General features: G+C 41.8%; 58 protein-coding genes, 5 tRNA genes and 1 riboswitch (1 of these 64 running past the window's edge). Of the genes, 12 read left to right on the top strand and 51 right to left on the bottom strand.

Features of this window, described 5'->3' with window-relative positions; genetic code table 11:
• The 4 genes from ACHUFA_RS04100 to tsaB form a co-directional block, all read right to left on the bottom strand.
• A protein-coding gene (locus ACHUFA_RS04100) for an AzlC family ABC transporter permease (protein ID WP_394405049.1) crosses the window boundary here: on the bottom strand, nt 1–483 show its 5' portion. 189 nt of this gene lie to the left of the window's left edge; only the first 483 of its 672 coding nucleotides appear in the window; it begins with the start codon at nt 481–483; its stop codon lies off the left edge, out of view.
• 129 nt (nt 484–612) lie between these two features.
• Complete coding sequence (gene tsaD / locus ACHUFA_RS04095) at nt 613–1623, bottom strand: tRNA (adenosine(37)-N6)-threonylcarbamoyltransferase complex transferase subunit TsaD (RefSeq protein ID WP_222347686.1); 1011 nt, start codon at nt 1621–1623, stop codon at nt 613–615.
• Nucleotides 1613–2029, bottom strand: a complete 417-nt coding sequence (gene rimI, locus ACHUFA_RS04090) for a ribosomal protein S18-alanine N-acetyltransferase (RefSeq protein WP_222347685.1) — start codon at nt 2027–2029, stop codon at nt 1613–1615. Before rimI ends, tsaD begins: the two co-directional genes overlap by 11 nt.
• Nucleotide 2030: 1 nt before the next feature.
• Nucleotides 2031–2717 carry a tRNA (adenosine(37)-N6)-threonylcarbamoyltransferase complex dimerization subunit type 1 TsaB gene (gene tsaB / locus ACHUFA_RS04085; RefSeq protein WP_222347684.1) on the bottom strand — a complete coding sequence of 229 codons (687 nt, stop codon included), beginning with the start codon at nt 2715–2717 and terminating at the stop codon, nt 2031–2033.
• Nucleotides 2718–2994: 277 nt separating this feature from the next.
• On the opposite strand from tsaB, the gene ACHUFA_RS04080 reads away from it, so the two are divergent.
• Both ACHUFA_RS04080 and rnjA read left to right on the top strand, forming a co-directional pair.
• Complete coding sequence (locus tag ACHUFA_RS04080; protein ID WP_394404991.1) at nt 2995–3225, top strand: DNA-dependent RNA polymerase subunit epsilon; 231 nt, start codon at nt 2995–2997, stop codon at nt 3223–3225.
• A gap of 3 nt (nt 3226–3228) precedes the next feature.
• A complete protein-coding gene (gene rnjA, locus ACHUFA_RS04075) occupies nt 3229–4911 on the top strand; it encodes a ribonuclease J1 (RefSeq protein WP_222347682.1) in 1683 nt (560 codons plus the stop codon).
• 437 nt (nt 4912–5348) lie between these two features.
• Here the strand turns inward: rnjA and ACHUFA_RS04070 are convergent, their stop codons facing one another.
• The 7 genes from ACHUFA_RS04070 to ACHUFA_RS04040 form a co-directional block, all read right to left on the bottom strand.
• Nucleotides 5349–5900 carry a CHAP domain-containing protein gene (locus ACHUFA_RS04070; protein WP_394404990.1) on the bottom strand — a complete coding sequence of 184 codons (552 nt, stop codon included), beginning with the start codon at nt 5898–5900 and terminating at the stop codon, nt 5349–5351.
• Between the two features lie 146 nt (nt 5901–6046).
• On the bottom strand, nt 6047–7393 hold the full coding sequence (glnA, locus tag ACHUFA_RS04065) for a type I glutamate--ammonia ligase (RefSeq protein WP_222347812.1): 1347 nt from the start codon (nt 7391–7393) through the stop codon (nt 6047–6049).
• A 27-nt stretch (nt 7394–7420) separates the two neighbouring features.
• Nucleotides 7421–7783, bottom strand: coding sequence for a MerR family transcriptional regulator (locus ACHUFA_RS04060; protein WP_222347680.1), 363 nt, complete (start codon nt 7781–7783; stop codon nt 7421–7423).
• A gap of 74 nt (nt 7784–7857) precedes the next feature.
• Nucleotides 7858–8373, bottom strand: coding sequence for an FUSC family protein (locus ACHUFA_RS04055; RefSeq protein WP_394404989.1), 516 nt, complete (start codon nt 8371–8373; stop codon nt 7858–7860).
• Between the two features lie 405 nt (nt 8374–8778).
• Nucleotides 8779–8913, bottom strand: a complete 135-nt coding sequence (locus tag ACHUFA_RS04050) for a hypothetical protein (RefSeq protein ID WP_318530354.1) — start codon at nt 8911–8913, stop codon at nt 8779–8781.
• A gap of 188 nt (nt 8914–9101) precedes the next feature.
• Nucleotides 9102–10298 (bottom strand): phosphoglycerate kinase, encoded by a 1197-nt coding sequence (locus ACHUFA_RS04045; protein ID WP_222347678.1) that lies wholly within the window; start codon nt 10296–10298, stop codon nt 9102–9104.
• A gap of 74 nt (nt 10299–10372) precedes the next feature.
• Entirely contained in the window at nt 10373–12262 is a 1890-nt protein-coding gene (locus ACHUFA_RS04040) for a heavy metal translocating P-type ATPase (protein WP_394404988.1), read from the bottom strand.
• A gap of 163 nt (nt 12263–12425) precedes the next feature.
• Here ACHUFA_RS04040 and ACHUFA_RS04035 point away from each other — a divergent pair, with 163 nt between their 5' ends.
• On the top strand, nt 12426–12980 hold the full coding sequence (locus tag ACHUFA_RS04035) for a TetR/AcrR family transcriptional regulator (RefSeq protein WP_018380516.1): 555 nt from the start codon (nt 12426–12428) through the stop codon (nt 12978–12980).
• A gap of 116 nt (nt 12981–13096) precedes the next feature.
• Here the strand turns inward: ACHUFA_RS04035 and gap are convergent, their stop codons facing one another.
• The 8 genes from gap to ACHUFA_RS03995 all read right to left on the bottom strand — a co-directional run bounded on the left by gap (nt 13097) and on the right by ACHUFA_RS03995 (nt 21695).
• Nucleotides 13097–14107, bottom strand: a complete 1011-nt coding sequence (gene gap / locus ACHUFA_RS04030; protein ID WP_222347676.1) for a type I glyceraldehyde-3-phosphate dehydrogenase — start codon at nt 14105–14107, stop codon at nt 13097–13099.
• 251 nt (nt 14108–14358) lie between these two features.
• The gene (gene fusA, locus ACHUFA_RS04025; protein ID WP_222347675.1) at nt 14359–16437 is read right to left on the bottom strand and encodes an elongation factor G; all 2079 of its coding nucleotides are present in this window, start codon (nt 16435–16437) and stop codon (nt 14359–14361) included.
• Between the two features lie 253 nt (nt 16438–16690).
• Complete coding sequence (gene rpsG / locus ACHUFA_RS04020) at nt 16691–17161, bottom strand: 30S ribosomal protein S7 (RefSeq protein WP_222347674.1); 471 nt, start codon at nt 17159–17161, stop codon at nt 16691–16693.
• Between the two features lie 18 nt (nt 17162–17179).
• Complete coding sequence (gene rpsL, locus ACHUFA_RS04015) at nt 17180–17593, bottom strand: 30S ribosomal protein S12 (RefSeq protein ID WP_018379166.1); 414 nt, start codon at nt 17591–17593, stop codon at nt 17180–17182.
• A 184-nt stretch (nt 17594–17777) separates the two neighbouring features.
• Nucleotides 17778–18824 carry a zinc-dependent alcohol dehydrogenase family protein gene (locus ACHUFA_RS04010; RefSeq protein ID WP_394404987.1) on the bottom strand — a complete coding sequence of 349 codons (1047 nt, stop codon included), beginning with the start codon at nt 18822–18824 and terminating at the stop codon, nt 17778–17780.
• 90 nt (nt 18825–18914) lie between these two features.
• Nucleotides 18915–20537 carry a chaperonin GroEL gene (groL, locus tag ACHUFA_RS04005; RefSeq protein ID WP_222347672.1) on the bottom strand — a complete coding sequence of 541 codons (1623 nt, stop codon included), beginning with the start codon at nt 20535–20537 and terminating at the stop codon, nt 18915–18917.
• Nucleotides 20538–20836: 299 nt separating this feature from the next.
• The gene (gene groES / locus ACHUFA_RS04000) at nt 20837–21121 is read right to left on the bottom strand and encodes a co-chaperone GroES (protein WP_222347671.1); all 285 of its coding nucleotides are present in this window, start codon (nt 21119–21121) and stop codon (nt 20837–20839) included.
• A gap of 178 nt (nt 21122–21299) precedes the next feature.
• Nucleotides 21300–21695 (bottom strand): single-stranded DNA-binding protein, encoded by a 396-nt coding sequence (locus ACHUFA_RS03995; protein ID WP_222347670.1) that lies wholly within the window; start codon nt 21693–21695, stop codon nt 21300–21302.
• 90 nt (nt 21696–21785) lie between these two features.
• Between ACHUFA_RS03995 and ACHUFA_RS03990 the strand changes: the two genes are divergently transcribed.
• On the top strand, nt 21786–22493 hold the full coding sequence (locus ACHUFA_RS03990; RefSeq protein ID WP_394404986.1) for a class I SAM-dependent methyltransferase: 708 nt from the start codon (nt 21786–21788) through the stop codon (nt 22491–22493).
• Between the two features lie 9 nt (nt 22494–22502).
• Complete coding sequence (locus ACHUFA_RS03985; protein WP_222347668.1) at nt 22503–23276, top strand: DUF2785 domain-containing protein; 774 nt, start codon at nt 22503–22505, stop codon at nt 23274–23276.
• Between the two features lie 27 nt (nt 23277–23303).
• On the opposite strand, the gene ytpR is transcribed toward ACHUFA_RS03985, so the two are convergent.
• Genes ytpR through ACHUFA_RS03970 form a run of 3 tightly spaced genes read right to left on the bottom strand, consistent with a single transcriptional unit; the run spans nt 23304 to nt 24529 of the window.
• Nucleotides 23304–23930, bottom strand: coding sequence for a YtpR family tRNA-binding protein (ytpR, locus tag ACHUFA_RS03980; RefSeq protein WP_394404985.1), 627 nt, complete (start codon nt 23928–23930; stop codon nt 23304–23306).
• On the bottom strand, nt 23931–24248 hold the full coding sequence (locus tag ACHUFA_RS03975; RefSeq protein WP_222347666.1) for a thioredoxin family protein: 318 nt from the start codon (nt 24246–24248) through the stop codon (nt 23931–23933). It abuts the gene before it with no gap.
• On the bottom strand, nt 24245–24529 hold the full coding sequence (locus ACHUFA_RS03970) for a DUF4651 domain-containing protein (protein ID WP_222347665.1): 285 nt from the start codon (nt 24527–24529) through the stop codon (nt 24245–24247). Before ACHUFA_RS03970 ends, ACHUFA_RS03975 begins: the two co-directional genes overlap by 4 nt.
• Nucleotides 24530–24581: 52 nt before the next feature.
• Here ACHUFA_RS03970 and pepA point away from each other — a divergent pair, with 52 nt between their 5' ends.
• The gene (pepA, locus tag ACHUFA_RS03965; protein WP_222347664.1) at nt 24582–25652 is read left to right on the top strand and encodes a glutamyl aminopeptidase; all 1071 of its coding nucleotides are present in this window, start codon (nt 24582–24584) and stop codon (nt 25650–25652) included.
• Between the two features lie 40 nt (nt 25653–25692).
• Here pepA and ACHUFA_RS03960 read toward each other — a convergent pair whose 3' ends face one another.
• On the bottom strand, nt 25693–26250 hold the full coding sequence (locus ACHUFA_RS03960; protein WP_222347663.1) for a folate family ECF transporter S component: 558 nt from the start codon (nt 26248–26250) through the stop codon (nt 25693–25695).
• Between the two features lie 42 nt (nt 26251–26292).
• A riboswitch (THF riboswitch) is annotated at nt 26293–26382 on the bottom strand.
• A gap of 108 nt (nt 26383–26490) precedes the next feature.
• On the opposite strand from ACHUFA_RS03960, the gene ACHUFA_RS03955 reads away from it, so the two are divergent.
• Entirely contained in the window at nt 26491–27207 is a 717-nt protein-coding gene (locus tag ACHUFA_RS03955) for a hypothetical protein (RefSeq protein ID WP_394404984.1), read from the top strand.
• A 139-nt stretch (nt 27208–27346) separates the two neighbouring features.
• On the opposite strand, the gene ACHUFA_RS03950 is transcribed toward ACHUFA_RS03955, so the two are convergent.
• The 9 genes from ACHUFA_RS03950 to comGA are packed head-to-tail and all read right to left on the bottom strand — an operon-like array spanning nt 27347 to nt 33170.
• Entirely contained in the window at nt 27347–28537 is a 1191-nt protein-coding gene (locus ACHUFA_RS03950; RefSeq protein WP_394404983.1) for an acetate kinase, read from the bottom strand.
• Nucleotides 28538–28585: 48 nt separating this feature from the next.
• Nucleotides 28586–29539, bottom strand: a complete 954-nt coding sequence (locus ACHUFA_RS03945) for a class I SAM-dependent methyltransferase (protein WP_222347660.1) — start codon at nt 29537–29539, stop codon at nt 28586–28588.
• A 19-nt stretch (nt 29540–29558) separates the two neighbouring features.
• Complete coding sequence (comGG, locus tag ACHUFA_RS03940; RefSeq protein ID WP_222347659.1) at nt 29559–29894, bottom strand: competence type IV pilus minor pilin ComGG; 336 nt, start codon at nt 29892–29894, stop codon at nt 29559–29561.
• Entirely contained in the window at nt 29872–30312 is a 441-nt protein-coding gene (gene comGF / locus ACHUFA_RS03935; protein WP_222347658.1) for a competence type IV pilus minor pilin ComGF, read from the bottom strand. Before comGF ends, comGG begins: the two co-directional genes overlap by 23 nt.
• Complete coding sequence (comGE, locus tag ACHUFA_RS03930) at nt 30296–30589, bottom strand: competence type IV pilus minor pilin ComGE (RefSeq protein ID WP_222347657.1); 294 nt, start codon at nt 30587–30589, stop codon at nt 30296–30298. Before comGE ends, comGF begins: the two co-directional genes overlap by 17 nt.
• Nucleotides 30561–30995 (bottom strand): competence type IV pilus minor pilin ComGD, encoded by a 435-nt coding sequence (gene comGD / locus ACHUFA_RS03925; RefSeq protein ID WP_318530352.1) that lies wholly within the window; start codon nt 30993–30995, stop codon nt 30561–30563. Before comGD ends, comGE begins: the two co-directional genes overlap by 29 nt.
• Nucleotides 30955–31269 (bottom strand): competence type IV pilus major pilin ComGC, encoded by a 315-nt coding sequence (gene comGC, locus ACHUFA_RS03920; RefSeq protein WP_222347656.1) that lies wholly within the window; start codon nt 31267–31269, stop codon nt 30955–30957. The genes comGD and comGC overlap by 41 nt, the downstream gene beginning before the upstream one ends.
• 1 nt (nt 31270) lies before the next feature.
• Nucleotides 31271–32308, bottom strand: a complete 1038-nt coding sequence (gene comGB / locus ACHUFA_RS03915) for a competence type IV pilus assembly protein ComGB (protein ID WP_394404982.1) — start codon at nt 32306–32308, stop codon at nt 31271–31273.
• Nucleotides 32220–33170 (bottom strand): competence type IV pilus ATPase ComGA, encoded by a 951-nt coding sequence (comGA, locus tag ACHUFA_RS03910; protein ID WP_222347654.1) that lies wholly within the window; start codon nt 33168–33170, stop codon nt 32220–32222. The genes comGB and comGA overlap by 89 nt, the downstream gene beginning before the upstream one ends.
• Nucleotides 33171–33257: 87 nt before the next feature.
• Here comGA and ACHUFA_RS03905 point away from each other — a divergent pair, with 87 nt between their 5' ends.
• On the top strand, nt 33258–34214 hold the full coding sequence (locus tag ACHUFA_RS03905; protein WP_222347653.1) for a S66 family peptidase: 957 nt from the start codon (nt 33258–33260) through the stop codon (nt 34212–34214).
• Between the two features lie 23 nt (nt 34215–34237).
• Here ACHUFA_RS03905 and ACHUFA_RS03900 read toward each other — a convergent pair whose 3' ends face one another.
• The 4 genes from ACHUFA_RS03900 to pbp1b all read right to left on the bottom strand — a co-directional run bounded on the left by ACHUFA_RS03900 (nt 34238) and on the right by pbp1b (nt 44831).
• Nucleotides 34238–34585 carry a DUF1033 family protein gene (locus ACHUFA_RS03900; protein ID WP_222347810.1) on the bottom strand — a complete coding sequence of 116 codons (348 nt, stop codon included), beginning with the start codon at nt 34583–34585 and terminating at the stop codon, nt 34238–34240.
• 327 nt (nt 34586–34912) lie between these two features.
• Entirely contained in the window at nt 34913–38539 is a 3627-nt protein-coding gene (gene rpoC, locus ACHUFA_RS03895) for a DNA-directed RNA polymerase subunit beta' (protein WP_394404981.1), read from the bottom strand.
• 81 nt (nt 38540–38620) lie between these two features.
• Complete coding sequence (gene rpoB, locus ACHUFA_RS03890; RefSeq protein ID WP_394404980.1) at nt 38621–42181, bottom strand: DNA-directed RNA polymerase subunit beta; 3561 nt, start codon at nt 42179–42181, stop codon at nt 38621–38623.
• A gap of 256 nt (nt 42182–42437) precedes the next feature.
• Complete coding sequence (gene pbp1b / locus ACHUFA_RS03885) at nt 42438–44831, bottom strand: penicillin-binding protein PBP1B (protein WP_394404979.1); 2394 nt, start codon at nt 44829–44831, stop codon at nt 42438–42440.
• 109 nt (nt 44832–44940) lie between these two features.
• On the opposite strand from pbp1b, the gene tyrS reads away from it, so the two are divergent.
• On the top strand, nt 44941–46197 hold the full coding sequence (tyrS, locus tag ACHUFA_RS03880; protein WP_222347649.1) for a tyrosine--tRNA ligase: 1257 nt from the start codon (nt 44941–44943) through the stop codon (nt 46195–46197).
• A 46-nt stretch (nt 46198–46243) separates the two neighbouring features.
• Nucleotides 46244–46627, top strand: coding sequence for an HIT family protein (locus ACHUFA_RS03875; RefSeq protein ID WP_394404978.1), 384 nt, complete (start codon nt 46244–46246; stop codon nt 46625–46627).
• A gap of 20 nt (nt 46628–46647) precedes the next feature.
• On the opposite strand, the gene ACHUFA_RS03870 is transcribed toward ACHUFA_RS03875, so the two are convergent.
• Entirely contained in the window at nt 46648–46857 is a 210-nt protein-coding gene (locus tag ACHUFA_RS03870; protein WP_222347647.1) for a heavy-metal-associated domain-containing protein, read from the bottom strand.
• 12 nt (nt 46858–46869) lie between these two features.
• Nucleotides 46870–47304 carry a CopY/TcrY family copper transport repressor gene (locus ACHUFA_RS03865; protein ID WP_394404977.1) on the bottom strand — a complete coding sequence of 145 codons (435 nt, stop codon included), beginning with the start codon at nt 47302–47304 and terminating at the stop codon, nt 46870–46872.
• Nucleotides 47305–47477: 173 nt separating this feature from the next.
• On the opposite strand from ACHUFA_RS03865, the gene ACHUFA_RS03860 reads away from it, so the two are divergent.
• Nucleotides 47478–48905, top strand: coding sequence for a sialidase family protein (locus tag ACHUFA_RS03860; RefSeq protein ID WP_394404976.1), 1428 nt, complete (start codon nt 47478–47480; stop codon nt 48903–48905).
• A 35-nt stretch (nt 48906–48940) separates the two neighbouring features.
• Here ACHUFA_RS03860 and ACHUFA_RS03855 read toward each other — a convergent pair whose 3' ends face one another.
• The 8 genes from ACHUFA_RS03855 to ACHUFA_RS03820 all read right to left on the bottom strand — a co-directional run bounded on the left by ACHUFA_RS03855 (nt 48941) and on the right by ACHUFA_RS03820 (nt 56688).
• Nucleotides 48941–49564 carry a YesL family protein gene (locus ACHUFA_RS03855; RefSeq protein WP_394404975.1) on the bottom strand — a complete coding sequence of 208 codons (624 nt, stop codon included), beginning with the start codon at nt 49562–49564 and terminating at the stop codon, nt 48941–48943.
• Nucleotides 49565–49629: 65 nt separating this feature from the next.
• The gene (locus tag ACHUFA_RS03850; protein ID WP_222347644.1) at nt 49630–51087 is read right to left on the bottom strand and encodes an ABC transporter substrate-binding protein; all 1458 of its coding nucleotides are present in this window, start codon (nt 51085–51087) and stop codon (nt 49630–49632) included.
• A gap of 72 nt (nt 51088–51159) precedes the next feature.
• A complete protein-coding gene (locus ACHUFA_RS03845; RefSeq protein WP_222347643.1) occupies nt 51160–52086 on the bottom strand; it encodes a carbohydrate ABC transporter permease in 927 nt (308 codons plus the stop codon).
• A gap of 9 nt (nt 52087–52095) precedes the next feature.
• Entirely contained in the window at nt 52096–53049 is a 954-nt protein-coding gene (locus tag ACHUFA_RS03840; protein ID WP_222347642.1) for an ABC transporter permease, read from the bottom strand.
• 165 nt (nt 53050–53214) lie between these two features.
• The gene (locus ACHUFA_RS03835; RefSeq protein WP_394404974.1) at nt 53215–54717 is read right to left on the bottom strand and encodes a zinc ABC transporter substrate-binding protein AdcA; all 1503 of its coding nucleotides are present in this window, start codon (nt 54715–54717) and stop codon (nt 53215–53217) included.
• A 9-nt stretch (nt 54718–54726) separates the two neighbouring features.
• On the bottom strand, nt 54727–55542 hold the full coding sequence (locus ACHUFA_RS03830; protein WP_222347640.1) for a metal ABC transporter permease: 816 nt from the start codon (nt 55540–55542) through the stop codon (nt 54727–54729).
• A gap of 2 nt (nt 55543–55544) precedes the next feature.
• Entirely contained in the window at nt 55545–56243 is a 699-nt protein-coding gene (locus ACHUFA_RS03825) for a metal ABC transporter ATP-binding protein (protein ID WP_394404973.1), read from the bottom strand.
• A gap of 1 nt (nt 56244) precedes the next feature.
• Nucleotides 56245–56688 (bottom strand): zinc-dependent MarR family transcriptional regulator, encoded by a 444-nt coding sequence (locus tag ACHUFA_RS03820; RefSeq protein WP_394404972.1) that lies wholly within the window; start codon nt 56686–56688, stop codon nt 56245–56247.
• A 292-nt stretch (nt 56689–56980) separates the two neighbouring features.
• Between ACHUFA_RS03820 and ACHUFA_RS03815 the strand changes: the two genes are divergently transcribed.
• Complete coding sequence (locus tag ACHUFA_RS03815) at nt 56981–57136, top strand: hypothetical protein (RefSeq protein WP_428848820.1); 156 nt, start codon at nt 56981–56983, stop codon at nt 57134–57136.
• A 102-nt stretch (nt 57137–57238) separates the two neighbouring features.
• On the opposite strand, the gene ACHUFA_RS03810 is transcribed toward ACHUFA_RS03815, so the two are convergent.
• From ACHUFA_RS03810 to ACHUFA_RS03790, 5 genes are all read right to left on the bottom strand, one after another.
• Nucleotides 57239–57322 (bottom strand) — tRNA-Leu (locus ACHUFA_RS03810).
• 10 nt (nt 57323–57332) lie between these two features.
• A tRNA-Gln gene (locus tag ACHUFA_RS03805) sits at nt 57333–57404 on the bottom strand.
• An 11-nt stretch (nt 57405–57415) separates the two neighbouring features.
• A tRNA-His gene (locus ACHUFA_RS03800) sits at nt 57416–57488 on the bottom strand.
• 10 nt (nt 57489–57498) lie between these two features.
• Nucleotides 57499–57569 (bottom strand) — tRNA-Trp (locus ACHUFA_RS03795).
• Between the two features lie 7 nt (nt 57570–57576).
• Nucleotides 57577–57657, bottom strand: a tRNA-Tyr gene (locus ACHUFA_RS03790).
• Nucleotides 57658–57671 lie beyond the last annotated feature (14 nt).

Here is a 57671-nt window from a genome sequence, read left to right as displayed (position 1 = left end):
CATCCCAACCAAGGCATAGTCCAAACCAAAACTACTTGGATTAGGGATCATAGCTCCCAGCAAAGCACCCGTAACCGTAGCAAGAATCCAAGAAAGATAAGAAAAAACGTTATTTCCATGCATCCAGTTGGTTGCAATATGGTCATTATGGACCGCTTCGCCCATGAGAACGCCGTAAGATTCATCCGTAATCAGCGTTCCAATCAGCATTCCTTCCCACAGCGGAGCTTTTTTGAAAAAAGTTGTCGCATGCAAACTCATGAGCATGTTGCGCAAATTGATTAGAAAGACTGTCATAGCAATAGCCAGAAGCGAATCCCCTGTCAATAAGAGGGATACAAGAGCAAACTGCGCCGAACCTGCATAGACAAAAATACTAGAAAGGGCGACCTCCCACCAAGACCAGCCACTACCAGCTGCCACAATCCCAAAAGCCAGACCAATCGAAACATAGCCTAGTCCTACTGGAATAGCATCCTGCATTCCTTGAACAAATGATTTCTTCACAAAGTCTCCTCCAATCATGTACTTTATAGTATAGGTTAGATTGTAGACTTCGTCAAGGTATTTTCAGAAAATTCTCAAAAAAGAAAAAGAGGCTGAAAACCTCTTCTAATCTATTGTCTCAAAAGCTAGACTTGGCTTGGCATTGAGCGACAAATCTGCAACATTTCCCTTGTCAAACTCAACCGCTGCAGCTAAAGCAATCATCCCTGCATTGTCCCCACAAAGACGAAGTGGCGGAATGACCACATCCATATCTGCCAGTTCTTCTGCCAAACGCTCACGTAGTCCTTGATTGGCTGCGACACCTCCCGCCACAATCAGCTGGTTAACAGGATATTTTTCCAGTGCTTTTTTAGTTTTAGCCAATAAAATATCCATGACCGCTGCTTGGAAAGAAGCACACAAATCCTCAATCACCAACTCCTCGCCTTTTTGCTCCGCATTGTGGTGCAAATTGATAAAGGCTGATTTGAGACCAGAGAAGGAAAATTCTAAGTGGTCTTCCTTGATCATAGCACGCGGGAAATTGTAAACATCTTGTCCTTGATGCGCTAGCTGATCAATCTTTCGTCCTGCTGGATAGGTCAAGCCCATAACACGTCCAACCTTGTCGTAGGCCTCACCAACTGCATCATCACGGGTTTCTCCAACAATCTCGTAGTGACCAGGTTCACTCACATAAACCAATTCCGTATGCCCACCAGACACCAAAAGTGCCATGAGCGGATACTGCAATTCTTTGACCTCACGCGCCGCCATCAGATGTCCTGCCATATGGTTAACGGGAATAAGAGGCAAGCCATGCGCCCAAGCAAAAGCTTTAGCGGCCGCCATACCCACCAAAAGAGCACCAACTAAACCTGGACCATAAGTGACAGCTACAGCATCTAAATCCTCTGCCACAAGACCCGCTTCCTGAAAGGCATCTTCTATACAGGTCGTAATAACCTCGACATGGTGACGACTCGCCACTTCTGGCACCACCCCACCAAAACGCTTGTGACTTTCTACCTGACTAGCAATAATATTGGTCAAAAGTTCTGTTTCATTCTTCAAAATAGCCACACTGGTCTCGTCACACGACGACTCAATGGCTAAAATATATCTATCTATCATTTCTTCTCTCCATGATGACCGCATTTTCTAGCGGTTCATGATAATAATTCTTGCGCAAACCAATCTGCTCAAAACCGTATTTCTCATACAAGGCCCGTGCTGGTAGATTGTTTTCTCTTACTTCAAGAAAAATGGGCCCTGGTCTGTCCTCTAAGTTGTCCAAGAGTTTACCAGCAAGTCCTTGTCCCTGATAGTTTTTTTTCACAGCAATATTGGTTATTTCCAACTCACCAGCTAGGTCTTGAATGGCTAAAAATCCAACTATTTCTTCAGCAACCTCCACAAAGTAATAGCCGGTCTGAGGCTGGTCCATATCCGCAGCAATCTGTTCTTTTGTCCAAGGCGATGTCGGATAAACATCTGATAAAACCTCAAAAACAGCCTCTACTAGTACTTGTTCTGCCATATCACACTCGCTTGATGTAGTCCGCCACATTGGTCTCAGCGTTGGTCTTCAGCCAGTTTTCCTCAGCTTCCACCCGTTTTAGGTACTGGGGCACAAAAGCATCCACATGTACAGCTGGTAAGTTCTGTCCCAAAAGACCAATCCACTGTGCTGATGGCAGGCTTGGAATGATTTGTGCCTGAGGAAGAGCTTCTTGAATTTGACTACGAAAGGCTTCTACTTCACCTACAAAGGCCAGATTTTCCTGACCTTGTAGTTGCTCCAGAACCTCTGCAAAGCTAGCATGACGGTCTGGCTCCACAGCTCTGCCATTTTCATAAAAACCAACATAAACATTGTTACGGCGCGCATCCATGAGGGGTACCGCCAAGCCGTCGAAACCTACTTGGGTCAAGGCGTATAAACTAGATACACCGACCAAATCAATCTTAAGGGCATAAGCCAGCGTCTTAGCTGTCGCCACTGCCACGCGCAAACCAGTATAGGATCCCGGACCTTCAGAAACAACAATACGTTCCAAATCTTTTGGTGTCCATCCTACCTGCTCCATCAGAAAATCAATGGTGGGCATAAGACTAATACTGTGATTTTTCTTAATATTGACCGTCGTTTCGGCCAGCAATTTTTTTCCCTCCAAAATGGCAACCGAAAGAGCGTTACCGGAGGTGTCAAAGGCTAATAATTTCATGATGCTTCACTTTCTTTTCACTTACACCCTATTGTAAGCTATCTGAGACTTTTTTTCAAATCATGAACTTTTCCTCATCTGAAAACGTTCGTGAAAATACTTTAATTTTACATTTTCCCTGCCAATTCTTTTTACATGTCCCTCATTTATGATATAATAAACATAATTGCTACGTTCAAAAAATATTACCATTACTCGAAAAATTACATACACATTCACCAGCTAGCCTGCCTATCTGGCATTTTTCGGGACAATCGTTGCAACAGAAAGGAAAACTATGATTTATAAAGTATTTTATCAAGAAACTAAAGAACGCTCTCCACGTCGTGAACAAACCTTATCTCTGTACTTGGAAGTTGAAGCCGCTTCTGAATTGGAAGGCCGCATCATCTCCCGCCAATTGGTTGAAGAAAACACAAGCTACAACATCGAATTTATCGAATTGCTCTCTGAAAACCATCTCGAGTACGAAAAAACTCACGCAGATTTCAAACTTACGGAGTTCTAATCCATGTCATCTATCAATCTAAAACCTCAAGAAGTTGGCGTTTACGCCATCGGTGGTTTGGGAGAAATCGGGAAGAACACCTACGGTATCGAATACCAGGACGAGATTATCATCGTCGATGCTGGTATCAAGTTCCCTGAAGATGATCTGCTCGGGATTGACTATGTTATCCCAGACTACTCTTACATCGTTGAAAATATTGACCGTGTCAAAGGTCTTGTCATCACCCACGGTCACGAAGACCATATCGGGGGCATTCCTTTCCTCCTCAAACAAGCTAATATTCCAATTTATGCTGGACCACTTGCTCTAGCCCTCATTCGCGGAAAATTGGAAGAACACGGACTCTTGCGCGATGCAAGCCTACACGAAATTAACCAGAATACTATTCTAACCTTCAAAAATCTGAAAGTCAGCTTCTTCCGCACAACTCACTCTATTCCAGAACCCCTGGGCATTGTCATCGACACACCTCAAGGTAAAATCGTTTGTACCGGAGACTTTAAGTTTGACTTTACACCAGTTGGTGAACCCGCTGATTTGCACCGTATGGCTGCACTTGGGGAAGAAGGCGTTCTCTGCCTCCTATCAGACTCAACCAACGCAGAAATCCCAACCTTCACCAATTCAGAAAAAATTGTCGGCCAGTCTATCATGAAAATTATCGAAGGCATTCATGGACGTATTATTTTCGCCTCCTTTGCCTCTAATATTTTCCGTCTCCAACAAGCTGTTGAGGCGGCTGTCCGAACTGGTCGCAAGATTGCCGTTTTCGGACGTTCCATGGAAAAAGCTATTGTCAACGGTATCGAGCTTGGCTACATCAAAGCACCCGAAGGAACCTTTATCGAAGCCAATGAAATCAAGGAATATCCTGCCGGTGAAATCTTGATTCTCTGTACAGGTAGCCAGGGCGAGCCAATGGCTGCTCTATCACGCATTGCTCACGGAACCCATCGCCAAGTACAATTGCAACCAGGCGACACGGTTATCTTCTCATCAAGCCCAATCCCTGGAAATACGACAGGCGTTAACAAACTCATCAATATCTTGATTGAAGCTGGTGTTGAAGTCATCCACGGCAAGGTCAACAATATCCACACATCTGGACACGGTGGCCAACAAGAGCAAAAACTCATGCTCCGCTTAATTAAACCCAAATATTTCATGCCTGTCCACGGTGAATACCGTATGCAGAAGATTCATGCCGGCTTGGCTGTTGATACTGGTGTTCCAAAAGAAAATATCTTTATCATGGAAAACGGTGATGTCCTCGCCTTGACAAAAGATTCAGCCCGTATTTCTGGACATTTCAACGCACAAGATATCTATGTGGATGGCAATCGTATCGGAGAAATCGGTGCAGCAGTCCTCAAAGACCGTCGCGACCTGTCCGAAGACGGTGTCGTACTCGCTGTCGCAACTGTTGATTTCAAAACACAAATGATTTTAGCAGGTCCCGATATTCTTAGCCGTGGTTTCATCTATATGCGCGAGTCTGGAGATCTCATTCGTGAAAGCCAACGCATTCTCTTCAACGCTATCCGTATCGCCTTGAAGAATAAAGAAGCCAATATCCAAACCGTCAATGGCGCTGTCGTCAACGCACTTCGACCATTCTTATACGAAAAAACTGAACGTGAACCAATCATTATCCCAATGATTCTCACACCAGATGAAGATTAACAAAAGCTAGCCCACAAGCTAGCTTTTGTTCTACTCTCAATCAAGTTTACCAACAACTTTACTAAAAAAAGTATCCATTAAGTTGATCAAATTTCTTCCAGCAGTCCCAACATACACACCGTCAGATGCTAGATGCTCCACAGCACATCCTTTCCCCCAAAAAAAGAAACATTCCTAAAGAAAATTCTATTTCATATCCCGTCTCCTATAGCAATACCTAAGAGCTGTGTAAAACATTAAGATAAAAACAATAATGATTGTTAATGCCTGTGGAAAAAATCGATAAAAAGGGGCTGTTATCCACAGATTGTGTAAGAATTTCCCACAAGTAAGGTATTCATCACGTGAAAGCTCCCTTTTACTACCCTTGCACCTATTCTACTATGATGACAGAGAAATATAAAAAAGACTGAACTTGATATCCAGCCTCTCTTGCCTTATTTAGTATTAGGTGGGTAAATGTAAGAAACTACTGCGCTACTTGACTCTGTACTTGGGTCAAAAACGCCACGATAGTTGCCAATTGCCGGATTTCCAGCATAGTTAGCTTCCTCCACTTGAATCATGCCATCGGCCGCAACTTCTGTGACTACTGCCACATGACCGTAAGCTCCATCTGACCAGACCATAACAGCACCAAGTTTTGGAGTCTCTCCAACTTTGAAACCAGCTGCAGCTGCGCTGACTGCCCAATCATTGGCATTCCCCCAGTTATTGCCTACCCAAGGTGCCAATTCTTTGGCGCCCCAGGTGCATTGACCAACAGCATAGGTATTTGGAGTTAGCTCTACGACCATTTTTTCTTCTTTCATGGTCTTGCTTTTTGCCACCACTTTAGCGGATATGCTTGATGATGTCTTCGCCACATTTACCACTAAATTTTTTGTCATATCTGCTGGTTTTGTTGCTGCTTGCGCTTCTGGAATCCACATAAATAGTGCCAACAGAGTTGCCAAACCTAACAGAAATTGATATTTCTTTTGTAACACAAATGTACCTCTCATTTCAACAGACTATAGAATACCGTCTTTTTATGACAGACAAGTAAGAGAATTATTACAAATGTTACAATTAGCTTATGATTTAAAGACTCAAACTTCCATGCAAAAAACCTCGGTCTCCCGAGGTTGGCTGTTTAATAGACATCCAAGTAGTTATCGATTTCCCATTGAGAAACAAAGGTTGCATAGCTTGCCCACTCAATACGTTTAGCTTCGATAAAGTTTGTGTAAATGTGATTTCCAAGCGCATCTTTGACCACTTCATCTTCTTGAAGAGCCTTAAGAGCATTGTGAAGAGTAGATGGCAAATCAATAATTCCTGCTTCTTTGCGCTCTTCCGCTGACATTGCATAGATATTGGTTTCTACTGGTGCTGGTGCTTCAATTTTATTTTCAATACCATCAAGACCAGCTTCCAAGAGAACGGCCAAGGCCAAATAAGGATTTGCCATTGGATCTACCGAACGCAATTCCAAACGAGTCCCCATTCCACGAGAAGCAGGTACGCGAATCAATGGAGAACGGTTGCGACTAGCCCAAGCAATATAAACAGGTGCTTCATAACCTGGTACCAAACGCTTGTAAGAGTTAACAGTCGGGTTGATGATAGCTGTATAATTGTAAGCATGCTTCATGAGACCACCAAGGAAGTAGTAGGCATCTTGAGATAACTGCATACCTCGTGGATCTTGAGGATCAAAGAAGGCATTTTCACCCTTATCATTGAAAAGAGACATATTGCAGTGCATACCGCTACCTGCAATTCCGTACTTAGGCTTAGCCATAAAGGTTGCGTAGAGTCCGTGTTTACGGGCAATTGTTTTGACAACTAATTTGAAGATTTGGATATTATCACAAGCCTTCAAGACATCGGCGTATTTAAAGTCAATTTCATGCTGACCAACAGCCACTTCATGGTGACTCGCCTCTACTTCAAAGCCCATTTGAGTCAAGACATTTACGATTTCACGGCGAGTATTATCGGCCAAGTCCGTTGGCGCCAAATCAAAGTAGCCACCCTTATCATTTACTTCAAGTGTTGGGTTCCCATTTTCATCCAACTTAAAGAGGAAAAATTCTGGTTCTGGACCTAAGTTGAAAGATTTATACCCAACTTTCTCCATATGACGAAGAGCTTTTTTCAGATTTCCACGAGGATCCCCTGCAAATGGTTCGCCTTCAGCAGTATAAATATCACAGATCAAGCCAGCGACAGCACCATTTTCATCGCCCCAAGGGAAAACTGTCCAAGTATCCAAGTCTGGATAGAGATACATGTCAGATTCGTTGATACGTACAAACCCTTCAATAGAAGAACCGTCAAACATAGCTTTATTAGACAAAACTTTTTCCAACTGCTCTTCTGTAGCAGGAATTTCAACGTTTTTCATGATACCCAAGATGTCTGAGAACATCAAACGCAAAAAAGTAACATTTTTTTCTTTGACTTCGCGACGAATGTCAGCAGCTGTAATCGGCATTTCTTTCTCCTTTGTCATTGCCATTTCTTAAAAACGAAACGAGTTAAAACCACTAGGCGAGGTCGTAAAGCCACCCACCTTTGTCAGCTCATCGTGTAAGATTTGACGCACCTGGCTGTCAGACAAGGTCTGCTTACGAGCCAACTCTTTAGCCTCGTATTCTCGCTTAATAGCTGCAATATTATAGCCATCCGCGATGTAGTCCTTGATTTCCAACAATCGATCCATGTCATTCAACGAATACATGCGACGATTGCCTTCATTTCGATCAGGTTGAATCAATCCCTGCTCTTCATAATAACGAATTTGACGCGCTGTTAAGTCTGTCAATTTCATAACTGAGCCGATAGGAAAGACCGATAATGAACGTCGTAATTCTTTTTCTCTCACGAGAGCTCCTTTCTGAATACCATTATATTGGATTATTTTACTGTCGTCAAGGTTTTATGTTAGAACTTCTAACATCATCCGGATTTTAGTCGCTTTCTTAAACGATCAATATCTGAATTGACCAAAATCGCTACAAAAACGCCGATAAAGGTTTCAAAAACCCTACTAATTGCATAGAACACAGAGTGCCCTGCCGGAATTGAAAGGGCAATAATCAGCATAGTCGCTACACCACTGATAATTCCTGCTTTATTGTTCATGGCGACATTGGTCATAATAGTCAACATAGTAAAAATAGGAATGAAAATCAAGGTTACCCAATACTGTCCAGGAAACCAATCCTGTAAAAGAAAATACAAGAGCGCATAAAATCCACCAATCGAGTTACTCAAGACCCGCGATGAACCAAAATGAATACTCTTATCAAAATCTTCTCGCAGGCTAAATACAGCAGACAAGGCCGCAATCTGTAAGCCGTCCACCTTCAAGACACCAAAAACAAGGGCAAGCAAAAAAACTGCCAGTCCTGTCTTAAATGTACGCATGCCCAACTTAAAATTTTGGGGGTCAAAACGATATTTTCTTAACATATGCCTATTGTAACATAAAATCAACATCTCTTCGGCATTTTTCTCAAAAGATAAGCCAAGTAAATCATTTGTCCAAAATAAAAAATAACAATCGCTAGCGATGCAGACCAACGTAAGTATTGATTAATATAAATAAGACTACCAGCTCCATTGGCGTCTAGTTTTTCCCCAGACTAACGATACCTTCTCCAATCATAAAAGCAAGGACTTAACATAGCAAGATTCAACAGGGCACCTATAAGAGTCATTCTATCTCTCTTCCATAAATTTACTGATAAAGAACGGAAGAAAAATGAAACCAAATGAAAAGATTACAAGCAGTATCATCAGAGTTTGCAGATAATACCTCCACATAACAGCTAACGAAAAACAAAAAGTCACAATCATTACAATATGAATAGACTTTTAAAAGGGCAAAAGTTTTTCCACTGCAAATCTGACAGCTGGAAGATACAAAATCAGATATATACCAGCAAATATTCCTACATGATAGTTACCCCAACGCCCAATTTCTTTTATAATATCTATAAATATTGCCATATCTTTCTAGCACGTGACGCTTCGCAGCAGTGCTACTCGATGCACAGAAAAAACACCTTGCGGTGCTTTTTCTAGCCTTCTATAAAGACGCAGTAGCTGATTGATGGTTCATTTCGCTTCGCTCATGACCAATCTAATCAGCCTTGCGGGGGGTGCGTCAACGAAATCAAAGATTTCTGACTCACCGCCTATTTTTCAGTAAGTGCTGCAAGACCAGGTAATACTTTACCCTCTAGCAATTCCATTGATGCTCCACCACCTGTAGAAATCCATGAGAATTTCTCAGCGCGGCCAAGGTTGATTGCTGCTGCTGCTGAGTCACCACCACCGATGATGGATTTAACGTCTGGTTGTTTCACGATAGCGTCCATTACACCGATTGTACCAGCTTGGAAGTCAGGGTTTTCAAATACACCCATTGGTCCGTTCCATACAACTGTTTTAGCGCCTGTAAGAGCTTCGTCAAATTTAGCGATTGATTTAGGACCGATATCCAAACCAAGGAAACCTGGGTCAACTGCTTCACCTTCAGTATCTTTAACTTCCGTGTAGTCAGCAAATGCGTTAGCTTCTTTAGAGTCAACTGGCAAGATCAATTTACCGTTAGCTTTTTCAAGAAGTGATTTAGCAACTTCAAGTTTGTCTTCTTCAACCAATGAGTTACCGATTTCGATACCTTGAGCTTTGAAGAATGTGTAAGTCATACCACCACCGATAAGAACTTTATCAGCTTTTTCAAGAAGGTTTTCGATAACACCGATTTTATCTGAAACTTTTGAACCACCAAGAATTGCTACGAATGGACGTTCTGGAGTTTCAACAGCTTCTTGGATGTAAGCAATTTCGTTTTCCAAAAGGAAACCAGCAACCGCTTTTTCAACGTTTGCAGAGATACCAACGTTTGAAGCGTGAGCACGGTGAGCTGTACCGAATGCATCGTTTACGAAGATACCATCACCAAGTGAAGCCCAGTATTTACCAAGTTCTTCATCATTTTTAGATTCTTTTTTGCCGTCAACATCTTCAAAACGAGTGTTTTCAACCAAAAGAACTTGTCCATCTTCAAGGGCGTCGATAGCAGCTTCCAATTCAGCACCACGAGTAACACCTGGGAAAACAACTTCTTGACCCAATTTAGCTGACAAGTCAGCAGCAACTGGTGCCAAAGATTTACCAGCTTTATCAGCTTCTTCTTTCACACGTCCAAGGTGAGAGAAAAGGATAGCACGTCCACCTTGTTCAACAATGTATTTAATTGTTGGAAGGGCAGCTGAGATACGGTTGTCGTTAGTGATAACGCCATCTTTCAAAGGTACGTTGAAGTCCACACGAACGAGAACTTTTTTACCTTTCAAATCAACGTCTTTAACAGTCAATTTAGCCATTAGAAAAGACTCCTTATTATTTTTATACTCTTCATTATACCATATTTTTGCCTATTCTTCTAAAGAAACCGTTTTTACTTGTGATTTTTGTAACGAAGAAGACGAAGGCCGTTCAAAATAACTAAAATAGTGGAACCTTCATGTCCAACAACTCCCAATGGTAAATTGATTCGTTGGAATAAGTTGCTCACAATCAAACTAGCAATCACAAGTAGAGCAAACACGATATTTTCCATCACAATAAGACGCATTTTTTTAGAAAGACCAATCGCAAATGGCAAGCGAGTCAAGTCCTCAACTAAAACGACATCCGCACTTTCCATGGCAATATCTGTACCAGAAGCTACTGCAAAGCCAACATTGGCCAGTGCTAAGGCAGGAGCATCGTTGATTCCATCCCCTACCATTCCGACAGAACCATACTCCTTTTGAAACTCTGCGATATATTTGGCTTTATCAGTTGGTAAACTATTTGCTACAATTCGATCAATTCCCACTTCTTTAGCAATCGATTGAGCTGTTTTTTCTTGGTCTCCTGTCAGCATAATGGTGACAATTCCGATTTTGTGCAATTCAGTCAGGACTTGCTTACTTTCTTCGCGAACTTGATCTGCCAAGGCATAAATAGCTTGCAGATAGCCATTTGCGCTCACAAATACCAAGGTTTGCCCCCTAGCTTCATGCTCGTCCATAAATTGAACAGCATCCACTGCCATCGCTTCTTCTAAGTTTTCTAAAATAAAATCTTTCTTACCAATTCGCCAAATTTTACCATAAGAAGCCGTTTCAAAACCTTTACCTGTCACATCTGCCATTTGGTCTAATTCAATCACTGCTTGTTCTGGATAGTGATCTAATAAAGCCTGTGCAATTGGATGACTTGTCTTACTTTCAGCAGAAACCACGACAGCTGCAAGTTCCTCAACAATTGCCATCGGAGTTACATACATAGAAGTAACACTTGGTTTTCCAATTGTCAAAGTCCCTGTCTTATCAAAAACAATTGCTTTCAAACCAGCCAAATTATCCGCAGTATCGCCACCTTTTAAAATCATCCCCATACGGGCTGCACGGCTAATAGCAGACAAACTAGCTGGCGTACTAGAAGCCAACAGAGCACACGGAGAAGCTACTGTCAACAAAATCATTCCGCGGTAGAAAGCATCTTGAATCGGCCAGCCCAATACAAAATAGGAAAAGAGAATAAAGCTTGGTACAAGAATTAAAACACCCTTCACATAACCATTTTCTAATTTTTCAATAAAGGTCGTTGTCTTACTATTGCACTCTTGCGCTTCTTCTACCATATTCACAATTTTAGCAAATAGGGTATTGTCGTTTTCAACCAAAACCTGCAATTCAATGGTTTCACCTTGGTTAATCGTTCCACCGATAACCGTTTCACCTTCTTTTTTCTCTGCTGGAAGCGGTTCGCCCGTTACCATGGATTCGTCTAGCAAAGCTTGCCCAGATAGCAAGCTACCATCAATCGGAACAGACTGCCCTTTCAAAACTTGTATCCGATCTCCAACTTTTAAATCTGCCGTAGCAACTACTTGAATCGTGCCGTCTTCTGTTAGCAGACGCGCTTCATCTGGCGTCATTGCCATCAATGACGAAATCGCCTCCGTGCTTTTTGCCATGGCCAAAACTTCCAACGTAGAAGAAAGTGAGAAGATAAAGATTAACAAAGCCCCTTCCAACCAATAGCCAATGATCCCCGCCCCCAAAGCAGCTAGTACCATCAAAATATCAACATTCAAATGCTTTTCAAAGAACAATTCTTCAAAACCTTCTTTGGCAGACTTATACCCCCCCACCAAGAACGCAGCAATAAATAAAACACTCTCTACCGTTGGTTGATGCCAAAATGTACTAACCAACCCCAACACAATCAACAGAGCACAAGACGCTGTGATGATGATACTTTTCTTCGTTTCTGACATCATTTCTCTTACCTTCAAACTAAGTATTTTCTAACAATTTTAAGATAAAACCTAGTCCTTGAAATATTATAAAATCTCTTTTACAATAATAGTATGACAGATTTTTATCGGTAAAAACAGAAACAATTTAGCCGATTTGTCAGTTACTGAACATTTTATTAAAATTGTCTAGAGGAGAATAATGGATAAACGAATCATAAAAACAAAGGAAGCCATTTTTGAAGCTTTTTTTGACTTACTTAATGAAAGCACCTTCCAACAAATTAGCGTAGGGGATATTATTGAGAAGGCTAATATTGGTCGAAGCACCTTCTACAGCCATTTTACAAGCAAAGATGATCTTTTAACGGCTGTTTGTCAGCATCTATTTGATCATGTCTTCGTGACAGCTTCTTATGCTGAACACCGCTTAGATGAAAATAATACTAAAAATTTCGAGGATTCCTTAGCAGATCGGGTTGCGCACCTCTTCTACCACTTTAAACAAAACGATGACAAAGTCCTAACTCTATTTCGCTTAAACGATGATTATTTCCGTCGTAATTTACGCGAACAACTAGCCCAACATCTGTCTCCCGCAGTAAAAGATTACTTTTTCAAAGGAAGCCAATTGCCACCCTTGTTGCTACAGCAGCATATCATCTCCACATTTATCACCTGTCTCAGCTGGTGGCTTCGAGATGCTCCTGAAAAGTCTACCGAGGAAATGAGTCAATTCTTCTTAGAATTAATCTAATATCTCTATCCCATAAAACACAAAACTCACAGATTGCTCTAAAAGCCTGTGAGTTTTTTATCATTCATAAAAAAGAAAAGAACCCAAAGGCTCTTTTCTTTCACTAAATCAGTGAATTATTTAGCGATTTTTGCGAAGTACTCAAGAGTACGAACAAGTTGTGAAGTGTATGACATTTCGTTGTCGTACCATGAAACAACTTTAACCAATTGGTTACCGTCAACTGTTTGAACTTTAGTTTGAGTAGCGTCAAACAATGAACCAAATGAGATACCTACGATATCTGAAGATACGATAGCGTCTTCAGTGTAACCGTATGATTCGTTAGCTGCTGCTTTCATAGCTGCGTTGATTTCTTCAACTGTTACTTCTTTTTCAAGAGTAGCAACCAATTCAGTTACAGAACCTGTTGGAACTGGAACACGTTGGGCAGCACCGTCAAGTTTACCGTTCAATTCTGGGATTACAAGACCGATGGCTTTAGCAGCACCTGTTGAGTTAGGTACAATGTTTGCTGCAGCTGCACGAGCACGACGAAGGTCACCACCACGGTGTGGTCCGTCAAGAACCATTTGGTCACCAGTGTAACCGTGGATTGTAGTCATCAAACCTTGTTTAACACCAAAGTTGTCTTGAAGAGCTTTAGCCATTGGAGCCAAGCAGTTTGTAGTACATGAAGCACCTGAGATAACTGTTTCAGTACCATCAAGAATGTCATGGTTAGTGTTGAATACGATTGTTTTAACATCGTTTCCACCAGGAGCTGTGATAACAACTTTTTTCGCACCGTTAGCGTGGATATGTTGTTCAGCTTTTTCTTTAGATGTGAAGAAACCAGTTGCTTCAAGAACGATTTCTACGCCATCGTTAGCCCAGTCGATGTTTCCTGGTTCGCGTTCAGCAGAAACTTTAACGAATTTACCGTTAACTTCAAAACCACCATCTTTAACTTCAACAGTACCGTCGAAACGACCTTGAGTTGTGTCGTATTTCAACAAGTGTGCAAGCATTGCTGGATCTGTAAGGTCGTTGATGCGAGTAACTTCAACACCTTCAACGTTTTGGATACGACGGAAAGCAAGACGACCGATACGACCGAAACCGTTAATACCAACTTTAACTACCATTTATGATTTCCTCCTTATGAAAATCGCATGTTTTATTTTTAAAAGGCAAGCCTTTTAACCAATTGTGAAAAAATTAACTTGTCAGTTTGTAAACTGATAAATCGCTTTTCAACATTTCTATTATATACTGATTCTTCATAAATTGCAAGACTTTGACTCAAAACATTGAAAAACTTTTCACAATGTTTTCATGCTCTGCAAATAGGATTTTCACATAAGAAAAGGCACCTTGCGGTGCCTAGGGACAAGAATTATTGCCCACCATTTTTCTTGATGATTTCATCTTGTACAGATTTTGGTACATCTTCGTAGTGGTCAAATACCATCATGAAAGTACCGCGACCTTGAGTTGCTGAACGAAGAACTGTTGCGTAACCGAACATTTCAGCAAGTGGTACGTAAGCACGTACGATTTGAGTGTTACCACGAGCTTCCATACCGTCAACACGACCACGACGAGCAGTCACGTGACCCATAACGTCACCAAGGTTGTCTTCTGGAGCTGTGATTGTCACCAACATCATCGGCTCAAGGATAGCTGGTTGTGCTGATTTAGCTGCTTCTTTAAGGGCAAGAGATGCTGCCACTTTGAAGGCTGTTTCAGATGAATCGACATCGTGGTATGAACCATCGTAAAGTTTAGCTTTAACGTCAACGATTGGGTAACCAGCAAGGACACCGTTAGCCATTGATTCTACCAAACCTTTTTCAACCGCTGGGATGAATTCACGTGGAACCACACCACCGACGATTGCGTTTTCGAATTCGAAACCTTTACCTTCTTCATTTGGAGTAAATTCGATCCAAACGTCACCGAATTGACCTTTACCACCAGATTGGCGTTTGAAGAAACCACGAGCCTGAGTTGAAGCACGGAATGTTTCACGGTATGATACTTGAGGAGCACCTACGTTCGCTTCAACCTTGAATTCACGACGCATACGGTCAACAAGGACATCCAAGTGCAACTCACCCATACCAGAGATAACTGTTTCACCAGTTTCAACGTTTGTTTCAACGCGGAATGTTGGATCTTCTTCAGCAAGTTTTTGAAGGGCAATACCCATCTTGTCTTGGTCAGCTTTAGATTTTGGCTCAACCATCAATTGGATAACTGGTTCTGGAACTTCGATTGACTCAAGAATAACTTTAGCTTTTTCATCAGTCAATGAATCACCAGTAGTTGTATCTTTCAAACCAACCGCAGCAGCGATATCACCAGCGTAAACTGTTTCAATCTCTTTACGAGTGTTAGCGTGCATTTGAAGGATACGTCCGATACGTTCGCGTTTACCTTTAGAAGTATTCAATACGTATGAACCTGAGTTAAGAACACCTGAGTACACACGGAAGAATGTCAAACGACCTACGAATGGGTCAGTCATGATCTTGAAGGCAAGGGCTGCAAATGGCTCTTCATCAGATGCTGGACGAGTTTCTTCAGCGTCTGTATCTGGGTTAACACCTTTGATTGCAGGGATGTCAAGTGGGCTTGGCAAGTAGTCAAGAACTGCATCAAGCATCAATTGAACACCTTTGTTTTTGAAGGCTGAACCACACAATACAGGGAAGAATTCAACGTTGATTGTAGCTTTACGGATACCAGCCATCAATTCTTCGTTAGTGATTTCTTCACCTTCAAGGTATTTCATCATCAAATCTTCATCAGTTTCAGCAACTGCTTCGATCAATTTTTCACGGTATTCTTCAGCTTGTTCAAGGTATTCAGCTGGGATGTCTTCTTCAAGAATATCTGTACCAAGGTCGTTAGTATAGATTTCAGCTTTCATTTTGATCAAGTCAATGATACCACGGAAATCATCTTCTGAACCGATTGGCAATTGAATTGGGTGAGCATTTGCTTGCAAACGATCATGAAGAGTTGATACTGAGTAAAGGAAGTCAGCACCGATTTTATCCATTTTGTTGGCAAAAACGATACGTGGAACACCGTACTCAGTTGCTTGACGCCAAACTGTTTCAGTTTGTGGCTCAACACCTGATTGTGAGTCAAGAACTGTTACAGCACCGTCAAGAACGCGGAGTGAACGTTGTACCTCGATTGTGAAGTCCACGTGTCCTGGTGTGTCGATAATGTTGACACGAGTATCTTTCCATTGAGCTGTTGTTGCAGCAGATGTGATTGTGATACCACGTTCTTGCTCTTGCTCCATCCAGTCCATTTGTGACGCACCTTCGTGAGTTTCACCGATTTTGTGAATTTTACCAGTGTAGTAAAGGATACGCTCTGTTGTTGTTGTTTTACCGGCATCGACGTGGGCCATGATACCGATGTTACGAGTTTTTTCTAATGAAAATTCGCGTGCCATGAGGTTATTTCTCCTATAAAATTTTTAGTTTACTTCTTATTATACCATTATTTATAAAAAACGGATAGGCAGGACCTACCCGTTCTATAAATATTCGGTTTTACGTGAATAGAGTTCAGACTACAGTGTTTTGTAGCCTAACTGAACTCGGGCTAAACGCTTGGCAAAAAAGATAAATCCTCCTAGAGTCCACAGACTCTTCGTCGTATTTCCTATTTTCACTGTGCTTTTTATACGCCCTCGTATCTTGTTATTACCAGCGGAAGTGTGCAAACGCACGGTTTGCTTCAGCCATACGGTGAGTATCTTCACGTTTCTTAACAGCTGCACCTGTGTTGTTAGCTGCATCCATGATTTCTTTTGCAAGACGATCAACCATAGTGTGCTCACCACGGTTACGAGCGATTGTTACCAACCAACGAAGGCCAAGTGTTGTACGACGTTCTGGACGAACTTCAACTGGGACTTGGTAGTTAGAACCACCGACACGACGTGCACGTACTTCAAGTACAGGCATGATGTTTTCCATTGCTGTTTCAAATACTTCAAGAGCATCTGTTCCAGTAGCTTCTTTGATTTGCTCAAAAGCACCGTAAACGATTGATGCAGCAGTACCACGTTTACCATCAAGCATAAGACGGTTAATCAAACGAGTTACCAATTTTGAGTTGTACAACGGATCTGGCAATACTTCGCGCTTAGGCGCTTGATTTTTACGACTCATTTAACGAATTCTCCCTTCTTACCCTTTTGGACGTTTAGTACCGTATTTAGAACGGCCTTGTTTACGATCAGTTACACCTGCAGTATCAAGTGCACCACGAACGATATGGTAACGTACCCCCGGAAGGTCTTTTACACGTCCACCGCGAAGCAATACCACGCTGTGTTCTTGCAAGTTGTGACCAATACCTGGGATGTAAGCAGTAACTTCGATAAGGTTGCTCAAACGTACACGAGCGAATTTACGAAGGGCTGAGTTAGGTTTTTTAGGTGTCATTGTTCCGACACGAGTTGCAACACCGCGTTTTTGTGGTGATGAAACGTTTGTTTGAACTTTTTTACGGCTGTTGTAACCAACGTTCAAAGCTGGTGATTTAGATTTTTCTACTTTTGATTTACGCGGTTTGCGAACCAATTGGTTAATTGTAGGCATCTACATTCTCCTGTATATATTTTTATTTTTGGTTGATAAAGCACTCGGTGACAGCCTTTATCTGTGTGTACTTTTGCAACAATTGTCAGCACGTCTCTGTACACTTTTGAGAGACCAAAAGTAAAAAGTACCGTCTATCATAATAGCATAGACAGCACTCTTTGTCAATGACTTTTTCTTGATTTTATTCCATTATCAGCATAGCTTTGATGGTTTTTCTGTCACGCATATCTTGGTAGGCTTGATTGACATCATCCAACTTGTAAGTCCCTGTAAAGACTTTTCCTGGATCGATTTCTCCATCTAGGACTGCTTTTAGAAGGACAGATTTGTCGTAGGTTGTCACAGAAGCTGGCCCTCCTGCAAAAATAGTATTGGTCATGAAATAATCCCCTACATTGATATCCCCTGTATGTGGCACTCCAACACGGCCAATGATCGCTCCTGGACGAGCAATTTTAATAGCTGTTTCAGTTGACAGGTGAGTACCCACACATTCCAAGGCTGCATCCACGCCTGCACCATTTGTTAATTCAAGAACCTTGGCAATCCCTTCCTCACCACGTTCTTCAACAATATCTGTTGCGCCGAACTCAAGCGCCAACTTCTGACGGTCTTCGTGACGGCTCATGATGATAATTCGTTTTGCTCCACGCATTTTTGCTGCAATCACCGCACACAAACCAACCGCTCCATCACCAACTACAGCCACTGTATCGCCTGCTTGCACATTAGCCACACGCGCCGCATGGTAACCAGTTGGCATGACATCCGCCAAGGCAAGGAAGGACTTAATCATGCCTTCACTATAATCAGACGGCTGACCTGGAATCTTGACCAAAGACCAGTCCGCATGTGTATAGCGCACATACTCTGCTTGGTAGCCATGACTAAAATTAGTTGCTGAAGTATGTCCCTGACAGCCACCTTCAAAGCCAGCACGACAAGCTGCACAATGTCCACAACCGTGAGTAAAAGGTGCGATGACAAAATCGCCTGGTTTTACAGTATTGATATCGCCACCGACTGCCTCTACGATGCCGATAATTTCGTGGCCACTGTTAGCTGAGTGCTCCGCCTTGTTATCATCACCGCGATAAGCCCACAAGTCCGAACCGCAGACACAAGAACGTACCACTCGGATAAGGGCATCATCATCCTCAATAATGCTTGGTTTTTCAATTTCTTCAATAGCAACTTGGCCAGATTTGACAAAAACTGCTGATTTCATGTTTCCACCTCCACATTTTTTGTATATTATAACATTTTTATTTTTCGTTCCATGCAAAAAACCGCCTATTAGACGGTTTTCCCATTTCTCTTAGAAACCACCCATGCCCATGCCTGGATCCATTGCCATTTGTTGGGCAGCTGGTTCTGGTTTGTTAGCTACGACAGCTTCTGTTGTCAAGATGAGACTTGCTACTGAAGCTGCATTTTGAAGGGCTGAACGGGTTACTTTAACAGGATCAATGATACCTGTGGCAACCATGTCTACCCACTCACCGTTGGCAGCGTTGAAGCCTGTACCAACTTCAGATTGTTTCAAGCGGTCAATGATGACTGAGCCTTCATAACCGGCGTTATAGGCGATTTGACGAACTGGTTCTTCAAGGGCACGGAGGACAATATTACGTCCTGTAGCTTCATCGCCTTCCAATTCAAGCGCAGCTACTTTGCCAATCACGTTAACGAGGGCTGTACCGCCACCTGCTACGATACCTTCTTCAACAGCAGCGCGAGTTGCGTTAAGGGCATCTTCGATACGGAGTTTCATTTCTTTCAACTCAGTTTCAGTTGCTGCACCGACCTTGATGACTGCAACGCCACCTGCCAATTTAGCCAGACGCTCTTGCAATTTTTCACGGTCAAATTCAGAGGTTGTTGTTTCGATTTGTGATTTGATGAGGTGAACACGGTTAGCAATCGCATCAGCGCTACCAGCACCTTCAACGATAACGGTTGAGTCTTTATCAACTGTTACTTTAGCGGCTTGACCAAGCACAGCCATTGTCGCATCTTTAAGGTCAAGACCGAGGTCTTCAGTCACAACAGTACCACCTGTCAAGATAGCAATGTCTTCAAGCATGGCTTTACGACGATCACCAAAGCCAGGTGCCTTAACAGCAACCACGTTGAAAGTACCACGGATTTTGTTCAACACAAGTGTTGGAAGGGCTTCGCCATCTACATCATCAGCAATGATAAGGAGTGGACGGTTGGTTTTAAGGATTTCTTCCAACAATGGAAGGACATCTTGGATGTTTGACACTTTCTTGTCCGTAATCAAGATGTATGGATTATCGAGGTCAGCCACCATTTTTTCATTGTCAGTAACCATGTATTGAGAAAGGTAACCGCGGTCAAATTGCATACCTTCAACCACTTCAAGTTCCGTTTCCATACCACGTGATTCTTCGATTGTGATAACACCATCGTTACCCACGCGCTCCATGGCTTCTGAAATGTACTCACCAACTTTTTCAGAACGGGATGATACGGCAGCAACTTGAGCAATAGCTTCTTTACCAGAAACAGGTTGCGCAATAGCTTTCAATTCTTCAACAGCTGCTGCTGTCGCAGTTTCAATCCCACGACGGATACCGATTGGGTTAGCACCAGCTGTCACGTTTTTTAGACCTTCACGAACAATAGCTTGGGTCAAAACAGTTGCTGTAGTTGTACCGTCACCAGCAATATCGTTGGTTTTTGACGCCACTTCTGACACCAATTTCGCACCCATGTTTTCAAAATGGTCTTCCAATTCAATTTCTTTAGCAATAGTCACACCATCGTTAGTGATGAGTGGTGAACCGAATGCTTTTTCCAAAACCACATTACGACCTTTAGGGCCCAAGGTAACTTTAACCGTATCCGCTAAAATATCGACCCCACGCACCATAGCTGCGCGAGCATCTGCTGAAAATTTAATTTCTTTTGCCATATGTTTTTCCTCTTACTCACTATTTATATAATTTTTGTTTTTGATATTTTATTAGGCAGTGCGGACGCAAGCGACTTCCTCCGGAATTCCATTGCTAATTTTTGAGCCTAAGGTCTCAAAAATTCCGTTATCAGTAGCACTTACGTGCCACTGATAATCCCACTACAGCGAAAATATCTGGTTTAGCTCACTTCGTTCGCAAATTATCAAACCTAGATTTTCCACCTATAAAATACGTTTAATTTAATATAATATTAACTGACAGACATTAGAAAAGAAAATCGATTTTATTTTCTCAATTATCCTAAAATTGCAAGAATGTCTGATTCGCGAACGACAGCAACTTTTTCATCGCCATCTTTGACTTCGATACCTGCACCATTTTCCACTAAAACGACATCACCAACTGCCACACTAGGTGTAATTAGTTCACCATTCAATGTACGCAAACCTTGACCAATCGCCACAACTGTTGCTTTTTTTGTCGCTTCATGTGACTTACCTGCAAGGACAAAGCCTCCCGCTGTTTGTTCTTCTGCTTCTTCAAATTTCACGACCACACGGTCGCCCAATGGTTTTAACATAAGATTCCTCCAATGATTTTTTCATACTTTTTAGCACTCCTATGAACCGAGTGCTAATCTACATGTCTTATTGTATCACTTGGTCAAAAATAGTCAAGAAATACATCACGATTTTAGAAATTTTGTCCAAAGTAAAAAGAGGAAAATCCCTCTTTTTACGAACAGTGTCAACTAGGTCTTAAAAAGGAAGCTCCTCTTCTTCTAAGACCAAATCAGCCAAATCTTCTGCCACATTATTTTCTCGCATGGCTCGCTGAGCTCGACTTTCTAATAGTTGGAAACTAGAACCCAAAACTTCTGTCACATAGCGAGTTTGCCCGTCTTTTTCATATTTACGGGTCCGCAATTCACCATCTAAGGAAATCAAGCTACCTTTTGCACCATAACTAGCCAAGGTATCTGCCAGTTTCCCCCAGAAAACAACATTAATAAAATCAGCTTCTCGCTCCCCATTCTCCGTCTTGAATCGGCGATTCACCGCTACTGTTACACGCGCTACACTTTTCTTGTTAGGTGTCTGGCTCACTTCGGGCGTCGCTGTCAAGCGACCGATTAGAATAACTTTATTATACATTTTTCATCCTCCTAACTATCTATTCGTAAATCCCTTAGAAAATCTCTTTTTTAGAATATTTTTGTTATAATTTTTCAAAAGGAGGAGAATATGGCAAATCTAGAAAGCTACCGCGCTATGTTGAAACAACCATGGGGGAAGATTCAGTACGAAATCACCTTTGCACAACTTGCACATCTAGAAGGTAAACAAATCTTAGATTTCGGAGCTGGTTTTGGACTGGTTAGTCAATTTTTGGCAAAGAAAAATCAGGTGACCGCCGTCGAACCCAATGCAGATATGCTGGATATAGAAACAGAGACCGATTACCAAAAAGTATTAGGAAGTCTAGAGAAACTAGCTGCTTTTCCGGATAAGAGTTTCGATGTCATCACCTGCCACAATGTGCTAGAATACGTCGCTCCGGCTGAACGTCCGGATTATCTCACAGAATTCAACCGTCTGCTCAAAGACGACGGTAAATTATCCATCATCAAGCACAATCAAGTCGGGAAAGTGCTCCAAAACGTCGTTTTTTCAAACGATGTCGATACCGCACTAGACTTGCTAGCTGGCGGTGACTTCCACAGTCAATCATTCGCCCAAGGCAGCACCTACTCCTTAGACGAATTGCTTGAGCTATCAGGTTTGGAGCTAGAAAACTACCAAGCCATCCGTACATTTTATAGCCTGCAGCCCAATCACTTCAAAACCGAACCCGGCTGGCTAGAAAAAATGACCAAAGTCGAACTCGCCGTCTGCGACCAAACTCCGTACAAGGACATTAGCTTTTTGCAGCATGTTTGGTTGAGGAAATAGGAGGAAATTATGAAAGAAATCTTACAGAAGCAACTGGAAACGAACGAAAATTATTCCCAAGAGCAACTGACTTGGCTCATCGATCATATCGGTGACGAAAATCCCCAAATCCGTGACGAGCTGGTCTATGCTAGCTTTTGCCATGCCATACTAGATACCTTATTAACGCCAGAAGATTATCACTGGCTACTTCAGCGACTCTGGGAACACGGAAGTATCACAAGTCCCCACACGCCCACTCGGTCTTTTACAGCCTTAGTTCTAGCTCTATTTCTATATGTGGATAGTCTAGAGGGAAGCCCTTATGAAAATAGACTAACTACAACAGACAAAGTGCAACTTTTCCAAGCCGCTCTGCAATTTCTATCAAATGAAACAGATAGCCGAGGTTGGGACGAGCAACTGGGCTGGCTACATGCCATCGCTCACGGAGCCGACTTCCTCCTGACAGCAGCCTGTCATCCAGATTTTCCAAAAGAAAATTTGAACAAGGTCTGGCAGAGTATTATAGCGGCATTCAAAAATCAAACACAGACTTTTTCTGCTGGCGAAGACCAACGCTTAGCAAATGTCATCAGCCAGCTAGTCTTATCAGAAAAATTGTCTCCAGAAGAGTTGATTGACTTCTTAAAAACGACTACTCTTCCAAATCAAGAACCGCAAGACTATTTCGCCTATCTCAATTTCCAGCATTTTTTTCAGAAAATTTATCTAGACTTGGATAAGGAAAATCAATTATCTGAAAATTTGAAGCTGGCAATTCAAGAGTGCTTAATCAACTAAAAAAGACGGAGCGATTCGTCTTTTTATCTATGCATTCCAATGTTTCTCTGCATCAAAAGAAGCTCCCACTTCTGCATCTGCAGCTAGTTCAATAATTCCGCGTACTTGTGGAGCATTTGGCAATTCCAACTCACGCGCACTGCACAGCATACCAAAGCTGTCTTCTCCGCGCAGTTGTCCCGGGAAGATGAAACTACCATTTGGCATCATGGCACCTGGTAGAGCTGCCACTGTTTTCAAACCTTGGGCAGCATTTGGAGCACCGCAGACAATTTGCACGAGCTGACCGTCATGAATCTCTACTTGGCAGATATGAAGATGATCGCTATCTGGGTGATCTACCATTTCCTTGATTTGTGCAACGACGAATTTTGGTCCAGCATCATTGACCAATTGCTCAGTGAAGGCTTCTTTCGCCAACTCAGCATTCAAAATCGCTACTTGCTCATCAGTCAAGAAAACTTGTCCAGCGTCAGCCATTTCCACCAAAGAAGATACGTCAAAAATGTTCCAAGCTACTGTTTCTCCAGTTTCTTCCAAGAAAATACGAGCAACATTCCCTTTGCGCTCAACGCTTCGCTTGGCGTCCTTTACTTCCTTGACCAAAATCATCAGCGTATCGCCAACATGCTCTTTGTTATATGTAAAAATCATCTATTTCAATCCCTCTAAAAATCTTATAATTTCTTGCTTACTCTTACGATTCTTGTCCACAAAACGGCCTAACTCTTGTCCATTTTCTACGACCACAAAACTCGGAATCCCAAAAATATCCCACTGCTGTGCTACTTCCATAAACTCATCTCGGTCAATGCGGACAAAGGTAAGTTCTGGAAAGGCAGCTTCAATTTCAGGCATGGAAGGATAGATAAATTTGCAATCTGGACACCAATCTGCCGTGAAAAAGAAGACTGTTTTTTGCTCTTTTTCGATATAACCTGCAATCTCTTCAAAAGATGTTGGAATAATCATCCTTTTTCCTCCTCATATTCAATCTGACCCGCACGATTTTCAAAGCGGTAGACACGACCAGAATCCATGACTACGCCACCTTTTAGAAAATCCTTATCAGACTCATTTTCATAGACAAAGATGGTCGCAATAGGACCAAAATCTGCAAAAAAGTCACGCACCTGTTGAAGTGCTTGTGCTTTTTTCTTTTCTTCCTGGACTTTCACGTAATAACGGGCGCTTGCCGCAAGAATCCCAGTCCCCAAGACTCCTGCCAAAACAGCTGTCTTTTTCTTATTCATGCAAACAATTTTACCACAAAACATGGTAAAATAATAGCAATAGGAGGTCATTATGACAAATCAATTATTCGATAAAATCAAGGAAGTAACTGAACTTCAAGGCGTTTCTGGTTTTGAAGGAAGTGTTCGCAACTATCTTCGTGACCGCATGACACCACATGTTGACCGCATTGAAACAGACGGTCTCGGTAGTATTTTTGGTATCAAGGATAGTCAAGCTGAAAACGCTCCTCGTATTATGGTCGCGGCTCATATGGATGAAGTCGGCTTTATGATTAGCGATATCAAGGCAGACGGTACTTTCCGTGCAGTAGCTCTAGGTGGCTGGAATCCACTTGTTGTATCAAACCAACGCTTTACACTTCAACTACAAGATGGCCGTCAAATCCCTGTGATTTCAGGCTCTATGCCTCCACACCTCTCGCGCGGTGGCAATGGAAGTGCCGGACTTCCAGCTATCAGTGATGTCATCTTCGATGCCGGCTTTAGCTCAAAAGAAGAAGCTATGAAATACGGTGTCCGCCCTGGTGATACCATTACACCACTGAGCGAAACAACCCTGACTGCTAATGGAAAAAATATCATCTCAAAAGCTTGGGACAACCGCTACGGTGTTCTCATGGTTTCTGAACTCTTGGAAAATCTATCTGGCACCAGCCTCAACAACCAACTCATCGCCGGTGCAACTGTTCAAGAAGAAGTGGGACTCCGCGGAGGACATACTTCTGTTACCAAGTTTGACCCTGAAATCTTCCTCGCAGTAGATTGTTCGCCAGCTGGTGATGTCTTTGGTGACCAAGGAAAAATTGGTGACGGCACCCTCCTGCGCTTCTACGATCCAGGTCATATCATGTTGCCAAACATGAAGGACTTCCTTTTGACAACCGCCGAAGAAGCAGGGATTAAATTCCAGTATTATTGTGGCAAAGGTGGAACGGATGCCGGCGCTGCGCACTTGAAAAATAATGGTGTACCTTCTACCACCATTGGTGTCTGTGCTCGCTATATCCATTCACATCAAACTCTTTACAACATGGATGACTTCCTTCAAGCGCAAGCCTTCTTGCAAGCAATCGTCAAAAAACTTGACCGCTCAACAGTGGACTTGATTAAAAAATATTAAAAAAAGAAACCTCTGGCGGGATGAGTCAGAGGTTTTGTATTTATTTTTTAATACCAGCTAGTTTACGTACTTCTGGAATCCGTTGAATCTGCGGAAGAAGAGTCATGATAACCAAAACTCGAATCGGCAATTCAAAGATTTTCAACCAGCGACCTGCGATGAATTGGGCTACAAATGGCACACCAAAGTAGATTTGAATCAAAAGTGGTGTGAAAATGAAGGTCCCAAATAGCAAGATTGTTGTGACAGCAATAGTCACGTGCAACCAATCTTTCTTGTTATGCCAATCCAATTTCTTCCCATAAAAGAAGAAACCGTAGAGGGCTCCTTGAACAGCTTCCATGAGGGTCCACCAAATAATAAAATCAGCTCCACCTCTTGTCATCATATCAACAATATCAATCAAGAATAGGCTCACAAAGCCCCAGAGTGGACCACCAATCATCCCAATTACCGCATGAACGATAAATGTGAAAGCAACCACTAACTGTTTCGGAATAATGGTAATCGAAAATTTTTCGACAATCAAGGTTAAGGCAATCAGCATGGCCAAAGATGCCAACAACTGAACGGACAAATGTGGATTTTTGTTTTTCATAAATGCTCCTTATTGTTTGGAGCTGTCTAGGAAGTCTCCTTTGACAGCGGATGCAATGGTTTACCGCGCTTTCGCTTCGTTATGTAGCAACATCCCATCTACATACACTTAACGCAAACCACCTACTCTGTGCAAATTACTTTGCCGTTTCATTTTAACATATACTGGACCATTTGACTATTCCTATATTTTACAGTAAAATAAAAGAGCAATAAAAATTATAATATAGGAGAATGTTTTATGAAAAAGAACATCAAAAAATTATTGTTGGTCCTACTAACAAGTAGTGCAGTCTTGTTTAGCACAAATCTTATCAGCGCAGATTCCTATGTATACCGCCTCTACAATCCACGCAACGGAGAGCACCTCTACACAACTGATATCAACGAACGCGACGTTCTATTCTTCGATCATGGTTGGGGATACGAGGGAGATGGTTGGGTTGCTCCAGAAAACGGTACTCCTGTTTATAGACTCTATAACCGTGGCCTGCAAAACCACCTCTACACTTCAGATTTGAACGAGGTAAATGTCCTCACTAGTCGTCACGGCTGGACAAAGGATAACAACGGAAAACCTGTATTTTATTCTGGTGGTGATGTTAACATCTATCGTGTATACAATCCGAAACTCCGCGGACTTCACCACTGGACAACCGATCTTAACGAATACAATGTACTGCCACGACATGGTTGGAAACAAGAAGGCGTTAAATTTAAAGGAACTGCCGTTGGACAACAAATTCGTACTCAATATTTTGACCCAAATTCAAACATCGTTTCTGGCGCTCTCGGGAACTCTGAGTGGGTATTCCTAAGAAGTGAAGAAGCTGCTTGGGTTGCCGAAGATGCTCTCAATGATCCAACTTCTGAGTTCAGCAACTATAAAAATTACGACGTTCTTGAATTTAAAACTTCAAACGGAGCAACCTTCTATTCTGTAGAATTTTATAACTAATACTTCTGCCCCATCAATATGGGGCTTTTTTAATTCCCCATAAACCTAGCACTTCTCTACTTCACACCGACTAAGCGAAACAAAATAACGCCACTAAAAAAAAGAAAGAGCGGTTACCCACCCTCTCTTCATACAGTGATTATTTTTTCAAACGTTCAACATCACGCGCAATCATCAATTCTTCATCTGTTGAAATAACAAGAACTTTAACTTTTGATGCTGGCGTTGTAATATCTCCACGATAGCCGAAGACATTCTTTTCAGGATCAATCTCAATGCCAAACCAAGACAAACCTGCAATGACATCTTGACGCATCAACGGCGCATTTTCACCCATACCAGCTGTAAAGACAATGGCATCCGCACCATTCAAAACTGCAAAGTATTGACCAATGAATTTTTTAATACGATCAATGAAAATATTGTAGGCAAGTACCGCATCTGGATTTTTAGCTTGAAGACCTGCTTCAATATCACGCATATCACTTGAAATACCCGATACACCGCCTAAACCAGATTGTTTATTCAGCATATTCACCACTGCAGCCGCATCCTCTAATTCAGGATCTTGCGCAATCAAATAAGGGATGATAGCTGGGTCAATGTCTCCTGAACGAGTTCCCATCATCGGACCTGCAAGTGGTGTAAATCCCATTGAAGTATCCATTGATTCACCATGGTAATTCGCTGTAATAGATACACCGTTACCAATATGAGCTGTGATCAATTTCAATTCTTCTAACGGACGATTCAGCATCTTAGCAGCTTCTTGAGCTACATATTTATGGCTTGTTCCATGTGCTCCATATTTACGAACCTTGTACTCTTTATAATACTTTTGTGGAATTGGGTACATATAGGCATGTTTTGGAAGCGTTGTGTGGAAAGACGTATCAAAGACAACAACACTAGTAATATCAGGCAAGATATCTTTGAAAGCACGAATACCTGCTGCAGCACCAGGATTATGAAGTGGGGCAAGAAGTGAAAGTTCTTCAACTTGCTCAATAACTTTCTCATCAACAAGAGCGGACTCTTTGAAATACTCTCCACCAGCCACGACACGGTGACCGACACCTGTAATTTCAGCAAAATCAGAGATGATTCCGTGTTTCAACAAATCTTCTAATAAGATTTTTACAGCAACAACATGATCTGGAATATCCAAGACTTGCTGATCTTCTTCCTGACCAAATTTAACTGTTGAGATAGAATCTCCAAGGCCGATACGCTCAATCAACCCCTTTGCAAGAACTTCTTCTTCTGGCATCTGATACAGTTGCCATTTTAAACTAGAGCTACCTGCATTGATTGCAATTGTTTTAGACATAATTTTCCCCTTTTAAGCGTTTTCCTCATAAGTATATCAAAATTTCACTTACTTTGCATTATCTTCATGCCATTTTTTGAAATTGTTTGTGAATTCTTGCAAAGCACTTACATCCTGTAAATCTCGAAGTGGATAAACAAAGGTTTCAACCGTATTTTCCGTTTTCTTTTGCAATACAAAAATGGATTTCGCCATACTTTGAGCACCAAAAAGATTGGTTGGTAAAGCAATCATAGCTGCCACACTAGCATGGTTAGTCAACCATTTTTTCAGCAAATGACTCTGCGGGCTAGTCAGCAAATCATTCGGTGCCAAGAAAACCGCATAGCCGTCCTGTTCTAGATACTTGAGCGACTGCTCCATAAGAAGGTGGTGGGCATAAGTGTGCTCTTCTCCACTAGCTACCTCGTAACGCTTAGCAATCTGATCATCAGGATAATAGCCAATCGGCAAGTCGCTGATAATCACCTGACTTTCTTTCAAAATCTGTGGTCGCACCGCGTCTCCTTGAGCAAAGCTCAACTGACTCCCCACTACGTCTGCTATACTGGCTGACAAATCTATCAAGAGATCATCTACTTCTATCCCTAGATAGTCTAGTTCTTTCTGGCTGTGATTGAGAATCGTCTGAGCAAGATTTCCTGTTCCAGAGCCGATTTCAAGTACTGTAACCCTATCATTCTTGAGCAGGTTATCCAACAAAAAGGTTAGGATAAAACCGATACTATCTGGGGTAAATTGATGATTGTATTGGAGTGGCTCCGTCTGGTTTGCCTTAATGAAAAGAAACTGAAAAGCCCTGCGCCACTCTTCAGTGGACAGGTTGAGCTTTTTCAATTTTTGATTATTTTTCTTAACAAGTTCAGTCTCATTTTCATCAGAAAGATATGCTGCATTTTGCTCAATCATAGCATCATAGATATTGGTAGACAGAGCGTTTTGGATTGTTTGGACATTTTCTAAAAGGAGGTCATAAGCCTCTTCAATTTTTTCAAAATTCATAGTCTTATCATACCAAAAATCAAGGTTTTTCGCCAGATAAAGGGAATAGATATCGATAGGTTGAACCAGATGTAAGGCTAACCACAACTTCCATTTGCCCTTCGGTCTGCTGATAGCGGCTGTCTCCCTCACTAAAGCTAACTTTTCCGCTCACCATTTTATCTGTTTTCAAGCTAACATTATCCATTGTTAACTGCGCCATGAAATAAGCTTGACTAGATTCACGACTAGCTAGATGAGCTTGAGCCAAAGCTTCTTGACTACGCAAGTAAAATTGGAGTAAAAGGCTGAAAACAGCTAACATGAGCATGGCATAAAGTAAAATGCCTGCCTTAACTTTTTTCCGAAAAATCATAGACAAAACTCCTCTTCTCCCCATTTTCAAAACAAAAATCAATCCGAACAAGCTGACCATCCTGCCTCATAGTGACAGACTTCAGTCCATAGAGCATGGGCTGATACCCTTGTCCTTTTTGATTAGTTTTGCGAAAATCATCCGACTTAGATAAGCCAAAAGCCAATTCTTGCTTATTTTTCTTGACGTAGAGTCGATTATTTTCAATCTTTGTCAAAAGAAGTCCGTCTAATTCACTACGAAATTGTTCTGAAAAGACTAACCAGTCTCGGTCAAAACTTGCATTTTGGTGATGAATTTCTTGGCTGAATAACTGTGTCAATCCTTGAAATAGGAGGACTGACCCCGATAAGATAAACAAGGATACCAAGCATTCCAAAATAGTAAAAGCTGCTACTTTTCTAGTCTTTTTCCACAAGGAGAATCTCCTTTCCTTGACTGAGCACACGAATTTTCTGCTGACTACGTTCAATCGTTACCGACTGACCATTTAATTCCAGACGAGCTTGCTTGGTCTGGACAACCATTTTAGCCAGATTAAGAATTTCTTGCTCTTGCAGAGAGTTTACCTGCTGCTGTCGAGATTGGTCAATAGCAGTTAGAAACAGACTAACAACCGTTGTTAGAACTGCCAAAGCTACTAGACTTTCCAGCAAGATGTAGGCTTTACTTTTTCGATTTTTTATAACGACCACTCCCTAAGTATAGTTGATAAGAAACCACTTTTTTCTCCGTCTGAAACTCAATTTTAGCCAAAGAAGAATTTCCACCATTCTTGTCAAAATCTAGGATAATTTGTCTAATCGGCTTTACCGTCCTTGGAACATTGACCGACTGATAACCATTTGAAATTTCCTCTGCACCAATAGTCAGCTGGATATTCTGTTGACTACTGGCCGACAGCATTTGACTATTTTTATAGACCTGCTCAAATTCCAAGAAAAAAATGTTCTCCTCTATCTGTCGAAAAACTGAATTGACAGAACCAGACAACACCACTGCTAAAAAGCTGATAACTGTCAGGGTTATCAAACTTTCTAGCAGAGTAAAAGCCTGAACCTTACGGTGCCACACTAGCTGTCTTGTCTTTATGTTTTGCATAGTATTCCTTGTAAGTCTGCGATTGTTCGGCAGTGATGGCTTCACTCTCTACCAATTTTGCTAAGCTTGCATCTCCCATATTATACAGTTCGTAGAGCTCCGCCTGACTCTCCACTACTTTGATAACTGCTGCAGCACCTGTCTCTTGGACCTTGTCCTTTTGCTTGCTGAGATTTGGGACAAAGAGAAGCAACAAAGTACTGATGATTACTAAAACAATTAACATTTCCACAAGTGTGAAAGCGGCTACTTTCATTTTCATTAACTTTTTCATATCATATCTCCATATTTTGATAAATCGGCAACAACATGGCTGCATAAATAAGAACAATCATAAGAGCGACTCCGATGAAAACAAGTGGCTGAATGAGCTGCATACTGGCGTTCAGTCTGCGGAAAAATTCTTCCCAACACTCATCCGCATAAAGAGCCAACTCACTGCCCAGCTTGGATTTAACTTGACCATACTCAATCATCAAACTCAATTCTTTTTTAAAAAATGGATAGTTTTTAATATGGTCATGGAAAGTACAACCATCCGAAAAAGCCTTTTCCATATCACGACCAATTTCTTGAAAAAGTGGAGCCGACTGTTCTTTCATAATCGCTACAATTTGCATCAGTTCCAATCCCTGTACAATAAGATTTCCCCATTCACGCGCATAATAAGCTGTCAAATATATCTGAACTAATTGTCCAACAAAAGGTAAGCTAGCCAACTTGCTGAAAACTGTGATTTTAGCTGTCTTTCGATACCAGATTCTCAGCAAAAGAAAAATCAGACCAACTAGGCCAACCCCTGCAAAAAAGAGCACCGGCAGGTGAGCAATCAGCCAAGTCGCAACATTTCCCTCTTCCATCTGTGGCAACAGATAATTTTTCAAACCCAACATGATAAGAATGAGAAAAGCTAAGAGAACCAAGGGATAGGTCGTAACTTCCAGTAATTTCTTACGAACTTGACTGAGCTGACTCAAATAATCTTGAATTTTAGATAAGCTAAGACTGGTATTTCCATGAATTTCAGCCAAGGAAACCTGAGTGACAACATTATCTGAAAACTGCAAGTCTGCCAGCAACTGGGAAAAAGGTTTCCCTGCCAAAAGACCCTCTGATAAGACTTGGGTATACTGGTCTGCCAACAATTGACTCCGCTTCAAAAAGTCAACAATCTCTCCCAGATGAAAACCACTGGCAAAGAGATTATTAAATAACTCAATGACCTTACGCTGACGCGTGAGAGACAATTTTTTCGGTTTCTGCTTGCCGAAAACTGATATGTCCTGCTGCAAGAAGCTGGTCAATCTGCGCATTCCACTCTTTTGGTTGGTGTTCTTGATAGTCTCGATTGGCATAATCTACCATTCCCCTCCCTTCTATCAACCGCTGGTAGGCAATCCCTTGCAAGCAGTTCTTCAACTCTTCCTCAGAAATCCCAAATTCTAACAGTCGCGCATAGACCCCAGCAATACTTTTGGCATGGACTGTCGAAAAGACTGTCGATCCTGTTAAACTAGCTCGAATGACCGCACGCGCCGTTTCTTCATCACGAATTTCTCCAATAATGAGAAGGTCTGGACGATGCCGAAGAGATAATTTAATGAGTCTATCATAAGTGCCACCGATAGCTTCATTAATTTGCAATTGGAGCATATCAGGATGTTTAATTTCGACTGGGTCTTCAATCGTTAACACCTGCTGGTTTGGAAATTTTAACTTGGCTAAATGGTACATGAGCGTTGTCTTTCCAGACCCAACCGGACCCGAAAAAAGATAGAGCCCCCGTCCCTTGATATTTTCCGCAATTCGCTCCACCGCATCAAACCAAAAGCGTAGATTGTCCTCACCATTGTAGAGAAAACGAATGACTAAACTTTCCTTGCCCCGATAATCTCCCACTGTTGACAAACGAAGCGCCACCTGCCCCTCACCATAATCATAGTCACAAGCCCCCTGTTGACTGCGGCGCTTTTCACCGACATTGACCCCTGCGACAAACTTAAAATGGCTAATTAAGGCCGAAAATTCCACCTCATCATAGTCTCCCACAAATTTCCTGCCGTCCGACTCTCGTTCATAGAGTTGATAACAATTTTCACGTGGCACCAAATACAAGTCACTGACTCGTTTTTCTACTGCCTCCCGCACAATTTTTCTGGCTAAATCTTGTATCATAAGACCTCCTCACCTATATTATTCGAAAAGAAATTTACTTTTGAAAATTTTTCTGATAAAATAATAAAAATATTTAAGGAGGTTTCTATGAAAAAATTACAAACAGGCGACCACATCCGTGTCCTTAGTCCCTCAGCTTCTATTGCACATATAGGTGGATTTGAGGCCAATCTCGCCGCCAAAGAAACCTTGGAAAATCTTGGATTCTCCCTATCCTTTTCTGAGCACTACTTTGAAAATGACCTATTTGACTCTGCTAGCATTGAAAGTCGTGTCGAAGACCTACACCAGGCCTTTGAGGATGAATCTGTAGACGCTATTTTGGCAACCATTGGGGGATTTAACTCCAACGAAATCTTACCCTATCTGGACTATCAACTCATCGCTCAAAAGCCAAAGATTATCTGTGGCTATTCGGATACAACTGCTGTCCTCAATGCTATTTTTGCCAAAACAGGCATGCAGACTTACATGGGGCCATCTTACTCAAGTTTCAAAATGAAAGACGGTCAAACATACCAAAGTCAAAGTTGGCTAAGTGCAGTTACGCAAGATTCCTATGATTTGACTCCAAGTATGGAATGGTCTAGCGATCCTTGGTACGATCCAAGCCAACCTCGCCACTTCTTCCCAACTGACTGGAAAGTGTATAATTCTGGGCAAGCTCGCGGAACAGCTATTGGAGGAAATCTCTCTACTTTCGCCCTCCTACATGGTACTGAATTCTCTCCGAAGCCCGAAAAGTACATCTTATTTCTTGAAGAAGCTGAAGAAGATCACTATACCGAATTTACAAGACATTTTGCTGCGCTCTTGCAAAACTATCCTAATCCCCAAGCCATCCTCATCGGGCGCTTTCCAAAAGAATGCCAAATGACAGAAGAAATTCTCCTTGCCATTCTCGACAAGCATCCCCTTCTCAAAACCATTCCTGTTCTTTATGATTTAGACTTTGCCCATACTCAGCCGCTTTTCACCATCACAATCGGTGGACAGGTAACTGTTGATACGGACAACCTTGCTATCCATTTTGAGACAAACTAAAAAACGCGATTGCTCGCGTTTTTTTATGATTTCAACTGACACGGTCGTGTCCGTTTGTCACTAGTCGATTTACGAAGTCCTTGCGGTAAAACCTCTTTTGACTCCAGCAACAGGATAGAATGAAAGTTTTGCAATTGCTCGTCACATTCTTCACACCAATAAAGGTCTTCTGGATCCCAGAAAGCTGTCATCATTCCTTGTTTTGATTTCTTTTGAGGAAATTCTTCCGACAAATAAACCCATTCTTGCTGGTAGTAACGAAGCGCTTCATCGTAGCGCTCAAACTGCTTACAACTAATAATATCTTCTTCCCAACCATCAAAAAACCACCAGGGTTCACAGTCGCCATACATTTTCACAACACTATACATATCACTCATACTTCCTTTGTATGGCTTATTATAGCCTATTTTGGGCAAAAAATGAAAAATTCGGCTCGGGAAAAATTTCACAAGAAAAACCTGTGACAAAAGTCACAGGCTCTTTTACTTTTATAGCTTTAACAGTTTGACGCAGTGGTTGACTGAATGCTCTCATCCCTTGCTATGCAAGCAATTTCGAATAATTGAAGCTAGTTTCACTAGCTATATTTATAACCACCAATGGTCTCCCAGACCTTTGGTGCTAGTCAACTGTTCGGAGGGAGGCCGACAAAATCGATTTCTGCGAAATCATGATTTTTGTCCCACTCTCTATCTTTATTCAGTTACAGCTTCTTCTGCTACTTCTTCAGCTTCAATGATTTCAACTTCATTGATGGCTTGTGGTTCAAGGTTACGGTAACGAGCCATACCAGTACCAGCTGGGATGATCTTACCGATGATAACATTTTCCTTAAGACCAAGGAGGTTATCACGTTTACCACGGATAGCAGCATCTGTCAAGACACGAGTTGTTTCTTGGAAGGATGCAGCTGACAGGAATGAATTTGTTTCAAGGGAAGCTTTTGTGATACCCATGAGAACTGGACGAGCTGTGGCAGGAATACCACCAGCGATAACCACTTCGGCATTGGCGTCTGTAAAGTCAGTGATGTCCATAAGGGTACCCATGAGTAATTCAGTATCACCTGGATCCATGACACGAACTTTACGAAGCATTTGGCGAACCATTACCTCGATGTGTTTGTCGCCGATTTCTACCCCTTGGCTACGGTAAACTTTTTGAACTTCAGAAAGAAGATAAGTTTCTACAGACAATACGTCACGTACTTCAAGCAAGCGTTTTGGTTGGATTGAACCTTCGGTAAGGGCTGCACCACGGGCAACTTGGTCACCCACTTCAACCTTCATACGGGCTGTAAATGGTACCACATATTCGCCTTCGCCAGTTTGACCTTTGACAAATACTTTCTTAGTACGAGTTGAAGCATCTTCTTCAATAGCAGTAACTTCACCCTTGACTTCAGTAATAACGGCTTCCCCTTTAGGATTGCGCGCTTCAAAGATTTCTTGGACACGAGGAAGACCTTGCGTGATATCGCTGTTTGAGGCTACACCACCCGTGTGGAAGGTGCGCATTGTAAGCTGAGTACCAGGCTCACCGATAGATTGGGCAGCGATTGTACCAACTGCTTCACCAACTTCAACCGCATCACCTGTTGCCAAGTTGATACCATAACAGTGACGGCAGACACCGTGACGAGTATTACATGTAAATACGCTACGGATTGTCACTTGTTCTACACCAGCATTAACGATTTGACGGGCAATATCTTCTGTGATCAATTCGTTAGCACCAATGATCAACTCACCAGTTTCTGGATGTTTAACGGATTTCTTAGTGTAACGACCTTGAAGACGTTCTTCAAGCGGTTCGATCATTTCTTTACCGTCAGTAATTGAACGGATATCCAAACCACGGTCAGTTCCACAGTCATCTTCACGGATAATGACATCTTGAGCAACGTCAACCAAACGACGTGTCAAGTAACCTGAGTCGGCTGTCTTAAGGGCCGTATCGGTCATACCTTTACGGGCACCGTGTGTTGAGAAGAACATTTCCAAAACGCTCAAACCTTCACGGAAGTTTGACAAGATAGGCAATTCCATAATACGTCCGTTAGGCGCTGACATCAGACCACGCATACCGGCCAACTGGGAGAAGTTGGAAATGTTACCACGGGCACCAGAGTCCATCATCATAACGATTGGGTTCTTCGGATCTTGTTTTTCAACCAGGCGTTTTTCCAATTTTTCCTTAGCTGAACGCCATTCATCTGTAACAGCTGCATAACGCTCATCGTCAGTAATCATACCACGACGGAATTGTTTCTTGATTTGTTCTACACGTTCGTGAGATTCTTCAATGATTTCAGCCTTGTTGTCGATGACCGGAATATCGGCAATACCCACTGTCAAACCAGCAAGAGTTGAATGATAGTAACCAAGGTCTTTCAAGCGGTCAAGAAGGGCTGAAGTTTCAGTTGTACGGAAGCGTTTGAAGATTTCTGCAATGATATTTCCAAGATTTTTCTTCTTGAATGGTGGGTTAATCTCAAGTTCAGCAATTGCTGCTTTGATGTCGCTACCTGGTGTCAAGAAGTACTTATCTGGTGTACCTTCTGTCAAGTTGGCATTATTTGGTTCTTGCAAGTATGGCAATCCTTCAGGCATAATCGCGTTGAACAAGATTTTTCCGACAGTTGTCATCATGACCTTGTGTTTTTGGTTGTCTTTCCAAGGCTTATCGAGGCTATCTGTTGCAATACCAACACGGGTATGCAAGTGAACATAGCCATTGCGGTAAGCCATAACAGCCTCATCCGCATCCTTGAAGACCATACCTTCACCTTCACGACCAGCATCTTCCATGGTCAAGTAGTAGTTACCCAAAACCATATCCTGAGATGGTGTTACGACTGGTTTACCATCTTTAGGGTTAAGGATGTGTTCTGCCGCAAGCATAAGGATACGTGCTTCTGCTTGTGCTTCTTCTGACAATGGAACGTGAATCGCCATCTGGTCACCGTCAAAGTCGGCGTTGTAGGCTTCACAGACAAGCGGGTGCAAACGAAGGGCTTTACCGTCGATCAGAACTGGCTCAAAAGCCTGGATACCCAAACGGTGAAGGGTAGGTGCGCGGTTCAAAAGAACTGGGTGTTCTTTGATCACTTCTTCCAAGATATCCCAGATACGATCATCCCCACGTTCAATCAAACGTTTTGCAGCTTTTACGTTACCAGCAATATCACGGGCAACAATTTCACGCATGACAAACGGTTTGAAGAGCTCGATAGCCATTTCGCGTGGCACACCACATTGGTACATTTTAAGCGTTGGACCAACTGCGATAACGGAACGTCCTGAGAAGTCAACACGCTTACCAAGCAAGTTTTGACGGAAACGTCCTTGCTTACCTTTAAGCATGTGGCTGAGTGATTTGAGCGGACGGCTACCTGGTCCTGTAATTGGACGACCACGGCGACCGTTGTCAATCAAAGCATCTACAGCTTCTTGGAGCATCCGTTTTTCGTTTTGTACAATGATTCCTGGAGCGTTAAGTTCCAAGAGACGAGCCAAACGGTTGTTACGGTTGATAACACGACGGTAGAGTTCGTTCAAGTCAGAAGCGGCAAAACGGCCACCATCCAATTGAACCATTGGACGAAGATCTGGTGGAATGACTGGCAAGATGTTGAGAATCATCCATTCAGGTTTGTTTCCAGATTTTTGAAAAGCATCCAGAACGTCCAAACGACGAACTGCCTTAATTCGTTTTTGACCAGTTGCAGTCTTCAATTCTTCTTTAAGGGCTGCAATTTCAGTTGGAAGATCTACTTGTTTCAAGAGATCTTGGATAGCTTCTGCACCCATTTTTGCGACAAATGAACCTGAACCGTATTCGCGCAAGCGCTCACGGTATTCACGTTCTGTCATGATAGATTTGTGCTCAAGTGGAGTTTCTTTTGGATCGATGACCACATAGGCTGCGAAGTAGATGACTTCTTCAAGCGCACGTGGGCTCATATCCAAGGTCAGACCCATACGTGATGGGATCCCTTTAAAGTACCAGATATGTGAAATTGGGGCTTTCAACTCGATGTGTCCCATACGTTCACGACGAACTTTGGCACGAGTTACTTCAACACCACAGCGGTCACAGACGATTCCTTTATAACGGATACGTTTGTACTTACCACAAGCACATTCCCAGTCTTTTGTTGGACCAAAGATGACTTCATCAAAGAGTCCATCACGCTCAGGTTTGAGCGTACGATAGTTGATTGTTTCAGGTTTTTTAACTTCACCGTAAGACCATGAACGGACCTTACTTGGAGAAGCTAACGTGATTTGCATACTTTTAAATCGATTTACGTCAACCACTATTTATCCCTTTCTGTTTGTTTCAAGTCGAGCATACGACTTTGCAAAGTAAGCTTAGGGGAGAAACTCCCCGACCTACTTTTACTCTTCTGATTGCGCAAATGCTGCTGCTGCGTCTGCCGCAACTTTAGCACGCGCTTTTTCAAGATCATCTACATGGATGATATCATCATCTTCACCTTCATCAAGGTCACGCAATTCAACTTCATTATCATCTTCATCAAGGACACGCATATCAAGACCAAGTGATTGCAATTCTTTAACAAGAACGCGGAATGATTCTGGAACACCTGGTTTTGGAATTGGTTTACCTTTAGTGATAGCTTCATAGGCTTTCAAACGACCAGTTACGTCATCTGACTTATAGGTCAAGATTTCTTGAAGAACGTTTGAAGCACCATAAGCTTCAAGGGCCCATACCTCCATCTCACCGAAACGTTGTCCACCGAATTGTGCTTTACCACCAAGCGGTTGTTGGGTAACGAGTGAGTATGGTCCAACTGAACGTGCGTGAAGTTTATCGTCAACCATGTGGTGGAGTTTGATCATGTACATGACACCAACTGACACACGGTTATCGAATGGCTCACCAGTACGTCCATCGTAAAGAATAGTCTTGGCGTCTGAGTCCATACCAGCTTCTTTAACAGTTGACCAGAGGTCTTCAGAGCTTGCTCCATCGAAAACTGGAGTTGCAATGTGGATACCCAAGTTACGAGCAGCCATACCCAAGTGCAATTCCATAACCTGACCGATATTCATACGTGACGGCACCCCGAGAGGGTTCAACATGATATCGACAGGAGTTCCGTCTGGCAAGTATGGCATATCTTCAACAGGAACAATACGTGAAACGACACCCTTGTTACCGTGACGACCGGCCATTTTATCTCCGACCTTGATTTTACGTTTTTGAGCGATGTAAACACGGACAAGCATGTTGACACCTGATTGCAATTCATCACCGTTGGCACGAGTAAAGATTTTCACGTCACGAACGACACCGTCGGCACCGTGAGGTACACGAAGTGATGTATCACGAACTTCACGAGATTTATCTCCGAAGATAGCGTGGAGGAGCCGTTCTTCAGCTGACAAGTCTTTTTCACCCTTAGGTGTGACTTTACCAACAAGAATGTCGCCCTCTTTAACTTCGGCACCAATACGGATAATCCCCATTTCGTCCAAGTTGCGAAGAGCATCTTCACCAACGTTTGGAATTTCGCGAGTGATTTCTTCAGGGCCTAACTTGGTATCGCGTGTTTCTGATTCGTATTCTTCCAAGTGAACAGATGTATAGACATCATCTTTCACAAGGCGTTCAGACATGATAACCGCATCCTCGAAGTTGTAACCTTCCCAAGTCATGTAGGCAACGATTGGGTTTTGTCCAAGCGCCATTTCTCCATTTTCCATAGAAGGTCCATCAGCGATGAAATCACCTTTTTCAACGATATCGCCAACTTTAACGAGTGTACGTTGGTTGTAAGCAGTACCTGAGTTTGAACGACGGAATTTTGAAACGTGATAAACGTCTAAAGAACCATCTTCACGGCGAACTTCAACCTTGTCAGCATCTGAGTAAGTAACCTTACCATCATGTTGCGCAATGATTGCCGCACCAGAGTCATGGGCAGCTTGGTATTCCATACCAGTACCAACGTAAGGTGCTTTTGGATCAATCAATGGAACAGCCTGACGTTGCATGTTGGCACCCATGAGGGCACGGTTGGAGTCATCGTTTTCCAAGAAAGGAATACACGCTGTCGCAACGGCAACTACCTGTTTAGGAGAAACGTCCATAAAGTCGGCAGAAGCAGCTGGGAATTCTTGGTTATTACCTTGATGACGACCCATTACGATCTCGTCAACAAAGCGATTGTTTTCATCAAGTGGTGAAGTAGATTGGGCTACGATGTAAGCATCTTCTTCATCCGCAGTCAACCAAACAATTTCATTTGTAACAGTACCAGTTGCACGGTCAATTTTACGGTAAGGTGTTTGGATGAAACCGTACTTGTTGAGGTGACCATAAGATGACAAGTTATTGATCAAACCGATGTTTGGTCCCTCAGGTGTTTCAATCGGACACATACGACCATAGTGGGTGTAGTGAACGTCTCGAACCTCATAACCAGCACGGTCACGAGTCAAACCGCCAGGTCCCAAGGCTGACAAACGGCGTTTGTGAGATAACTCAGAAAGTGGGTTGTGTTGGTCCATGAACTGTGATAACTGAGATGAACCAAAGAATTCTTTTATTGCGGCTGTAACAGGACGGATATTGATGATTTGTTGTGGAGTTAAGACTTCATTGTCTTGCACGCTCATACGCTCACGCAAGTTACGCTCCATGCGAGTCAAACCGATACGAACTTGGTTAGCAAGCAATTCACCGACAGCACGAATACGACGGTTACCCAAGTGGTCAATATCATCTACGCGACCCAAACCTTCAGCAAGGTTGAGGAAGTAAGACATCTCAGCCAAGATATCCGCTGGAGTCACTGTACGAACATTTTCAGCTGGATTTGCATTCCCGATAACTGTTACAACACGGTCTGGATCAGTTGGCGCAACAATCTTGAATTTTTGCAAGAGAACTGGCTCAACTACCACCGCTGCATCGTTTGGAATGTACTCAACTTGGTTGAGCTCATCAAATTGATTTTCGATTGATTCCAAAACATCACGGTTCAAGACTGTTCCAGCTTCAAGAACAATTTCACCTGTTTCGCTATTAATCACATGTTCAGCCAAAGTTTGGTTGAGCAGGCGTGTGCGAAGGTTGAGTTTCTTATTGATTTTGTAACGACCAACAGGCGCCAAGTCATAACGACGTGGGTCAAAGAAACGAGCTGTCAAGAGGCTACGTGAGCTTTCAGCTGTTTTGGGTTCACCTGGACGAAGGCGTTCGTAAATTTCTTTCAAAGCTTCATCAGTACGTGAATCCGCTGGGTTTTTGTGGATATCTTTCTCAATCGTGTTGCGAACCAATTCGCTGTCACCGAAGATATCAAAGATTTCATCATCACCTGAGAAACCAAGTGCACGCACCAAAGTCGTAAATGGAATTTTACGTGTGCGGTCGATACGAGTATAGGCGATATCTTTTGAGTCAGTTTCCAATTCCAACCAAGCACCACGATTAGGGATAACCGTTGAACCATAACCAACTTTACCGTTTTTATCCACTTTATCGTTGAAGTAGACACCTGGTGAACGAACCAACTGAGATACGATGATACGCTCTGCACCATTGATGATAAAGGTACCCATTTCTGTCATGATCGGGAATTCGCCAAAGAAGACTTCTTGGGTTTTAATTTCACCGGTTTCTTTGTTGACCAAGCGGAAGGTTACGAAAATAGGCGCTGAGTAGTTTGCGTCGTGCGCACGCGCTTCTTCCAAAGTATACTTAGGATTTTTCAACTCATAACCAACAAATTCTAACTCCATGGTGTCTGTAAAGTTTGACACAGGAAGCACATCTTCAAAAACTTCTTTCAAACCACTGTCCAAGAAATCTTTGAATGAATCTGTTTGGATTTCAATCAAATTTGGTAAATCAAGAACTTCCTTGATTCTTGAAAAACTACGACGGGTACGATGTTTCCCGTATTGAACGTCATGTCCTGCCAAGTTAATTCTCCTCTATTTTTCTATTGATTTTTTTGCAAAATCAAACACATTTGCCTTTTGTTAGAATTTTTAGAATCTTTAAGAATACATTACAATTCCTAAAAATCCATCAAATAGACACAAAAAGAGCAGCTAAATCTTCCTTTTTGAAAAGTATGATTTAACTGCTGCAAGCCTTGTATGGACAATATTTCACACAAGACACACGACAAATTATTTCTCTACATTATAGCATAATACTGTGTATAGTTCAAGTTTAATTGCTTCCTTGCGAACTACTTGGAGTCGTTGAGCTGGAAGGTTTTGCTGTCGAAGATGAACTCTTCGTTGTAGATGTTTTATTATTATTATTAGATGAACCAAACAAGCTACTCCAAGCACGAGCCTTGTCGCTATCCGTACCACCAATCATAAAGTGATAGCTTGTAACAGGCGCACCATTTTTTGCCCAAAAGCTCGTGGTTGCTGCACCTGAAACTGTTATAGAACGCCCATTGACCTGAGCTGTTCCAGGTCTTTGTCCTGTTGAAGCTAAAACAGATGACGCGATAACAGAATCATCTAAACTAAAGGCAGTTGAAAACCACTCTGGCTTAGCTTGCGCTAAAGCATTCACCAAATAGGCGGAGTATTGGGCGTTATTATTGTAACCAGTCAAATAATGCATTTCAGTGTTATCATCGTGACCCGCCCAGGTTCCCAAGGTGATGGACGGAGTGGATAGCATGAGCCAAACATCAGCTGTGTCATTACTTGTACCTGTTTTTCCTGCCAGAACTCCGCTAGCAGCTAGTCCAGGATTGAGTGCTGACAAACGACTTGGGAAGGTCGTTGTTTCACCAGAATTCAACACACCTTTCAGCAAGTGCATCATAATACTTGATGTTGCCTTTGAGTAAACTTGGACTGGTTTTGCTTGATGTTGGTAAACTACCGTTCCGTCTGCTGCAGTAATTGACTCGACAATGTACTTTTCTTGATAAACACCACCATTTGCCAACGTCTGATAGGCATTCGTGTTTTCAGCAACAGTTGTCTCAATGCCACCACCGAGAGGCAGACTTTCGATATCATACATCGAAATATCGTAGTGCATCTTATCCATATAGGATTTGACATCTACACCGTTATTTTGCAAGAGTTTATAAGTCCAAAAGGCTGGAATATTAGCAGAAGCATTGAGCGCACTTTGTAGATTCATCATACCAGTACCACTGCTATTCCCATGCATGATTTGAGTACCATCTGCAAAGGTTGTCGGGTAGTTTGATAGAACACTAGCAGAGCCCATCAGCCCCTGATCAATCGCTATACCATAAGCTAAGAATGGTTTGACCGTAGACCCTGGTGAACGCTGGGTAGACAGGGCATGGTTGTTTTGGTTACTAGCGTAATCTCGGCCGCCGATAAAGCCAAGAATAGCTCCTGTGCTATTGTCCAGCAGAACACTACCTGTATCCACATAACCATTATTGGCATCTAGTTCGTAACCATAATTGGCCACCACACTCTGCATGGTCTTGTAGATACCCTTATCAACCGTACTCTTAATGGTATAACCACCTTGGCTGAGCTCTTGTTCTGCCAAGTCCTTATAGGCTACAATCGTTTCATCATTTTTCAGGTCATTTTCCGACACCTTATCTCGTTTAATGAGATACTCATACATCGCTTTCTTAGCTTCAGCCATGACTGCGTAGTAAAGGTAATCTTTGTTATCCCCTGTCACTGGTGCTGGAGCAATAAAGTCTTTCTTTACATCGTAGTTCTTATAGGTGTCATAATCTTTTTGATTCAATTTTCCAGTCCGATACATATTGTAAAGGACATCTTTTTGCCGCGCTAGACCATAACTCATGTTTTCGTCAGATTTGAAGGTCCCATTGGCAGAATAAGGAGAATAGACAATCGGACTTTGTGGTAAACCTGCGATAAATGCCGCTTGAGGAACCGTCAAATCACTAGCAGATTTGCCAAAAATCCCTTGTGCTGCTTCTTCAACACCTGCAATGTTCAGTCCTTGGTTATTGCGACCAAAAGGCGACACATTGAGATAAGTCGTCAAAATATCTGCCTTGCTCATCGTCCGTTCCAAAGCTAGGGCAGAAATAATCTCATTCGCCTTCCGACTAAAGGTCGGTGCGTCACCTACCAATTGTTGCTTGATAAGCTGCTGGGTCAATGTCGAACCACCACTAGATGAACCCAGTCCCGCAGAGCCCAAAGCTGCACGCAAAACGGCCCTAGGTACTACACCATTGTGACTTTCAAAGGTCGCATCCTCTGTCGCAATCACCGCATCCTTGATATTTTGAGAAATCTTATCCGTTGTAACGGGTGTCCGAAGAAGGTCTGATGTCACTTCTGAGATGAGACTATTGTCTGCATAAACCACCTTAGAAATACTGCTAATATTGGTGACTCGAGCCACTAACTCTTCTTTGTCTGGCACGGTCACTTGGTCAAACAAATTAGCAACAAAACCAACTCCAATTCCGGCACCAAACAAGCCCAGCAATCCAAATAAGACAACTAAAAAATTCACCGTCAACTTCAAACTACGGAGAATAATACCACAAATATCTCCTGGGGTTAACTTGTCAACTTCTTCTGTCTGTTTTTCTTCTTTTTTATCTTGTTTCTTTACCATAAAAACCTCATACTATCCCTATTTTATCATATTTTCTTGCATTTGACGAAAATTTCCTATTTGATATAATATAGAGATAGAATATTATTTAGAAACTGTAGGTGTATTTATGAACATTTTTGACGAACTCAAAGAACGTGGCCTCGTCTTTCAGACAACGGACGAAGAAGCGCTCCGCAAAGCGCTTGAGGAGGGTTCTGTTTCTTATTATACTGGTTATGACCCTACAGCCGATAGCCTTCACCTTGGTCACTTGGTGGCTATCTTAACTTCTCGTCGCTTGCAATTAGCAGGCCACAAACCTTACGCCCTTGTCGGTGGTGCTACTGGCCTTATCGGTGACCCATCATTTAAAGATGCTGAGCGCAGCCTTCAAACCAAAGATACTGTTGATGGTTGGGTGACGAAAATCCAAGGACAGCTCTCGCGCTTCTTAGATTTTGAAAATGGCGACAACAAAGCCGTCATGGTTAACAACTACGACTGGTTTGGTAGTGTCAGCTTCATCGACTTCCTCCGTGATATTGGTAAATACTTCACTGTCAACTACATGATGAGCAAAGAATCCGTTAAAAAACGCATTGAAACAGGAATTTCATACACTGAGTTTGCTTACCAAATCATGCAAGGTTATGACTTCTACGAACTCAATGACAAACACAATGTAACCCTTCAAATCGGTGGTTCAGACCAATGGGGTAACATGACAGCTGGTACAGAATTGCTTCGCCGTAAAGCTGATAAGACTGGCCACGTTATGACGGTGCCACTTATCACTGACTCGACTGGTAAAAAATTCGGGAAATCTGAAGGAAACGCTGTTTGGCTTGATGCTGACAAAACATCACCATACGAAATGTACCAATTCTGGCTCAATGTTATGGATGCCGATGCTATCCGCTTCTTGAAAATATTCACCTTCCTCACTTTAGACGAAATCGAAGACATCCGTGTTCAATTTGAAGCTGCGCCACATGAACGTTTGGCACAAAAAACATTGGCACGCGAAGTCGTTACCCTTGTTCATGGTGAAGAAGCCTACAAAGAAGCTGTCAACATCACTGAACAACTCTTTGCAGGTAACATCAAAGGCCTTTCCGTTAAAGAACTCAAACAAGGTCTTCGTGGTGTGCCAAACTACGACGTCAAGGCTGACGATAACCTTAACATCGTTGAAATCCTAGTCACTGCTGGCGTTGTCAATTCAAAACGTCAAGCCCGTGAAGACGTTCAAAACGGTGCCATCTACATCAATGGTGACCGCATCCAAGACCTAGACTACACCCTTTCAGACCAAGACAAATTGGAAAACGAACTCACTGTTATCCGTCGCGGTAAGAAAAAATACTTTGTATTGACTTACTAATCCAACTCCAAACGAGCTTCGGCTCGTTTTTTCATAAGGAGGAGCTATGGAAAATTGTATCTTTTGCAACTATATCACCCCTGACCAGATTATTCATGAAACCCAATCCTTCAAGGTCGTTTTTGACATTAACCCTATCCAAACAGGGCACTTGCTCATCATCTCAAAAGAACACTACGAAAGCATAACCGAACTACCTAAGACTTCCTTGCACGAATTGATTGAACTCCAAGTACAGATGATTGCTAAGTTAGAAAAACACTTGCCGATCGCTGGGGTAACCAGCGCCAGCAATGACAAAGAACTCATGGAGGAGGGTACACACTTCCACCTGCACCTTATTCCCCGCAAGAAAAACGACGGTTTCTGGGATAATCTAGAATCGAACCCAGAAGACTGGGATTTGGCGAATTTTCTCAAGACATTATAAAAAGCGAGTTCCCTCGCTTTTTAATTTACTTCCTTCACCTCATAAATGGTATCCTCGAGTGCTAGCTGATAATCTGAACAGCTGTACTCTTGAGTAGTCTCTACCACCACTTGCTTGGCTTCCAATTCTACTTGGACACTCTCGACTCCCACCAAAGCTGACAAGTGTTCCATTACATGCTTAGCACAATTTTGGCAAGACATATTTTCAATCATAAGTGTTTGTTTCATGTTTCCTCTTTTCTAGTGGTGATATCCACAAGTACATTGACCAGATAGGCAATGACATATTAAATTTTCTGGTGCTGTTGACCATTCCTGCTCTACTACCTGCTGCAAATGAGCCAAATCTAACTTGGAAAACTGTCCCTGCGCCAACAAAGCTTCAACTAGACGAATATTTTTTGTCGAGCACACATTTTCCAATAATAACTGAATCTGTCCTCGTAAATACTCTTCTTCTGTTACAAGAGGTTGATATTGATAAGCAGTTCCGACTTTGACCATTTCTAGATAACCTTTTTTGCGCAAACGTCCCAAAAGCGTCTTAATAGTCGCCGCCTGCCAGTCAAAACCTTCTTGGAGTGCAGAGATGATAAATTGCGAGCTTGATCCCGGATGAGCCCAGACAACTCGCATCGCCTGCCATTCTGCAGCAGACATGACTTGTTCTACCATAGAAACCTCCTTACCACATTAAGTTTACATTTGTAATCTATTTTTGTCAAGAATGGCTCGCTCCTTCTACAATCTTTATTCCTTCTTATACAGATTTTAGGCATAGGAAAATGGACATTGTTCCATGCACAACTTTGTGATACTGTGGAAAAAAACAGAAAAGAGAAAGAAAAATGATAAATTTTGAAAATCTGACTGTCAGTCCCCCTCAACTAGTTTTTGAAGGTGGACAACAAGAGAAGAAAAGTTCTCACGGTGTATTTAGCTATCGGATTCCCGCTCTTCTCTTAACACAGTCTGGAAATCTATTGGCTGCAGCTGACCAACGAATGGAGCATCACTTTGATTGGGGGGATATCCGAACTGTTATTAGACGAAGTCAGGACAAGGGGACAACTTGGAGCCCGATTACGACTGTGGTTGATTTGGTAGACAATCCAAATCCTGCTACAGACGAAGAAAAAGCAGCCTTTACTATTGATACCGCCCTCCTCCAAGACCCTAGTAGCCAACGTATTTTTGCCTTATATGATATGTATCCTGAAGGACGTGGCATTTTCGGTATGGCAGAGCAGTTTGAAGTAGCCCACACTCGCATCGGAGAAAAACACTATCTCAACCTCTATTGCAATGAAAAAGCCCAAGTCTATACTATCAGAGAAAATGGACAAGTCTTTAGTCCAGAAAATGAACCAACGGACTTTTTTGTCACCATAGAATCCACCCAGGCTCCCTACTCAGACTTAGGAAATCTCTATCAAGAAGGAAAATATTTGGGTAATATCTTCCACACTAGCAATCAAACTGCCCCTTTCCGTGTTGCCAAAACCAGTTATATCTGGTTATCCCATAGTGATGATGACGGCCAAACTTGGTCCTGTCCCCGTGACATCACAGCCCAACTCCGTACTCCACAAATGAAATTCCTAGGTGTTTCTCCTGGAGCAGGTCTCGTCCTAAAATACGGACCATACGCTGGGCGCTTCATCATTCCAGCTTATACCACTAACTTTGTTTCTCACCTCACAGGATCCCAAAGCTCCCGCGTCATCTATTCCGACGATGCTGGACAAACCTGGCAAATAGGACAAGCTGTTAACGATCATCGTAAGCTTTCAACAGAAGAAATCATTCATTCTGAAACGATGGATAATGAACTAGCTCAAAATACTGAGTCCGTAGCTGTTCAACTAAAAAATGGAGACATTAAACTCTTCATGCGCAATCTCAATGGCCACCTGCAAGTTGCAACCAGTAACGATGGCGGTGCAAGCTGGGAAAATACCATTCAGGAATATCCTAACATCACCGATGTCTATGTCCAACTATCTGCTCTACAAATTGAAGAAAGCAACGAAGAATACATCCTCCTCGCTAATGCAGAGGGGCCTGGACGTACCAATGGGAACCTTCGTATTGCTAAAGTCGAAAAAAATGGTGACCTCACTTGGCTCCCTTCCCACCTTATCCAAGAAGGTGAATTTGCCTACAATTCCCTTCAACAACTTTCCGCCAACGAATTCATACTGCTCTACGAACACCGCTCAGAAGAGCAAAATCCATTCTCTATCTACGCACGAAAACTCACATTCTCATCCTAAACCATATTAAAAAGCAGAGGCAAAAACCTCTGCTTTTATTGGTCTGATTCAATCATTTGATCAATCAACTGACGATTCGGTTGAGTCACCTGATGTAGAAACAAGACCAGCAACCCAAAAGTAAGAAAAAGATAGAGTCCCTTGTATTGCCACGTTAACGCTAAAACCCCAAAGAGCGCCAACATGGTCAAGAGAAATTGCTTGAAACTAAGAAAGACACTGATAAAAGAGAGCTTTATATTCTCCCAAAGTGGAATGTCATACTCAGCGTTGTAGAAAATCAAGTACACATACATCATGAAGTCAATCACAATTGCAAGCATAATGAGGAAGGAAACCATCCAAAAGAGTAAATTTGGGAATTGAATAGACCAATAGAGATTAAAAACAAGGAAAACAGCAATGAAACTGAAGAGCCAGAAACGAAGGTTAGCCTTCACAAAAGAGGACTTCCATACTGAAAAAGCTCTTTTAATCGAATAATTCTTCTCATAACTTTTTGTTTCTAAAAAGAGAGTGACGATTGTTTCCCAAGCTGGACCAATCCCAAATACAACTCCCCCTAATATTGTCAACAAATGAAAGAGAAAGGTCAATTGCATCAATTTCCAAGTGATGTAAAATAATTTTTCCACCCCTGTCGTATTTCCATCTACCATTTGTTCTCCTTCCATAAAGAGGGCTATACACTAGCCCTCTCACTATCTTAAATCTTTTTTAGCTTTTATTTTTTGTTACTTGCAACAAATTTGTCTAATTGTGTTTGCAAGTCAGCTTGTACTTTATCCCAACCAGCATCTTTCAAATCTGACAAGAATTTTGGAAGAGTTTCGTCAGGGTCAACAGTACCAGTGTTCAAGCTTGCTTTGTAACGGTTCATCACATTTGAGATATTTGACAATTCAGTTTTGATGTTGTCAGTGTTTACAGTGAAGCCAAGGATTGGTGATTCAGCTGCTTCTTTGATTGATTGGTCACGTTTTGCAATCATCTCATCAGTGATTGATTCTTGAGTGTAAAGAATCTTGTTGTTACCAGTGTTCCATGCTGACATGTGAGTACCTGGTTTGTAGCCGTCGAGCAATTTGATTTTCTTGTCACCAACTTTTTCCCAGCCTTCGCCTTCAACACCATAAACCAAACCGTTAAGCAATTCTGGGTCACTGTTTAAGAGAGCCAATACTTCAACTGATTTTTCTTTATGTTTAGAAACGCTTGATACAACGAAGTTTGCCATTTGAGCTTGTGAAGTTGTCTTCAAAGCTTTTGTCAATGGACGAGAAACGATTTCTTTACCGGCAGCATTTGTAAGGATAGTATCGCCGTAGTCCATAGGACCTTGTGTTTCTTCACGCATGAACCAAGTATCACCATCAAGTGGGTAACCTTCAGTGTTTGTAGCTGCATCACTTGGGATCAAGCCTTCTTGGTACCATTTATGCATCAAACGCAAGTTTGCTTTGAATGATTCTTCTGCATATGGGTTGATGATCGTTGCTTTTCCAGCATCAACTTTCACTGCAAATGGATTGTTTTTGTTGAGTGGGTAATCATAGTCACCTGAAAGGTTAAATACTTGACCGATTGCAAAGGCTGCAACATTTGGTTCTTTTTCATGGAAAGCTTTCAAGATTGGCTCAGCATCTGCATATGAATTGATACCTGAGATATCCAAGTTGTATTTATCCAAGAATTTTTTGTTGAATGACAACATTTGTTGTGCGTAAACGTTGGCATCTACTGGGAATGCATACAATTTACCATTTACCAAGTTACCTTTAATGTAAGCTGGTTCCATGTTTTCATAAGTTTCCTTAGCATATTTTGGCATCAATTCTGTCAAATCAGCAAAGGCACCTTTTTGAGCATTCACTACATAGCTATGAGCATAAGCAATATCGTAGTTTTCACCTGAAGCGATGATAGTACTCATCTTGTCGCCCCATTCGCCCCAACCGATATATTGCATATCAAGTGTTGCGCCAGTTTTTTCTTTGATTCGTTTGTTGGCAATTTCCATCAATTTATCAAAGTTTTCTGGTTTTTCACCAATTTGGTACATCAACAATTTGATGTCCCCATCTTTTTCAGTTGAAGCAGATTTGCTGCTACCGCATGCAACTAAGCTGGCAGCTGCCAAAGCAGTACCCGCAAAGCATAAAAGTCGTTGCCACTTTTTCATAAGTGAACCTCCTAAGTTTTTTCTTTATTAAGACAAATTAAGTTGCGGTCATTCTGACCGATAAACACTATCCTACTCTTTCACACCGCCAATAGTCAAGCCACCGACAAAGTGTTTTTGGAAGAATGGATAGGTAAGCGCAATTGGCAGAGTCGCAATCACGACAATCGCCATACGAACAGATTCTTTCGGTAAGGAAGCAAGTCCCTCCGACATCTGAGCACTCATCCCTGCATTTTCAGCTAGAGCTTGTAAGTTATTTTGAATCTTCATCAGCAAGAACTGCATTGGAAAGAGAGCATCATTCTGAATATAAAGCAAGGCTTGGAACCAGTCATTCCAGTAGCTCAAAGCCGAGAATAGACTGATGGTTGCAATCCCTGGTACAGCTAGCGGTAAAACGATTTTCATAAAGACCTTGAACTCGCTAGCACCATCAATTCGAGCAGATTCAATAATGCTATCTGGAACTGTTTTTCTAAAGAACGTCCGCATAATCATAATCCCAAATGGCCCTAAAGCCATTGGCAAAATCAAGGCCCAAATTGAATCTTTCAAATGTAAGAGATTGGTTACAACCAAGTAATTAGCTACCATACCTGATGAAAAGAGCATGGTAATTAAAGCGTAAATCGTAAAGAAGCGACGATATGGGAAGTATGGTCGCGAAATCGCGTAGGCATAGGTTGATGTCATCGTTGTATTGATGAAGGTTCCCACTACTGTAATAAAGACCGATACACCGAAAGAGCGAATAATCCGCTGAGCCATAGCTCCTTCAAACACATAATGATAGGCATGTAAGGACATTAGTTTCGGAAAAAAACTATATCCATGCTCCAACAAATAATTTTCATCCGTCAAGGAAATGATAATGACGAAGATAAATGGAATAACACATGAAAGAGCGAAGAGCGCTATCAGAATATTAAAGACAAAGTCTGTTTTTTTATCAAAAGTTCGTACATTAACTTTTTTTACTTTTTTCTTTTTCTCCATTTCTTCCTCCTAGAACAAGGCTCCGTCTGGATCCATCCGTCTTACAATGGCATTGGTAATCAAGAGAATACATGTTCCGACTACTGATTGATACAAACTAGCTGCTGAAGCCATCCCAATATCACCTGTAGCAGTCAAGCTATTGTAGACATAGGTATCCAAAACGTTTGTTACTTCGTATAAAGCACCCGAATTTTTCGGAAGCTGGTAGAAAAGACCAAAATCTGATTTGAAGATGTTCCCGATATTGATAATCAAGAGAACAGACATCATTGGCAAAAGTTGAGGAATGGTAATATTCTTAATCTGTTGCCATTTACTTGCACCATCTACCATGGCGGCTTCATAGTAGGTATCGCTGATTCCCATGATTGACGCATAGTAGATGATACTATTGTAACCAAGTCCCTTCCACACACTCATGAAGAGCAAGATGAACGGCCACCAGAATGGAGTTGAGTACCACATAATCCCTTCGCCACCATTTTGGACAATCAAGCTATTGATCAATCCACGATCAGGATTTAGGAAGGCACCTAGGAAATACTGAATAACTACCCATGATAAGAAATAAGGTAAGAGTGACATGGTGTGGTAAACCTTAACCATCTTCTTGTTCCGCAATTCACTCATGACAATCGCAAATGCAATAGCGAAGAAAACGTTAAAGGCCAAAAATACCAAGTTATAGCCAATTGTATTCCGAGTAATTAACCATGCATCCTTAGAAGCAAATAGATATTTAAAATTATCGAATCCTATCCATCGGCTTTCTTGTAGACTTTGGAAAAATCCACCTGCCGAATAATGAAAATCTTTAAAGGCAACTACGTTAGCCAGAACTGGTATATAGAAGAAAAATATAAACCAAACAAAACCTGGCAACACCATTAGCAAGAGAGCTTTGTAGCGAAACACATTTTGCCAAAAGGATTTTTTCTTCTTCGTGGTCGCTTTCTTCATCTGACAACCTCCTTTTGTCGAACTCGTTTTTATACTCTAATTATAATAAGCGCTTTCATTTTCTATAAGCCACAAAGTATAGATTTCATAAAACAAATTATAGGTGTAAATTTTCTTTTCTTTTTCATACAAAAAATCCACCGCCTCTGCAGTGGATTAATCATCTTAGTGAGCCATCATTTCTTGAGCAATTTCAAAACCTGTTTTGTCACTTGGATAGAAGGTTGGCCAATTTTCCAACTCATTCAAGATTTCTTCTTGACTCGTATTCCCGTAGAAGATATGGAAATGGAAAGCTTTGCTTGGAGCAATACCATGGTCGCTAAATTGAACATATTTGAATTGACCTGGATTTGCATCTGTTGCTTCAAAGAGGAAGCGAACACCACGATTCCCTTTTTTGTAGTTCAACACTTTGTAGCCAGCATACTTGTAGGTATGTTTTTCAGATTTTCCATGAACAACAAACTCCATCGTATTCCCTTTTATATTGATATTGCTAATGTCTGATTTGTAGCCTGTATCATAGTAAGACTTGTATTCTTCGGCAGTCATGTCGCCTTTCAACTTCGCCTTATAATCAAAAATTTGGTCCAAGGTACCATCTTGTAAAAGAGGGTAAACAGATTGCCATTCACCAGCATAATCTGAAAGTTCACGGTCTTTAATATCCGCATCAGCAAAATACCCATTATAAACTGTTTTTGCTGTTTCTGTAACTGTTTCAGGCTGAATTTCAGGACCATCTTGAGTCGTTGTCTTCTCAAGAGACTTCAGATTTTCTTCCATGACAGAAATATAATCTTCACCCTTGTCCATTTGTTCTTCCGTCAAGCTTTCCAAAGGATTCAAGACAGCCGTTTCAGCACCTGTTTCCTTAGCTAACGTTTCAGCAACCTTCTTAGACGCATTTTCTTCAAAATAAATATATTTGATGCCATTGTTTTTAACATATTTACTCAATTCTGCCAAACGAGCAACTGTAGGCTCCGTATCAGCCGCAATTCCTGTAATACCAACTTGTTTCAAACCATAATCCAAAGCAAGATAAGCGAAGGCTGTGTGCTGAGTAACAAATGCTTTTTGTTTCGCCTGTGATAGACTGGCATCATATTTTTTGTCTAAAGCTGTCAATTTTTCAATATAGGCTGTTGCATTTTTTTCAAATTTAGCTTTTTTCTCTGGGAATTGCTCACTTAATTGGTCACGGATAGACTCAACCATCATAATGGCACGCTCAGGTGACAACCAAACATGAGGGTCGTAATCATGATGATGACCTTCGTGTTCGTGGCCTTCTTCCTCATGACCTTCCTCTTCTTCACCACCTGGGAGTAAAACCATCCCCTCCGTAGCCTTAATAGCATTTACTTTCTTAGCATCTAATTTAGAAACCCAGGTTTCCATGTTTTCATTTTGGTAAATAAATGCATCCGCTTCTTGAATCTCTGCTACAGCTTTTGCTGACGGCTCATAGTCATGCGGTTCCGTACCAGCTTCAATTAGCAATTCAACATCTGCTGAGTCTCCAACAACCTGTTTAGTAAATTCATAGACAGGGTAGAAAGTTGTCACAATCTCCAACTCACCTTTTTTATCAGCCGAGTTGCTACAAGCAACTAACGCCAATGCTGACAGGCTCAAGCCTAGCATCGCTAATTTTTTCATCTTTTTCTCCTATTTTTTAAAAAATTTATTCAACACATTTACCAGTAAGAAAATACTAATAAAAATCAAGGTAATACTTGCACTAGCCGGCGTCTCTGCATAATAAGAAGCAAATAAACCAGTCACCATTCCAAAAAAGCCAAGACCCATTCCAATGAAAATAACAGACCTAAAACTCTTACCGATACGCAGGGCAATAGAAGCAGGTAAAACCATAATAGTAGATACCAACAAAGCACCTGCTGCAGGGATCATCAAGGCAATTGCGATACCAGTAATCACATTAAAAGCAATAGACATTGCTCGAACAGGCAACCCATCTACAAATGCTGTATCTTCATCAAAAGTTAAAATATACATTGGACGAAGGAACAGTAAGGTCAACAGAATAACAATAATCGCAATAACAAAGAGAGCTATTACCTGCTCCTGATTGATCGTAACAATAGAACCAAAAAGATATTGTTCCAAACTCACACTACTACGACTACCACCACGATTCATTAAAATTAAGGATACAGCTAAACCAGTTGACATCAAGATAGCCGTTCCTATTTCCATAAAATTCTTATAAACCGTTCGCAAATATTCTAAGAAAACTGCCGCTACAATAACCACTAAAATCGTGGATACTGTCGGCGATACACCCAGAACCAAACCAAAGGCAACCCCCGCCAAAGAGACGTGACTTAAAGTATCGCTCATCAGACTCTGACGCCGCAAAATCAAGAAAACACCCAAAATCGGAGAAAACAGACTCATTGCGACAATTGCCAAAAAAGCACGCTGCATAAAGTCATAATTCAAGATAGACAAATCTAACATTCTTACTCTCCTCTCTCTTCAGTACCATGCACATTGAAACAACGCCATGGAGACTTCTGATCACGAATCAAGTAAATATTCCGATCTGCGTATTTAGTTAATTCCTCTGGATCATGCGTAATCATCAAGACAGATTTTCCATGCTTTTTCGCACTATGATGCATGAGCTCATAAAAGTCATCCTTGGTTCCACTATCCATCCCAGTTGTCGGTTCATCTAAGATAAAAATATCTGGATCTGAAGCAAACATTCGAGCAATGACAGCTCGCTGCTTTTGGCCACCACTCAGTGCACCTAACTGCTTATCACGATGTTCCCACATACCAACTGCATCCAAACTCGCCTTGATATGTTCCTCATCATGCTTTGTCAAACGACGAAACCAACCATTACGAGGATAACGTCCTGATTTCACAAACTCATAAACTGTACTTGGAAAACCAGCATTGAAACTAGCAATTTGCTGTGGCAAATATGCCATGCGCAACTTTTTTCCATCAATACTCTTTTCAGAAATGGTTACCTTGCCTTCCTTAGGCTTCAAAATTCCCAAGGTTGCCTTAATCAAGGTTGTCTTAGCAGCGCCATTTTCCCCTGTCAAAGTTACAAATTCACCACTATCCAAATGATAATCAATATGCTCTAAAACAGGCTCATTATCATAATGGAAGGATAGTCCTTCAACCGTTATATATCTCATCCTACTTACGAATCTTTCCAATTAAATCATTCAAAAAACGACTGATAACCTGCTGCTCATCCTCTGAATAAGCAGAAAGAAGCTCATTGTAAGACTCAATCGTATGATGGTGATGGTGACTATGCTCCGCTGCAATCGGCTTTGCCAAATCTGTAAGCTGGTAATGGATAACCCGAGCATCTTTTTCGTCTCGTACAGCAACTAACATACCTTGAGCAATCAACGATTTAATCGCTTTGGTAATCGCAGCCTGACTCACGTTCAACTGCTTAGCAATTTCCGAATTTGTAAAAGAAGAGTTCTCAATCAACATCAAAATATGCTCCTGAGTATTGGTCAATGTCACATCACTCTGACAATGCCCAACAAGAATTTCCAATTGATTTTCCGAACACAAAACAATTTCACGTAAAGCTTGATCAATCTGATGTGCAACCTGATTCATATGAAGTACCTCATTATTGTAAACTTGTTAATTAACTAGTTAATTATACATTAAAAAAAATATTTTGACAAGAATTATGAAGTATTTCTGTAAACTTTTTGCAAACAATTTTTCACAAAAGATCTAAGTTACTCACACAAATAGCACTCCGTCCAAAAAATTTAGGAATTCCAGCACTATAATTTCTGTAGTGTGTAACCCCACCAAGATCTTATAGGACTTTTTGAATGTATCAAAAAAGTCCCATATTACTTATAATGAAAAGCGATCAAACCATCATTAGAAAGTGCTTATGGAACTACGTAAAAATACCACAGAACTCATCGAATTGAAAGACAGAAATATCAAAATCGAAAAAGCTATCCAGTCTAAGACTCACATCACCATTACGACTAAGCTGGATTATCAAGTACCGCCAAATAGAGAGAAACAACTTGATTCTCTCTAGATGTTAATGATAAGCCACCCACTATAGTTGACAATAAGCCAATATATTCTACTTCAACAATTTGAAAAACAAAAAAGAACCCGAAGGCTCTTCACTAAGCTATACCGGCGGCCGGGGTCGAACCGGCACGTCCTTGCGGACACTGGATTTTGAGTCCAGCGCGTCTGCCAATTCCGCCACGCCGGCTTAGTGCTAACTGGGGTAGCTGGATTCGAACCAACGCATGAGGGAGTCAAAGTCCCTTGCCTTACCGCTTGGCTATACCCCAATAATAAAATAGGCGAGTGATGGGAATCGAACCCACGAATGTCAGAGCCACAATCTGATGTGTTAACCACTTCACCACACCCGCCATATTGTTACACGGGCAGTAGGAATTGAACCCACACTGAAGGTTTTGGAGACCTTAGTTCTACCTTTAAACTATGCCCGTAAAGGTATGGAAGGGGAGGGATTCGAACCCCCGAACCCGAAGGAGCGGATTTACAGTCCGCCGCGTTTAGCCTCTTCGCTACCCTTCCAAAATATAAAGTTT

Source organism: Streptococcus hepaticus (genome assembly GCF_043656315.1).
Taxonomy (GTDB): domain Bacteria; phylum Bacillota; class Bacilli; order Lactobacillales; family Streptococcaceae; genus Streptococcus; species Streptococcus hepaticus.
This window is presented reverse-complemented; position numbering and strand designations above follow the sequence as displayed.

Bases quoted from the DNA above. Each gene is read 5' to 3' on its own strand.
- ACHUFA_RS04035 (WP_018380516.1), top strand. From the start codon at position 12,426: ATGGATAAACGAATCATAAAAACAAAGGAAGCCATTTTTGAAGCTTTT.
- rnjA (WP_222347682.1), top strand. From the start codon at position 3,229: ATGTCATCTATCAATCTAAAACCTCAAGAAGTTGGCGTTTACGCCATC.
- ACHUFA_RS03820 (WP_394404972.1), bottom strand. From the start codon at position 56,688: ATGAATCAGGTTGCACATCAGATTGATCAAGCTTTACGTGAAATTGTT.
- ACHUFA_RS03855 (WP_394404975.1), bottom strand. From the start codon at position 49,564: ATGGTAGATGGAAATACGACAGGGGTGGAAAAATTATTTTACATCACT.
- tyrS (WP_222347649.1), top strand. From the start codon at position 44,941: ATGAACATTTTTGACGAACTCAAAGAACGTGGCCTCGTCTTTCAGACA.
- comGB (WP_394404982.1), bottom strand. From the start codon at position 32,308: ATGCGCAGATTGACCAGCTTCTTGCAGCAGGACATATCAGTTTTCGGC.
- ACHUFA_RS03830 (WP_222347640.1), bottom strand. From the start codon at position 55,542: ATGTTAGATTTGTCTATCTTGAATTATGACTTTATGCAGCGTGCTTTT.
- rimI (WP_222347685.1), bottom strand. From the start codon at position 2,029: ATGGCAGAACAAGTACTAGTAGAGGCTGTTTTTGAGGTTTTATCAGAT.
- ytpR (WP_394404985.1), bottom strand. From the start codon at position 23,930: ATGATTTTTACATATAACAAAGAGCATGTTGGCGATACGCTGATGATT.
- rpsL (WP_018379166.1), bottom strand. From the start codon at position 17,593: ATGCCTACAATTAACCAATTGGTTCGCAAACCGCGTAAATCAAAAGTA.
- ACHUFA_RS03900 (WP_222347810.1), bottom strand. From the start codon at position 34,585: ATGTATAGTGTTGTGAAAATGTATGGCGACTGTGAACCCTGGTGGTTT.
- gap (WP_222347676.1), bottom strand. From the start codon at position 14,107: ATGGTAGTTAAAGTTGGTATTAACGGTTTCGGTCGTATCGGTCGTCTT.
- ACHUFA_RS03840 (WP_222347642.1), bottom strand. From the start codon at position 53,049: ATGAAGAAAGCGACCACGAAGAAGAAAAAATCCTTTTGGCAAAATGTG.
- ACHUFA_RS03960 (WP_222347663.1), bottom strand. From the start codon at position 26,250: ATGAAAAACAAAAATCCACATTTGTCCGTTCAGTTGTTGGCATCTTTG.
- ACHUFA_RS03975 (WP_222347666.1), bottom strand. From the start codon at position 24,248: ATGATTATTCCAACATCTTTTGAAGAGATTGCAGGTTATATCGAAAAA.
- ACHUFA_RS03995 (WP_222347670.1), bottom strand. From the start codon at position 21,695: ATGTATAATAAAGTTATTCTAATCGGTCGCTTGACAGCGACGCCCGAA.
- ACHUFA_RS03860 (WP_394404976.1), top strand. From the start codon at position 47,478: ATGATAAATTTTGAAAATCTGACTGTCAGTCCCCCTCAACTAGTTTTT.
- ACHUFA_RS03970 (WP_222347665.1), bottom strand. From the start codon at position 24,529: ATGAATAAGAAAAAGACAGCTGTTTTGGCAGGAGTCTTGGGGACTGGG.
- ACHUFA_RS03850 (WP_222347644.1), bottom strand. From the start codon at position 51,087: ATGAAAAAGTGGCAACGACTTTTATGCTTTGCGGGTACTGCTTTGGCA.
- tsaD (WP_222347686.1), bottom strand. From the start codon at position 1,623: ATGATAGATAGATATATTTTAGCCATTGAGTCGTCGTGTGACGAGACC.
- ACHUFA_RS04010 (WP_394404987.1), bottom strand. From the start codon at position 18,824: ATGAAATCAGCAGTTTTTGTCAAATCTGGCCAAGTTGCTATTGAAGAA.
- ACHUFA_RS04050 (WP_318530354.1), bottom strand. From the start codon at position 8,913: ATGGCAATATTTATAGATATTATAAAAGAAATTGGGCGTTGGGGTAAC.
- comGA (WP_222347654.1), bottom strand. From the start codon at position 33,170: ATGATACAAGATTTAGCCAGAAAAATTGTGCGGGAGGCAGTAGAAAAA.
- groES (WP_222347671.1), bottom strand. From the start codon at position 21,121: ATGTTAAAACCATTGGGCGACCGTGTGGTCGTGAAATTTGAAGAAGCA.
- comGC (WP_222347656.1), bottom strand. From the start codon at position 31,269: ATGAAAAAGTTAATGAAAATGAAAGTAGCCGCTTTCACACTTGTGGAA.
- glnA (WP_222347812.1), bottom strand. From the start codon at position 7,393: ATGCCGATTACAGCTGCTGACATTCGTCGCGAAGTCAAAGAAAAAAAT.
- tsaB (WP_222347684.1), bottom strand. From the start codon at position 2,717: ATGAAATTATTAGCCTTTGACACCTCCGGTAACGCTCTTTCGGTTGCC.
- ACHUFA_RS03945 (WP_222347660.1), bottom strand. From the start codon at position 29,539: ATGAATTTTGAAAAAATTGAAGAGGCTTATGACCTCCTTTTAGAAAAT.
- groL (WP_222347672.1), bottom strand. From the start codon at position 20,537: ATGGCAAAAGAAATTAAATTTTCAGCAGATGCTCGCGCAGCTATGGTG.
- ACHUFA_RS03905 (WP_222347653.1), top strand. From the start codon at position 33,258: ATGAAAAAATTACAAACAGGCGACCACATCCGTGTCCTTAGTCCCTCA.
- ACHUFA_RS03815 (WP_428848820.1), top strand. From the start codon at position 56,981: ATGGAACTACGTAAAAATACCACAGAACTCATCGAATTGAAAGACAGA.
- ACHUFA_RS03825 (WP_394404973.1), bottom strand. From the start codon at position 56,243: ATGAGATATATAACGGTTGAAGGACTATCCTTCCATTATGATAATGAG.
- ACHUFA_RS03955 (WP_394404984.1), top strand. From the start codon at position 26,491: ATGAAAAAGAACATCAAAAAATTATTGTTGGTCCTACTAACAAGTAGT.
- rpsG (WP_222347674.1), bottom strand. From the start codon at position 17,161: ATGAGTCGTAAAAATCAAGCGCCTAAGCGCGAAGTATTGCCAGATCCG.
- ACHUFA_RS04045 (WP_222347678.1), bottom strand. From the start codon at position 10,298: ATGGCTAAATTGACTGTTAAAGACGTTGATTTGAAAGGTAAAAAAGTT.
- ACHUFA_RS03870 (WP_222347647.1), bottom strand. From the start codon at position 46,857: ATGAAACAAACACTTATGATTGAAAATATGTCTTGCCAAAATTGTGCT.
- fusA (WP_222347675.1), bottom strand. From the start codon at position 16,437: ATGGCACGCGAATTTTCATTAGAAAAAACTCGTAACATCGGTATCATG.
- pepA (WP_222347664.1), top strand. From the start codon at position 24,582: ATGACAAATCAATTATTCGATAAAATCAAGGAAGTAACTGAACTTCAA.
- ACHUFA_RS03990 (WP_394404986.1), top strand. From the start codon at position 21,786: ATGGCAAATCTAGAAAGCTACCGCGCTATGTTGAAACAACCATGGGGG.
- comGG (WP_222347659.1), bottom strand. From the start codon at position 29,894: ATGATTTTTCGGAAAAAAGTTAAGGCAGGCATTTTACTTTATGCCATG.
- ACHUFA_RS03845 (WP_222347643.1), bottom strand. From the start codon at position 52,086: ATGGAGAAAAAGAAAAAAGTAAAAAAAGTTAATGTACGAACTTTTGAT.
- ACHUFA_RS03950 (WP_394404983.1), bottom strand. From the start codon at position 28,537: ATGTCTAAAACAATTGCAATCAATGCAGGTAGCTCTAGTTTAAAATGG.
- ACHUFA_RS03985 (WP_222347668.1), top strand. From the start codon at position 22,503: ATGAAAGAAATCTTACAGAAGCAACTGGAAACGAACGAAAATTATTCC.
- ACHUFA_RS04055 (WP_394404989.1), bottom strand. From the start codon at position 8,373: ATGTTAAGAAAATATCGTTTTGACCCCCAAAATTTTAAGTTGGGCATG.
- ACHUFA_RS03835 (WP_394404974.1), bottom strand. From the start codon at position 54,717: ATGAAAAAATTAGCGATGCTAGGCTTGAGCCTGTCAGCATTGGCGTTA.
- comGD (WP_318530352.1), bottom strand. From the start codon at position 30,995: ATGCAAAACATAAAGACAAGACAGCTAGTGTGGCACCGTAAGGTTCAG.
- ACHUFA_RS03865 (WP_394404977.1), bottom strand. From the start codon at position 47,304: ATGGTAGAACAAGTCATGTCTGCTGCAGAATGGCAGGCGATGCGAGTT.
- ACHUFA_RS04080 (WP_394404991.1), top strand. From the start codon at position 2,995: ATGATTTATAAAGTATTTTATCAAGAAACTAAAGAACGCTCTCCACGT.
- pbp1b (WP_394404979.1), bottom strand. From the start codon at position 44,831: ATGGTAAAGAAACAAGATAAAAAAGAAGAAAAACAGACAGAAGAAGTT.
- ACHUFA_RS03875 (WP_394404978.1), top strand. From the start codon at position 46,244: ATGGAAAATTGTATCTTTTGCAACTATATCACCCCTGACCAGATTATT.